Here is a 44,100-nt window from a genome sequence, read left to right as displayed (position 1 = left end):
GTTGATCGATGATCCACTGGCGCCATTGCTCCACGTGTAAGTGTAAGGAGCGCGTCCGCCATTGGCCACTGCCGTCAGATTCGAAGACTGTCCGGAGATGATCGTTGCCGGATTGGCCGAAGCCGAAACCGACAGACCCGGCAAAGTGTCGAGTACTACATGTACGAGGTTTTCTCCCTTGACGGCTGTGACCGTTGTATCCCTGGTCACAAAACCCTCTTTAGAGACTTGAAGGGCATAGGTTTGTCCTTCGACTGCCGGGCGATTATTGATCGGCGTTCGGCCGATATAATCTCCATTGCAGCTCACGAGGGCATCAGTCGGCGAGCTTGTGATGGCAACGTAGGTCTGCGGTTCCCCAGATTTTTTCGTGAGGATCACGTGGACGGGAATATCCCGTTCCTTGATCGCCACAGGTGCCGGGGTTACCAGCGTGTCGCAGTAGCCTTCTTTCACGAGGAACACCTGGTGACTACCAGGGCGAACCTCAATAGGTCCGGTCGGAGTTGTGTAGCTACCACCGTCGATCATCACATCGGCGCTATCCGGCACCGAGGTGATCGACAGGGTGGTCTTGGGGCACTCTTTGCATCCATCCGGTTCGACCGGATTTTTGGCGCAGGCCGCCATCAAAAAAACAACAGCAGCCACGATCATAAAAATTGCGAAAAATCTTTTCATGGTGCCCTCCTTGGGCTAGAAAATGAAATTCAATGTTTTAATGGGGTCCAGAGTAATCAGAATCCCATCAGTTTTGTAGTCGTTTATAGTCCAAGGGCAATTTATCAATGGCCCCTTCCGGTCATCAAATCTTCCCTGGGACCAGAAGTAAGAAACTTCTATGGACCATAAATAAAGAGATGCGCCGGTTTGCCACCCCTCAAATTGCCGAGAGTATTTGTTATACTTCTTTTCAATTTGGGGGTCGTTGTAGTAGTCGCCCCACAAATGGTAGCCACCATTTATAGAGACCCCCAAGTTTGGGGTTTTTTGGTATCGCAGTTCCAGCCCAAATCTTTTGGTTTCTGAGTAGTCTTTCAACAGGCTGGTCCGCCCCATAAGACCCCATACAGAAAAGGAAAAGCCTTTTACCTCAGGGTCGCCAAAGAGGGCGATAGAAATTTTCCCCACAGGGCCGTTGAAGCCATAGCGAGAAAATTGATGACCGGCTGACAAAGATATCCGATTCGCCACCATCCCGATGAAACCACCGTCGCCGGTGCCGGTTTTAGTATCCTCGGCCTCAGTGCTGTCGGCCTCTGCGACCTTTTGGGTCGTATCAGGCAGGGCCTCCTCTTTTGCAGAGGAATCAGATGCAGCTTCAGCAAGCTCTGCCATTCTTCCAGACAATTCACGTGGAGTTCGAAAAACTTTGAGCCCACGGTCGTCTGGCGAATCGACAACCCTACCGAGGACCTGCCCACGGCCAACACGATCCCGAGCAACCATTGCACGTTGCCGTGCAATGAACTCCTGCCCCATATTCTGGAGCAACAGGCCCTTGGGGTCGAGTCGTAGATCAGTTGGCTTGGCCAGATTGTCGTAGGCCTCCGTCTTTAGATCTGCTTGGCCCACGAAGACTAGATCGTAATCGCCAGACTCGGCGATTAATTGATCGAAAACCCCCCATCCACCATCGGGGGTGAGCCCACCGCCACTTTCCAGGTTGTATTTTTCACTATACCTGAAAAAAAATGTATCGGTTTCGGCTACCACCGCTTCCGCCTCCTGCGCGACAGCCGAGATGGCCATCAGCGCGAAGAAGACGATGAGAAACAAAAATGTGCGTTTCATTTTGAAACCTCCATGCAAAATTTGAAACGTTATTTGATTGAATTATTGTTTACTCGAACAACTAAAACAACTAAAAATTTCTCCTTTCTTTGATATTCGGTTTTCAAACTACATTCCGTTGTTTATTCTCCCACCAATATCTCCAAAATAGGGGACAGAAGCGGAGGAACAAAAATGGGGCAAGTATGGCAAGTATCAAGTATTTAGTATTAAGTATTATGTATAATTGGAAAATAATTTACACCAGAGGCGGGCAGGCATGATTTTTAAAGGCAAAAACAGCCGATTCGGGAATATTATTTTAGCACAAATTAAAGGATTTTTGTTCATTTAAATTCTTATTACCTTACCATATTATTATATATTTGTCAAGAGATGGCTAAAATTGGCAGTTTTTGGCAAACAAAAAAACTCCCCGAAACGGAGAATTTAAAATTAGAATACAAGATTTTTCTGTCATTCCCGCCCCGATAGCCATCGGGGTAAACTCCGGCGGGAATCCAGATAAAAAACATCCACTCCCGTCATTGCCCGGCTTGACCGGGCAATCCAGAAACAAAAAGAAAAGAATTTATTAAAATAATTTAGAATAATAAGGTTATGGATCCCCGGGTCTCACTCCGCTCGCCCGAGGATGACAAGCGACTTATTCCGTTTTTCCTAGTGTCACCTCTATCCCTTTTTCCTTGTCCTCGCGGACAATCGTCATTTTTATCTTTTGCCCGGGCAAATAATTTTGTATTATTTCACCCAAAGATTCTTTTTCTCCCAAGGTATTTTCTTCCACGCTGATAATAATATCTCCTGATTTTAGACCGGCCTTTTCTGCTTGGCTATTTTTTACTACTGCCGTCACATTTTTATAACCAGACAAGAGCGCTCCGCGGCTGACCAGCTCGCCGGTTTTCGAATCAATTTTTGGATGCTTGGCGAGATTGATATAATTTACCCCGAGACTCGTTCTGGTTATTTTATTTTTTTTCAAAAGCCCATCGAGGATTGTCTTTGTATAAGCCATTGGCACCGCCTCACTTTGGTTGTTGACTATTGCTATCACTTCCCCAGAAATATTTATCAATGGCGCTCCGAGCAAGCTCATGTCATACCCTTCTTGACAAAAGACAACTAGGTTCATTTTTTCCGTAGACTCTATTATCTCATTTTCGTTTTTTAGATCGACTTCAGCGACATGCAGGCTAGCCATTCTTGATTTTGGGAAATCTTTTATTATGCCATACAGCTCTTGGCCGGACACAACATTTTTGGTTTCTCCAAATTTGGCCACCGGCAGATCCCTCCCGTCGATTTTTACAAAAGCCAGATCACTGCCCGGATCAAGGACCACAGATTCCACCTCAAAAACTTTTTGGTTATTGGTCAAAATAATATATTTTTCCTTGCCGATTTTTGCCAAAAGCCCCTTTGAGGTAGCCACCCAGCCGTCATTGGTTATTACAACCCCACCGCCAAAAGATTCGGCTGTTTCAAAAAAATAACCACTAGTCTCGGTCGGTTTTTTGTAAAAACTGACCACCACCTGTGATGCTTGTTCGTTTAAATATCCCAGCCTCTCTTCAAAAGTCACGGTAATATTTTCCTGCTTATCAACAATTACTCTTTGTCCGGCCACGCCTCCACCCACCGGCTCTCTAAAAAAACCATCATAAACAAAAATTGCGGCCAAGCTAAAGGCTGTCGCCAAAAAACAAGCCAAAACTATCATACCATAGCCGCCGCGCGGTTTTTCTAGTTGTTCCTCAGCTTCCGCTTTATAAATTTCTGGCAATTTTTCTGCGCCATTTTTTGGCAACTCACCAGATTTTTCTTTCCCTATTTTTTTGTGCGTAAAATTGTTGAGCATAAATATATTTTTAATTTAATTCCAGCGCGCTGTTAAAAGAGTCAGAATGCAAATAAATAAAACCATGGTTCCATAGCGCCAGTAGGTTTTTTTTGTCAAAGTTGCCAGAAAAAAGTGCTGAGCAATGCCCGTAAAAAAGTAATAAAAACTGGTCACTAGAAGTCCTTTTACCGCCGACAAGAGTGGCAACCAAAAGACCACCAAGAATAATTCTGTTATCAAGAGGGCGATCACCGGGATAAACCATTGGCTGCCAATAATTTTTATTTTATTGATTATGAAAAACTGGTAAGTCAAAAGATAGGCTACTGCTATTGTGATAGGGAAGATTATCCAAAAAGGAATTTTTAAAAATATATATAGATCAAAAACTCCGCCAAACCAGAAAAAAATAGTCGTGGTATTCAAAACTCTGGAAACCGTCGAAAGCGAGTGGTTTTTGTATTGATATTTATGAAAGTTTAAAAGAATCAGCTGTTTTATAAAAGCGGCGCTTCCCACCGAAAGAAAGATCACCGCTGCCTGTCTTATAATATTATTATCAGCGAAGCCCAAAAAAATAAAACCGGACAACAAAAAAATAAAAGGAGAAATAAGAAAATTAAAAAAATTTTTATCCAGCTTTGATCGGTTGGAAAGCCAAACAAACAATATATTTAGTAACAAGACAAAAGATAATGAAACCCAAAAAAGAGAGGGTTTGAGTATGCCCGCCTGTAGCCCCAAAAAAGTAATTATTCCGTATAAATAAGCAAGAAAGATTGGCACAAGAGATGATTAATTATTTAGCCAAAAGAATTGTTTTAGTATCTTACCCCAGACATCATTGGCTGATTCTTTTTTATCCCCATCATTTTCCCTTACCCCGGCCTCTTCTAGATCCAGATTGGTCACTACTTTTAGATGGAGGTCTTTGTATTCATTCGGCACCCCGAGGCCCAAAATTTTTGTCTGGCTATCATTTATCAATTGCAGCCATTTTTCTGGATCGTTTTCCAGACCAGCTCTTTGGCTCAAATATTCTCCCAGTTCTTTTTTAAGTGCGACCTGATAAGCCATAACCGCCTGATTATTTTCTTTTTCGTTTTTTTGTTCTCCACTACTCGCTGTTTCCCCGAGTACGGCGCCCCCGGTTTTCTTTTTCAACCAGCCCTCATCATTGGCAACATTTAGGGTTACGGCCGCTACCGCCAAGACAAAAACCACAATGATTTGGTTCCAATGGTATTTTACAAAGAGTTGTGATTTTGACATATTATTTTTATTAATTTTTATAAATTTATTAGTTCAGTACTTATTTTTTCCCAGTCATTGTCTCTATCGTTCCACTTAAAAACATTTAGATAGTTTGTTTTTTCTTCCTCATCATAGACATTCTCTATTTTAGTGTTAGAGCCGATACGATTGGAATAAATTGTTTTAACATCTTTGAGCCTGGCTTTTTCTACCCACTCCATTTTTATTTTGCCCATTGCTGACGCCCTGAATTCCACCACCCATTTTTCGCCCGGGATGTTTTCCCCTATGGGCTCCTTATATTCGCTCTCCACCCCAAACTGTTTTTTTATTTTTTCTAATATTTCTAACCATTTTTCACGAGTCATAGTAGCTTAGGTTAAGAGAATTAATATGATTATATTATAGCAACAGTCGGGGAAATCGCAAGGCATTATTGGTAATCAGTAATTAGTAGCTCGTGACTAGCAATGAAGAATAAAAATATCTTACTATTTACCAACCACTAGTTATGAGTTACTGGTGCTTTCTTCTAGAAAACACACAGCCGCAATAATTTTGGCGGTAGAAATTGTGTTCCCTGGAAAGCTCGCAAGCTTTTTGAAAGCCACCCATTTTTTTCCAGTCCCTATCCAAAAATTTCAACCCGTATTCCTTGGCTATTTTATTGCCTAGTTCGCTTATTTTTTCTGCTTTTTTATGGGGGCTTATTGATAGGCTAGAACCAAAATATTCATAGCCCATTTTTTTTGCCTCTGCGGCAGTTTTTTTTAGACGCAGCTCATAACACAAATCACACCTCTTGCCTCGTTCTGGCTCTCTTTCGAACCCCTTTATTTTTTTGAACCACTGTTCGATTTCATATTCGCCCCCAATAATTTTTATTACTGGCAGTTCTTGCAAATATTTTTTTAACTCTTGGAACCTAGCTTTGTATTCTGGCTCCGGATGGATGTTGGGGTTGTAATAAAAAATTGTTACCTCGAAACCACCCCCCAATAATTCCTCGATCGGCTGGCAGGCACACGGCGAACAACAGGTATGGAATAAGATTTTTTCTTTCATAATTTTGTTATTTTATCTTATAATCATCCTGATTTTTGGTATATTCCAACTCCAATCTTTTTATTATCCTCTCCCCTTGTTCGCCAGCCAAAACCCTTGGCTGGCTATAGTCTTCTATCAAAATTGGTAGAGCTTCTATTTTTTTTATCCCATCTTTTTCAACCATTAGCCCCAGCATCAGTCCCTCTCTGGTTTCTCTTGACCACATCTGGTCAAAAATAAAATTACCCAAGCTATAAAAAATATATTTGTTTTGATATTTTTCGGCTGATTGGACCACATGAGGATGGTGGCCTATTATTATCTCTGCCCCAGCCTCTATCGCCGCTCTAGCAAATTGTTTTTGTTTCTCGGTCGGTTTATTTGTATACTCCTGACCGGCATGTATAGATACAAAAACCAAATCCGCTTGTTTTTTGGCATCTTTTATTGCTTTTTTTATTTCTTCCTTATCCCAAAATGCCGTTCCAGCCCGGCTTGCCCCAGCCTCGTAATTGTCTGGCACCATCAGCTGTTCGGTTCTAGCCAGCCAAGCTATTTTTATTCCTTTTATTTCTGTATATTGGGGGGCAAGTGCCATTTCTTTGTTTTTTCCAGCCCCGATATATTTTATTCCCTCTTCATCCAGATATTTAAAAGTATCTTCGAGCCCAGTTTGGGCAAAATTTGGCGAATGGTTATTTGCCAAAGAGACTATTCCAAAATTATTATTTGCCAAGACTCCGGCCACCTTGGGATCGGCACGAAAAGCCATTTCACCAGCCTGGATTATTCGCCCGGGCGTGATAGCTGTCTCTAGATTGCCAAAAGCCAAGTCCGCCCTTTCTAGATAATTGGCTGTTTTCAAAAAAGGATAATTAAAATCTTTATACCCAATCATTTTTTGTTCTACCGTACGCGAGAGCATTATATCGCCCACAACTATTATTTTTACTTGTTCACCCTCTGGCTCGAGCTTGTTTATTATCGCTGGCGGCCGAGTATTGATGATTGTTTTTTCTGCCGGAACAAATTTGCTGTCGGCCAACAACCAAAGGCTGAGAAAAAACAAGCCCAGAGTCAATGCTAGGGCTGTGCCAAATACGATTATTATTAGATTTCTGTTTTTCATTTTGCCTCTTCTTTTTTATAATAAAATATTTTTATCAACTCTATCATTCCTACCAAAAGAACGCAAGCCAAGATGACTACCAGCCACTCTAATAAACCAATATGGGTGGTCTGAAAAATATTATTTGCAAAATTATTATAAACAACAAACGTCTGCATGGTCAGGCCAGCTATCAGCGCTAAAATCAAATATTTATTATTAAATAGATTGGTTTTCCATATTGGCGTATAAAGATTTCTAGCGCTAAAAATATATAATAAGGTTTTTATCGCCAAAAAAGTGAAAGCCACGGTTCTGGCCAAGGCGATATCGCCAGTCTGGCGATAGAAAAAATTAAAAAGAAATAAGGCCCCAAGAGCCGCCATTATACTGATCATCAATGCCAAAATCGCAGTTTTTCTAGGCATCAGTGAGTCTCCTGGCTTTTTTGGTGGCTGGCTCATTATATGATCGTCTGGTGGTTCTTTGGCCATAGCGATACCGGGAAAAGTATCATTAATCAGGTTGATCCAGATAATTTGAGAAGCCAAAAGCGGTAGCGGCCAGCCCAAAAGCATGCCGACACCAACGGCTATCACCTCGGCTAGTCCATCAGAAAGAAAATATAAAATCACTTTTTTAATATTATCAAAAATAACTCGTCCTTCTTTTACTGCTTTAACAATTGTCAAAAAATTATTATCTAAAAGCACGATGTCGGCTGTTTCTTTGGAGACGTCCGTGCCGGAATTTACCGCCACGCCAATATCGGCTTTCTTTAGGGCCGGAGCATCATTGATGCCGTCTCCGGTCATTGCTACCACCTCGCCCCGGTCTTGCCAGGCTCTGACAATTTTTAATTTGTCTTCCGGCGCCACCCTAGCATAGATGGATATCTCTGGTACAATTTCTTTTAGTTCACTCTCTTTTAATTTGGCCAGACGTTCACCGCTCATGATATTCTTTGCTTCTGATGGCAATCCGAGTTCCCTGGCTATTGTTCTGGCTGTCAGCTCGTGATCGCCGGTGATAATCACGGTTTTTATCCCGGCTTTTTTTGTTTCCTCTATTGCTTGTTTTACTTCCGGTCGAAGAGGGTCTTTCAAGCCAACAAAACCCACAAAAATAAAATCATTTTTTTCTATTGTCTTTAGGGATTTGATTGATCCGCCAACTTTTTTATAACCACAAGCAAGCACCCGAAGACCCTTTTTGCTCATTTCTTGGTGTTTCTTGATCAAAAAATCTCTCTCGGTATCGCTTATCAATTTATTTTGTTCCTTTGAAGAATAAATATATTTTGAGAATCCCAGCACTGACTCAGGGGCGCCCTTTAAATAAGTATAATTTTCTTCTTTACCCCGGTTCAGGGTCATCATATATTTCCAGGCGCTATCAAAAGGCAGCTCTTCTAGTCTCGGCTCTTCTTTGTCTAGGCGACTTTTCTCTAGTCCCAAATTGGCCGCTGCCATCAGAAGGGCTTTTTCTGTCGGAGAACCACGGACAATTCTATGTTCCAGCTCCACCTCTGGGTTTTCTATATAGGCATTATTACAAAGCACCATTATTTTCAACAAGGCCAAAAGTTCATCCCCACCTTTTATTTTATCCTCTGGCTCGCCGGCGAAAAGATCAAAACTATAATCTAGAGTATTTATTTCCACCACGCGCATCTCTCCATCAGTAACCGTCCCTGTTTTGTCAGTACAAATTACCGTAGTCGAGCCCAGTGTCTCTGCCGCCAGCAGTTGTTTTACCAGAGCCTTGTCTTTCAATATTCGCTGAATGCTAAAAGCCAAGAGAACAGTCATTACCACCAGTAATCCCTCTGGGATAATCGCCACCGATATTGCTACGGAAGTCAAAAATATCTGTTCGGCATCATAGCCCAATACCACTCCGACCAAAAAAACAAAAAGACAAATAATAATTGCCGCCCAACTCAGTTTTTTAGCAAAAGAGGATAATTTTTTTTGTAGCGGCGTCTCCACATCTATTGTTTCCGAAACCAGAGAGGCTATTTTGCCGATTTGGGTTTCTTGACCGATGGCCACAACCACGCCAATGCCATTGCCCTGGACTACTTGCGTGCCCATAAAAGCCATATTTATTTGGTCACCCAAAACCAAATCACCGGCCAGCGGCTTGTGTGTTTTTTCAATCTCTATTGATTCGCCAGTCAGAGGGGATTCACCTATTCTCAGATTGTTTACCTTTATCAAGCGCATATCCGCCGGCACCCTATCACCAGCGGTCAAGAAAACAACATCACCGGGCACCAGCTCCTCAGCCATTATTTGGCGCTCTCTCTTATCTCTCAAAACCTTACAATAATTAACGGCTATTTTTTTTAGGGCGAGCAGTGATTTTTTGGCTTTATTTTCCTGATAAAAGCCCATTATTACATTTATTAATATTGCCAAAAGAATAACCCAAGCATTTGTGTGATCACCCCAAAAAAAACTAATAGCACTCGCACCCAGAAGCACATAAACCAAAGACCCTTTAAATTGCTTTAGGAGCAGGTTTAGTTTGGTTTCTTTTTCTTTTATTGGTAGGCGGTTGTCCCCGTATTTTTCTTTCCGGGCCAATACCTCTTTTTCATCAAGACCATTTTTGTCGGTTTTTAGCTGTAGCAGAACATCCTCATACGGCAAAACATACCATTTTTTATGGTCTTTTTTTTGTTTTTGTTGGTATATCGATTGTGAGAGTAAAGACACGTTAAAAAATCAAAATATAAAAATCAAAAGATAAAATTATTTATCAAAAAGCCGGTTAGGTTATGATTTTTTTAATCTCTTCAGTGACTTTTGGTAATATTTCTTTTACCAGCATTTTTTTCTCTTCCCTAGAAAATTTTGATAGGACAAAATCAGCCGCTTCCATTTTTTCTTTTAATTCATTTTTTATACCAATGCGCACCCGCCAAAATTTATCCGTGCCCAGCTTTTCTATAATTGATTTGATACCATTGTGTCCGGCCGAGGATCCTTCATCGCGCACCCTTATTTTGCCTACTGGCAGATCCAGTTCGTCATAGACAATTATGATATTTTTATTATCGACCTGCCAGAATTTTTTCATTATCGTGGCTGCCTCACCAGAATTATTCATAAAAGTTTGCGGCTTGGCTAAAATTATTTTTTGGTTATCTATCTTGCTCTCCGATACCTCTGCTTTAAGTTTTTTCTGTTTTTTTAATTCCCCGAGCTTTTCATGTTCAACCAAAAAATCAATCGCCGCAAAGCCGGCATTGTGCCTAGTATTTTGGTATTCTTTGCCTGGATTGCCGAGCCCTACAATTAAAAACATAACTTAAGATTTTTTGTGTCTGATTACTAGTTTTATGGGTGATCCCAAAAAACCGAATTTTTCCCGGAGACTATTAATTATATATTGTTTATAGCTTTCCGGCAGCTCATCATCGGTATCTATCTCACAACTAAATACCGGCGGTGCAGTATCTATCTGCTGGAGTTTGGTGATAAAAGCTCTGCGGACCGCGACCCGGCCGCGGACATTTATCCTTTTTCTGACTGGAGGCTGTTTTTTTATTATCTGCTTCAAAAATTTACTGAGCGCATTATCCGACACCTTTGTTTTTTGTGCCGCCGCTACCTCCAAGACTAATTTTAATATTTTTTCCGTATTCCAGCCAGTTTTAGCGCTCACCAAAATCCTTGGGGCAAAAGCCAAATGAGGGAAATAGTGTTTTATATAATTCAAATAATCTTCAGCAGTTTTGTCTTTTTCTCCACCCCTTGCCAAATCATATTTATTTATAATAATAATCACTCCAGACCCCTTTTCGGCGACCATCTTTGCCAACTGTTGGTCTTGGTGTGCTATTTCTTGGCTGATATCGACCACCATTAGTACCACATCAGCTCTATATAAGGCGCTGGCAGACATCCTTACCCCTAGATATTCCAAACTATCTTTTTCTATTTTAGCCTTACGCCTGATACCCGCCGTGTCGATGATCAAGATGTCGTTTTCTTGATAATCTATCAGAATATCATTTGGTTCTCTGGTGGTGTGGGGGGTCGGAGAGACGATAGCGAACTCCTCTTTGGCTAGGGTGTTTAGAAGTGATGATTTGCCTACGTTGGGTTTACCCACGATGGCTACCTTGATCCTTGGTCTTTTGGCTTTTTTTTCTTTTGTCTTTTTTATGCCTTTAAATTTTTTTATAATCAAATCAACCAAGTCGCCAGTTCCGCCGCCACTGGCTGCTGATAGGAGCGCCGGTTCGCCAAGCCCCAGCTTATAAAATTCACCAGCCTGTGCTCGTCTCTCATTGTTTTCACACTTATTGACCACCAATATTTTTTGTTTGCCACTTTTTCTGACAAAATCAGCTATTTTTTTATCTTGGGGGTTCAGACCTTCAATAGCATCAACCACCATCAAAACTAAATCACTTTTTTCCAGTGCGGCTCTAGCACGTAGCTCTACCTGTTTGTCAACATTGTCTTTGGCAGCCATTTTAATTTTCTTTTCTTGTTTTTTTGATAGAGATTTTATTTCCTTTTTTTCTTCTGCCAAAAATCCGCCAGTATCTACTAGCTCAAAAACCTTACCCTGCCAACGCACTTCGGCATATTTCAAATCCCTGGTTGTCCCTGGTATTCTGGAAACCATTGCTTTTTTACTTTCCGAGAGCCGGTTAAAAAGGGTTGATTTGCCAACATTGGCTCGGCCAATTATAACTACGCTTCCCAACATATTTTTTGTGATTATTTTATTCCAGAGAGTTCGTGGTGCTGGTTGATTTTTTGTTCAAATCTTCCTGCTTACTGCGCCACTCATTTATTGCTTGTATTTCCACGGCCCGATCATAGCCGGCCACTATCATAAAATCAGCATTAACCGGCTCATCTTGCCCTTGGTCATTTTTTTTGTACAAAATTGGAGTCAAAAATTCTGGCAGAGTATTATCAGTGTGCGCGTTGAGTTTTTCTTTCAAAAATTTTAACACCTCATTGTTTGCCCCTTGCGATAAATCGTAGATAACCGTCTTCTCAAAATTTTGGTTTTGCGAGTTGGCAATTCTCTCCACCCTAAATCCAAGAGACTCCATACTGGCAGCCACATAGGTGGCCAGCCCATCAGAATTGGTGCCATTTACCACTATTATTTTCATATTTTTTTCTGCTATCTGTTTCATGGTAAAAATATTTTGGCCAAAATATTGAAGATCAGAATAATCACCAGATTTTGGTACTAGGACAAAAGCGCCGGATTCAGTCGTGGCTGGCTTCAAGAGTCCGCCTGGTGAGTCATCAATTACATAATTTTTTATATTTTTAAAATCGACATCTTTGGCAATATTTATTATTTCTGGTATCTCCCTGGTTTCCAGATTGGTCTGAGTATGGTCTTTCACTGTGTCCAATATTTTATATAATTTATTTGGATTCAAAAAAACTTTCCAGCTCATCAGTTTATTTTTTACCGCAGTCAGTATTTTTTGTTGTCTTTTGCTTCTGGCAAAGTCAGATCCCTCCCCATTATTACCATGCCTTGATCTGGCAAATTGTAAGGCTCGGTCGCCATTCATGTGTTCCCAGCCTTTTTCAAAAGCTATGGTTTGGATTTTATAGTCATTGGTTGGGTATTGATTGTCAGTAAAATTTTTTTCGATTTCCACATCTACGCCGCCAAGCTCGTCAATCACCTTTTTAAAGCCCTGAAAATCTATTCTAAGCCAATAATGTATTGGTATGCCAAAGGTTTCAGAGACAGTTTTAGCCGCCAAAGCCGAGCCGCCACCCTCATAGTTATTTAAGTCACCGTAAGCGCTAGCATTATTTATTCTTTGGTAGCCATTGCCGGGTATTTTCACCAAAAGATCTCTGGGTATAGAAATTAGTGCTGCTTCTTTAGTGGATAATTTTATACTTCCAAGCATAATGGTGTCAGTCAAAAGGGCGCCATCGTGACCCGCCCCGCCTATACCCATCAACAAAAAATTGATTCTATCATCTTCGGCGCCGCTCAACTGTTCACCGTCTCCCAAAAGCATCCTAAATTGGCTTATTACTGGTAACCTCCCGATAGCCTGCCCAAAGGAGCTCCCCGAAAAAGCGGCACTAGACGACAAAATCCAAGTAAAAATAAAAACACCCACCAAAAAAAGAGCGGCCTTTTTTAATAATTTATAAAAAAACCCATGATTTTTCTTTTCTTGGTCGTTGTGATTATATTGTGACGGCACTAAATTAATGTTGTCTTTCATTTTTTTCTTTTTATAAAATTTAAGCGCCCCGTTGGGGCCCTCTTTCTTTTGTATAATATACTAAATTCAGACTTGCGTCAATCAAAAAATTATGCTATTATTAGAGCAAATTCGCTAATTTTAGCACATAAACTTTTTGATTAACAATTTTTTTTGATATGGGCATATAGCTCAGTTGGTTAGAGCGCGCCGTTCACATCGGCGAGGTCTCTGGTTCGAGCCCAGATATGCCCACCATTAAAATCTTTAAGGGCGCGCGCCGTTCACATCGGCGAGGGTTGCGAAGATTGATTATCTTCGCAACAGTTAGAGCCCAGATATGCTTACCATTAATATTATCAATTATTTATGTCATTTATCGAAAAACCAAAAGAAGAAAAACCAAGTTTTGAGCCAGCCAATGGCGATGGTGATATCCTTGGCCAAATAAAAGATTTTATTTGGGAAACTATCAAGGTTGTTGTTTTTTCTCTGGCGATAATCTTACCCATCCGTTATTTTATTATCCAGCCATTTTATGTCAAAGGCGCCTCAATGGAGCCTAATTTTTTTGATCATGAATATCTAGTGATAGATGAGATTTCTTATCGCTTGGGAGAGATAAAAAGGGGCGATGTTATCGTTTTTAAATATCCCGAAGACCCCAAGCAGTATTTTATAAAGCGCATCATCGGCTTGCCGGGCGAAACGATAAAAATAAAAGAAGGCAAGATTGTGATTATAAACAAAGATCACCCAGAAGGATTTTTCTTGGAAGAAAAAGGTTATTTACCGGAAGTTTATACCCAAGGAGACATAGACTTGCTTCTTGGCGTCAACGAATATTACGTTTTGGGCGACAATCGCACGGCCTCCTTGGACTCGCGTGTCTTTGGCCCGATCGAACGCTCCAACATTGTCGGCCGAGCCTGGATACGCGGCTGGCCTTTCAACCGTGCCCAGATTTTCAAAACCCCGAATTTCCAATAAAATACTGTAATAATTTATTATTTTATGCCAAAAATCACCAATAAGCCCATCCAACTATTAAAAGGATTCAAAGATATTTTACCCGAGCACCAAATATATTGGGATTATTTTTTATACCACGCCGAAAGGATAATTATCAATTATGGTTTTAAAAAGATTGATGTGCCGGTTTTGGAGCAGACCTCCCTTTATCACAAAGGCACCGGTAAGCACACCGACATTGTTACCAAAGAACTTTATAGTTTTGAAGACAAGGGCGGGGAAAATGTTACCCTTCGTCCGGAATTCACTCCCGGAGTCTGCCGTTCTTATATCGAGCACGGTATGTTTAATAAGCCTCAACCAGTAAAACTTTATGCCTACGGGCCGGTTTTCCGTCACGACAACCCGCAGTCTGGCCGCTATCGTCAATTTCATCAGCTTGATCTCGAGATTATTGGCTCTGATAGCCCAGTAGTTGATGCCCAGCTCGTCATAATTTCTTACCGTCTTTTGGAAGCGCTTGGACTGGTCCCCATAGTTCATATAAATAGTATTGGCTGTCTAGAGTGCCGCACCTCCTACATCACCAAATTAAAGCAACATCTGAGCAATAGTGGCAAGAAAAAAGGACTCTGCGAAAACTGCAAAGAGCGCTTTGTTAAAAATCCCTTGAGGATTTTGGACTGCAAAGAAGAAACTTGCCACAAAATTTTGGAAGATGCCCCACAAATAGTGGATTCACTCTGCGAAGACTGCAAAAAACATTTTATGCAGGTACTAGAATATTTAGACGATATGGGGATAGAGTATGTTTTGGACGTTTATCTGGTTCGCGGCCTTGATTATTACAACCGAACCACTTTTGAGGTTTTTATAGAGGAAGCCGAGGGCAAAACTCCCATCGCCCTTTTGGGCGGGGGTCGATTTGACGGCTTGATGGAAATTTTGGGTGGCCGCCCCACACCGGCCGCTGGGCTGGCGATCGGCGTTGAGAGAGTTGTCAATAAAATACGCGAAGCCAAACCAGATCTTCAGGTCCAAGAAGGAATAGATGTTTTTGTCGCACAGTTGGGAGCCGAAGCCCGCAAGGAGAGTTTCCGTCTCTATGAAAAATTGATTGCTGAAGGTATACATGTAGCAGAAAATTTTTCCAAAGATGGCCTCAAAAATCAGCTAGAAAAAGCCGACAGTGTTCACGCCAAGATATGTCTTATCCTTGGCCAAAAAGAGTTGATGGATCATACTATTATCTTTCGCGATATGACCTCGGGTATTCAGGAGATCGTGAACTATGACAAGGCTGTCAGTGAAGTCAAAAAGAGACTTGATCCAAAAATTAACGTTGTCAAAAGCTATAAAATGGAGAACCTGCAATTTGAAGAAAGGCCCGCCGAGACTCCACTCGTAACTTCGGAAAAAGTCCATGATTTTAAAAATAAGCACCAAGATGATAGTTTGGGTAGTCTCAATGGTTTTTCAGACGCTGATTATGATTTTGAGGATGACGAGCTCGAGGATGATATTGACGAAGAGGAGGGTGTGGACTCTGAAGATGGTTTAGACAAAGAGGACGAAGATTACCACTATAATCTAAAAGATGAAGAGGACATCTAATTATAAATTTCAAGTAATAACCTACGGCTGCAAGCTCAATCAGGCGGAATCAGAGATGATCTCCGCCGATTTAATTTCTCTGGGACTGCAGATGACCACAACATCATCAGCCGATTTTTTTATTATCAACTCCTGTTCGGTTACCGAAAAGGCAGAATCAGAAGTAATAAAAAAGCTTAAAATTATTAAAAACAAGTATCCCAATTCCAAAATTATCCTGACCGGCTGTTTTGCTAAAAATAAATTATCAGGCATTGATCTAAGAATTAAAGACAAAAGGTCTTTTGTAAGGGAGTTTTCAAGCAAGTTTAAAATTAATCAAAACGCTCGCGATTTGGCAGGTGAATTAAAAACAAATTCCCGCCATCCGCACCGCACTTTTGTCAAAATTCAGGACGGCTGCAACAATTTTTGTGCCTATTGTATCGTGCCTATTCTGCGCGGTTTACCACAAAGTAGGGGAGCCAAAGATATTATTCAAGATATTAATGAGGCAGAAAAACAAGGATTAAAAGAAGTTGTTTTGACTGGCGTCAATGTCGGCCTTTATCACGGCGGTCTGGTTAAATTATTAAAAATCATTCTCGCCCAAACCAATATTCCTCGCATCCGTTTGGGCTCTCTCTGGCCTACCAATGTTACACCAGAGCTGATTGATCTTTATGCCAAAGAGTCGCGTCTCTGTCCGCATTTCCATTTGAGCATTCAGTCCGGCTCCAATCAGATTTTAAAATCAATGGGCCGGCAGTACACTCGAGAAGAAATTTTTAAGATTATTAAATCCTGCCGCGCTAAAATAAAAAATATCAATTTTACTTGTGACATTATCGTCGGTTTCCCGGGCGAAACCGCCAAAGATTTTCAGGATACTTGCGATTTAATTCAAAAAATTGGTTTTTCCAAAGTTCATATTTTTCAATTCTCACCCCGGCCCAATACCCGAGCGGCCAAAATGCCTGATCAGATTATTGGCTCCATCAAACAAGCCAGATACCAAAAACTATCCGCAATTGCCAAGCGAGTTGCGGGAGTAGTAAAGATTAATTTTAAAAACAAAAAACTCCCAGTCTTGTGGGAGGGTCTGGCCACTGGTTATCAGTATGGTTTTACCGACAATTATCTGCGTATCAAAAAGAAAATTAAACTCAGAGAAAATTGGGAGAATAGAATAGAATATTTTATACCCAAACAATTTATTTAATAAAAGAAAGAGCGAAGAATTTTCCTCGCTCTTTTTGTTTTTGGGCCATAGTTTTCTAGTCTGTTGGCCCGCAGCCGGTTATCTGTAAATCAGGATAAGGTCTACGCCTGGTCTCAGGCTTTTCAGCTGTAGGCTCGGGGCTGGCTTGGTTCTGAGTTGCCTCGAGTTGTTTCAGGCCCTCTCCTATCTCCTCTTCGGTTAGTCTCACGCCAAAGAAGGCATCTCCTGTTTTGGTCATAAAGCCCTCCTTCCCTCTTATGTTTGGTTTAGCTTTTTAATAATCATTTTTATTTTTCTATCTGTATTTTTATTATTTTTTAATTCATTGGCGTCCATGGCTTTAAAAGCTGCCACTCCAATCAATTTTAACTCTAAATATTTAATAAATCCAGACATTGCTTGTTTTAAATATTTTTCTGAGCCTTTTATGCTTCCACCACCGGTCATAATCATAAATATTTTTTTACCTTTTAGCGCGGCCTGCCAGTCAAGCGGCAAAAGACGGTCAATAAAATTTTTTGAAAGCCCATTTATATTATCATAATAACGAGGCGCGCCAAAAATCAAAATATCAGCTGCCATTATTCTCTTAATTATTTTAGTCATGGAATCATTTTGAACGCAACTAAAAGATTTTTCGCACTTAAAACAGCCCAGGCAATGATTAATTTTCATTTTTCTCAAAAGCAAGAGTTCTTTCTTGCCAATCAGGTCAGTATAAATTTTTCTTAGTACATATTCTGTGTTGCCTGGTCGCGGGCTGCCAGAGATGAGTAAATATTTTTTCATTTTATCTCGCAATTAATAAAATTATCAGTATCCCGGCTGTATTCAAAACATAGGACAGTAGGGCAAAAAATTTATTATTTACCAGCTTATCAGCGGCAAGCATGGTTACGCCGATTTCATCTGGCAAGGGCGAGGCGATCACCCCGCTAGCTACGACCGGGATAATGTATTTTTTAATAAAAAGATTATTTTTTCTACTGACTTTAAAAATTCGCCAGACTTTTTCCTCGCCCAGTCGGTCTATTTCTTTTTGAAAAGATGAACGGATAAAGCGGAAAAGCACCAGATCAGAAACAAGCGAGCCGAGCCCAGCAATCAGCCCGGTCACCCAAATATTATATTCTCCAGCCATCAGGACAATTATCGCCGTGCCAATACTAGCCGTAAAGCCATAAGAATACATCATGCCAGCGATGAGCGCACCCACATAGCCGAGCCCCAAAATAAAAACATTGCCAGCCGCCAGCCAATTTTTAAAGATAAAAAACACCACCAAATAACTGATCAAGAGCAAGGTTAATTTTGGGTATTTAATTTTTAGCATATTGTTTTACTAATTTTTTAAATTCTGTACCCTTAGCCCGATAATCATTATAAAAATCATAGCTCGAAGCGGCCGGTGAGAGCGCTACTGTTTCGCCCAGTTCGGTATACTTATATGCCGTCCGTACCGTTTCCGCCATATTTTTAACTCGGATAATTTTATTCTCCGCCCTTGTTTTAGCCAGCTCTCCCGCGATGGTCTCGCCTGCGTGCGGCCAGCAGATGACAGTCCTGATTTTTGATTTTTTTATCTCTGCCGCCAGTTTTTTATAGTCCAAGCCCCGATCAAAACCGCCAACGATTAAAGTTTGTAAATTTTTACTTTGCAGAGCCTTGATGGCCTCAATGGTTGATTCCGGCGTAGTAGACAAAACATCATTATAAAAGTTAATACCTTTAAATTTACCCACGAATTCCAGACGGTGTTCTAAGGGCTGAAATTTTTTGAGCGCCTTTTTTATTATCTCCTCTTTCACTCCAAAAATTTTAGCAACAGCGATTGCTCCAGCCATATTTTGTTCATTGTGGTTGCCCAATAGTTGGGAGACGGCATTGAAATTTCGATCAAGATCGCTATATGTGCTGGCCCGGACTTTTTGTTTTCTGATAAATTCTGCCACTGGCTTGAAATTTTTATTGTAAACTACCACTCCGCCCGGTTTCAGCTGGCGCACAATATTCATCTTGGCTTGAAAATAGTTGTCCAAGCTACCGTGATAATTTAGGTGCTCTGGATAAAAGCTGGTGACGACTGCCAAATCAATTTTTTTATTTAAAATCTCCAACTGGTAAGAGGATAATTCCGCCACAAAAATTGTGTCTTTGGAATCTTGGTTGATGTAATCCAAAAATGGTTTGCCAATGTTACCGACCAATACTGTCTTTTTACCAGCGGTTTTTAAAATTTCATAAATTAGGCTAGCGGTCGTGCTCTTACCCTTGGTGCCAGTCACTCCGACCACCTTGCCTTTAATACTAGATAGAAAAAGATTGAGCCCGCTGGTTATTTCTATGTTTTTTGTCTTTAGCTCTTTGGTTGTCTTCCCGGCCAATTTTATCCCCGGTGTTTTAAAAATAGTTTTAAATTGAGCCAGTCCTTTGAGATAATCTTTTCCCAATTTTAAAGATATTGACGGATATTTTTTAATAAAATTTCTATATTCTGGCCCAAATTCTCCTAGTTTATTCTGATCAGCAATAGTTATCCCTTCGGGTGTTGCCAGTTTATTTTTCAACAAAAATTTCAAAGTTGACAAACCTTCCCGGCCAAAACCGAGGATTAATACTTTTTTGTTTCTCAATTTATCAGCCATTTTTATGGCATTTTCCATTTCTTCTGGCGTTCCAACGCACTCAAATGGTTTGTGTCTTTTTAGCCCTAAAAGCTCATCAAAAATTGGTTTTAGTTTTCTATCTTGGTATAGATTTTTACCAAAAATTTTTTCCAGCTCACTCTCTGCTAGATAGGCCGACAGCATTGTCCAGACAAAAGCACACTTAGGGCATTGGCCGCACCACCTTTTTTTGGCTTTTTTGGTGATTTTGAAATTGGTATTACAACTAGAGAAAACCGGAAAATATTTTTTATATTTTACAAATTCCCCCACGATTTCTAATTCAGTTTTTTGCCGCAAGATACTATGATATTTTATACTCGGCGTGATAAATTTAAACACATATTTCTGAAACATTTTTTCAAACTCCGCTGATTTGCTCCACTGGTGGTTGATCATCATGCCCAAGTATTCCACATTACCGTAGCTGGCGCTCTTTTCATTGCCCAAAACAATTTCCTTGTGTCCATACAAAATAGCTGCCACCACATCGACGAGAGAATAATAAACACTGATCGGGATGTGACCATTATAAACGCCTTTATTTTTGTTTAAGGCAAATAAATTGGGCGACAAATAGCGCTCCACCCGGATCAGCGGCCGGCCAATGACGCCGACCACCTCATCAACCAGCGTTGACTGGCCCAAATAAATCAAATCAAAATTTCTTTTCTTCTTTTTCAGCATCTCCGCCACCACGATAGAATCTTTGCCACCCCCGATTGGCACCAAGGTCTTGTTTTGCGTTTTTACTTTGATTGGTTTGACCTGATAGTTTTTTTCAAAAGGAAAATTGACTAAGCCGCAGAAGTCTATTTTATTGCGGTAAAAAAATTCGCCGAGGCCCTTGGTATAAACTAATCCCCAAAAATTTGCCTGCTCTTTAGTCAGCTTATATTTGCCCAAATCAATCTTTTTTGGGCAGTAGGTTTTGTAATAACTAATACCCGCAATCAAAAACAGATTAAAAATTGCCTTATCCAGAGCTACGAGTTTATTTTTGTCTAATTTTATTTTTCTGGCTGGAAATTTTAGTTTTTCTTGAAAATTAATATTGCCCAGCGCATATTTAAAAACCAAAACCCCACTTTGGGGCTGGAATTTATAGTCTAAAAATTTAAAAAATTTTTGATCGGTCATAATTAAATAGCAAGAATGTTTAACACTTCTTTTTTTACTTTTTCCGCCGTTGTTTTATTTTTTGACTCAATTGTCAGTCGGAGTAGCGGCTCGGTATTGGAAGCACGGAGATTAAACCACCAACCACCCTTATCCCAACTATCAACCGTCACGCCGTCCAAACAATCCTGCTTGTATTTTTTATAATTATTTTTTATTTGCCTGATCTTTCCGTCCATCTCTTCGCGCTTATCAAATCGCGTATTTATTTCTGGCAATTTATAATATTTATTAAGCGGCTTGATTATCTCTGATAGGGGTTTATTTTTTTTAGATAATAGCTCCAGTAAAATAATAAGGGCAATAAAACCAGAATCGGCATAGGAATTATCTCGAAAAGAATAATGCGCTGATAATTCGCCGCCCATTATCCCTTTGTTTTTTCTCATTCCCTCAGCCACATTGACATAACCGACCGCCGTCCTGATTGGCCGCCCTCCCCACTCTCTAACTTTCTCCACGATAATTTTGGAGCAAATCAAATTATAGACCACCCCTGCTCCTGGTTCTTTCTCCAAAAATTTTTCCGCTAAAATTAAAAGTGTAATATCCGCTGGCACGAAACGCCCTTTTTCATCAACAAAAAACAAACGGTCAGTATCACCATCAAAAATTACTCCACAGTCCGCTTTGGTCTCTTTTACTTTTTTGACAATCTGTATTTGACTTTGGGGTTCCAGCGGGTTGGACGGATGGGCTGGGAAAGTACTATCAAGCTGGAAATTTAAAGGAATGATTTTGATCGGTAATTTTTTAGTCAAAATCGGCATTACTTTGCCCGCCATGCCGTTACCAGCATCCACCACCACTTTGAATGGTTTTATTTTTTTTATATCAGCAAAACTTAAAACATGTTTAATATAACCCGGCCAGATATTTTCTTTGACAATTTTTACTTTGGTATTTTTTTTCTTGCTATTTAATTCGGCCAGCCTTTGAGCCAAGGGGAAAAGCTGTTCTCCCCTGACTACTTTCATCTTTTGGGCCATCATTTTAAAACCATTGTACTCTTTGGGGTTGTGCGAGGCCGTGATCATGATACCCGTTTCATGTTTGAGTTTGCCCACAGCAAAATATATGGCGTCAATCGGCACTAGGCCAATATCAATAATTTTTTTCACCCCACCAGCCGAGAGCCCCGCCATCAAACTTTTCTTTAAAACATTCCCGCCCAGCCGCATATCCCGACCGATGACCACTTCTTTGGCCTTGGTTTTTTGGGCAAAAGCCATCCCAACAAAAAAAGCCGTCTTGGAGTTGAGCTGACTTGGGTAAACCCCGCGGATGTCATATGCCTTGAAGATGGATTTGTTTAGAATCATAAAATTTTAATTGTGTCCCTTAGGGACATCTCCCGTAGGGAGAGAGGCCTGGGCGGGAATTGTCGCTCTTTGAGAGATCTCTCATAGAGAGAAACCCGCGCATAACAGTTTTGTCCCTCTTCGAGTGATGTCTTGTAGAGACACAGACTGTCGCCCTATGATATCAAGCTGAATTTGGTTCTTTGTTTTAGAAATTCTTTTTGTTGCTGACTATGTTTTAGTTCATATTCTCTTCTGGCCGCATCTGTTTTATGTAAGTAAGCTTCATAATATATCAATCTCAGTGGTCTATAAAATTGTGTTGATTTTACCTTGCCGTCATTGTGTGTTTTTATTCTTGTCTTTAGGTCATCAGAATACCCAATATATAACCAGTTTCTATTCTTTAAGCTTTGCAGGGCGTAAACATAATACATAAATCTGGAGGTCACGGCGGGATTTGAACCCGCGAATAACAGTTTTGCAGACTGTCGCCTTAGACCACTTGGCTACGTGACCCCAAAATTTATATATTCAGTTTTGTCCCTCTTTGAGGAATGTCTCGTAGAGACACAGACTGTTGCCTTACCGCTTGGCTACCAGGCCATACTTATTTTTATCCTACCTTAATATTCATGTTTTTTCAAGGATTTTAAAATATAATAAAAATAAATGCACCACCCTTGGGCAGTGCATATGTTTTTGTATATTTTTTATTTTTTATTTATTTTCCAGCTAGCCAATATTGTGGCCAGTCCAAAAATTAACCAACACCACTCCACCGACAACTCCTTGGCTAGCACCCCACTTACAACCAAGCCGGCGGCTCCAAAAACATGGCTAGTCAGTGACTCAAATGAATTTAGGGTGGCCCTTTCTTCCGAAGCAATATTTTCGTTTAAATATTGGCTTTTTATTGGCTGGTATAATCCACGGAATATCTCATGGGTCAAAAAAGCTGGCAAGGCCAAAAATAATTTGAAAGCCCCAATGGCTGTCAAAAAAACAAATAAGCCAACAAGTGACAATGTTATTGATATTGCCTTTCGTTCACTTTTGATTTTTTGGAGCAACCATGGTCCATAATGCGATCCGATCATTGCTGCGATGGCTATAAATGCGAACAGCCATCCGAAAAATAATCGATTAACACCCAGACCCTGGAAAAATGGCTGCCATTGCATATTGGGAGCCTGGACAGCAAAGGCCAGTACAGCGCTGGAGGTTATAACAAAGCGGATATTTTTATTTTTTAATACACATTCACCACCTCTTTGTATTGTTTTTCCGACCTCTTTGCAACCTGAGACAAAAGAGAAATTTTTTTTAACAAAATATTTTTCCTTCATTAAAAACATGGCCAAAATCGCTGTTATAAAAAAAGTTATTGCCCCCGCAATCCAAGGCATAGCAATATTATCTTTGGACACCCAGGTACCGACAATTGCCCCGACAATCATTGCTGCCTGTTTTGTTTTTAGCCCACTAGAAAAAATTTTTACCGTTTCCCCTTTATATCCCTCATGGCGTAAGCTGTCTACTACCCAGGCTTCAAAAGCACCGCTAGCACAAGTCTGGCCGATAGCAGCTATTATCTCTGCCGCCACGAAGGCTAATAAGTTGTCGGCAAAAAAATATACAACCTTGGCAGCCACCCAGATAAAACACGAAAGGACAAAGGAAAACTTTCTCCCAAAAACATCGGCTATTGCGCCTGTTGGTAATTCAAAAATGAAAATTGTAACAAAATAGGCGATGTTTGGAATTATAGCGCTGACATAGTCTAGGCCGTGGTGTCGCAAAAAGGTAATGTAGGTTCCGGCCATATAAGCCATTGAAAGGCTTACTAGAAAATTAAGCAGCAGATAAACCCCAACAACTCTTTTAGGCATAAGCTCCTCCTTTTTTGTTCTATTTTTAATTTTTCTAGACTTGTTTGTTAAAATCAAATTTAAAACGCCTTGCTTTTTGTCTAGCCAAGGCGTTTATATTGATTAATTAGAATACAAATATCTTTACCTTAAACAATAATCACCCTGGCCAAACAAAAAATATTCACAAGTACCGCAATCACAGTCGATTGCATATACCGGCTTCCAACTACCCATATTCAATTGGTGATTATTAAAATTCATAGTCATTTTATTTATTATAAGAATTATGACATATTTATTAAATATTGTCAATTTATTTATATTCAACAAAAAACCGACCATAGCCGGTTTTTATTTTAAAGTAATTTTATCGTGATCTTGTTCAATTCTCTAGTCGCTGGTGGCCTAGGCAAAAGCCCATGTTTTGCTCCCATTTCCGTCACCACACTATTTGAATTGAGCATCGCTAGTTGCAGTGATTTTTTGACATCACCCTTGTATAAAAACAATCCAGCCACAAAGCCAGAGCCGAATGCATCACCCGCGCCTGTGGCATTGACCACTTTTCTATCCAAAATATCAGCCCACAAAGTTTCCAATCCATTTTTTACCCAAGCTCCAGACTTTCCTCCGGTGACAGCGATTATCGCCCCCGGAGAGACCCTCTCCAATCTTTCAAAAATCTGTTTAATATTTTTTCTTTTCACCCCCGATAGTTTTTGGGCTTCTTTGAGATTTAAAAATAGAATATCAGTCTGGGCCAAAAAGTTTTTCAATTTTTCTTTGCCCAAATTCAATTCTGCTCCTCCCGGATTCCAGGCGATCTTGGCTCCCAATTTTTTTGCTTTTCTATAAATATTGCCCAGTAGTTTTAGATTGGCGTGGAGAGAAGTTATAAAGAACCACTTAGTCGAGAGCCGGCTTATATTGGTGGCTGGATATTTTTTTAAATCCGAGGCTCCTCGATAAACTAGGGCAGTTTTGTCGCCATCTTTGTCTATAAATATCACCGAATATCCAGTTTCCTCTTTTTTGTTTATCGTAACAAAGTCAGTATTCACCCGAAAATTTTTCATGGTGCTGATTACTTTTTCACCAGCCAAATCTCTTCCCACCTGGCAGACCACCGCGGTTTTTAGTCCCATATTGGCCAGTGTGGCTGCGCCATTGGTGCCGCCCCCGCCAATATCAAAATACATTTTTTTGACATTGATCTTGTCGCCCATATTTTCCGGATTAAATGGATGGCAGACTTTTACATCTTTACAAATCATATCCTTATTTAAAATAAAGATGTCCTGTAGGGCCGAACCAATAGAAATTGCGTCAAATTTTTTCATAAATCTATAAATAAATTAAATATCCTAATATCTTGGTTCTATTATACCTTATTTATTCAATTTCCTTAATTCTTCCCTTGCCACCATCCTTTCATCCCAAGGGATTTTTTCTCCCTTGGCTACGCAGATAAATTGCTCCGCCCCCTTACCAGTCAAAAGTACCAGGTCATTTTCTTTTGCCAATTCGATGGCCTTTCTTATTGCCTCGCGGCGATCAAGGATTTTGATTACCTCAACTTTTTTATTCCCCAATTTCTTTATTTCTTCTGATCCTGCTGCCACTTCATTAATTATTTTTATCGGTTCGTCATCATAAGGGTCTTCATTGGTCACAATCACCGCCTCGGCATTTTCGGCCGCCATTTTACCGAGAACCGGTCGTCTTGACTTATCTCGTCCTCCACCGCACGAGCCAAGCACGTGAATTATTTTTCCTTTTATTCTCAAGTTATTATTAATAAATTCATACAGCCGGCGCATTGATTCTGGTTCTGGCGCATAGTCCACCAAAACCTGAAAATTTTGTCCCTCATCAATAAATTCCATCCGGCCAGCCACGCCATCAATTTTTTCCAAAGCATTTTTGCTAATTTCCAGGCCAATATTCAAAGCCCCAGCTGTGGCAATGGCGGAGAGACAATTTTCTACATTAAATTCACCGGGTAGCTTGGTGGTAAATTTTACATTCTCCACTTCAAATTCAGAACCATTTGTTCCTATCTTTACATTATCAGCCATAATTATATTATTGAGTTTTGTTGGTTGAGTTTTGTGTTTTGCCGTGTAGCCCCACTTTTTATCTGCTGGAAAATTTAAATAATAATCCGCGTGCTCACTATCCAAATTAACCACACTAATTTTTGGTACTTTTTGCCCCGCAATTATTTTGCGTCGGCATTTCATTAGGTGCACAAATAATTTCCCCTTGGCTTTTTTGTAATTTTCAAAACTACCATGTGATTCAATATGCTCTGGCGTCAAATTGGTAAAAACCGCCACATCATAATTTATGCCCGAGTGGCGATGTTGTTTTATTCCTTCAGAAGAAGTTTCTATTACAGCATATCTACAACCTGCTTTTACCATCTCGGCCAAGAGTTTTTGTAATTGCATCCGGCCAACCATGGTCATTTTTTTATCATTGAGCCACTTTTTGCCAGCCACTTTAAAATTGACCGTAGTGGTCCAGCCGACCTTGGCTCCAGTTTCTTCGAGAATTTTGCCAATCAGATTGACAGTTGTAGACTTGCCATTGGTCCCTGTCACCCCAATCACGATCAATTTTCCCGATGGATTACTATAATACCACTTGGCCAAAACAGCTAAACCCAAGTGATACCAGCCTAGTAAAAATTTAGGTATTAATTTTTTAATCAGTGTTTTTATCATATTTTCAGTCTATCACGCCCTTATGCCTGGGGCAAATCAAAAAGCCCGAGAGGCACCCCGGGCTTTTATCCTTTTCAATAATTTAATAATAAGACAATTTAATAATTTAAATACTCTTCCATTCTTTTTATATCATCCGGATTGGTAAAGCTTTTCCATTTGCCAGTCACTGGTACTATTTTTACTTTTTTCTCTCTGGCCAAAATACTTACCGCGTCAGTCAGTTCATATTCACCGCGAGGAGAAAGTTTTATTTTTTCAATCGCCCAAAAAATTTCCGGTGTAAATTTATACATCCCCACATTGACCAGATAGTCTCTAGGCCGACTGCCATCAAAATCAATATCTGGTTTTGGTTTTTCTACAATGCGTTCCAAAAAATTATCACCATCAGGCTTTAAAATTCCATATGGCGATGGGTCATCGGTCGGCATACCACCAGCATAGCAAAATTCATCATCTAGTTCTTTCATTTTTTTCAGATCTTCTACCGCGTAGAGATCATCGCCATTGATCACCACAAAATTTTCATTTGAGACCGCCTCCTTTGTTGCCGCGACAGGCATAGCCGTGCCGTATTTATCTTCGCCCATTTTTTCAAATTGGTCTACCAATTTCAGATTAAATTCTTTTCCGTACTCTTCTGTAAATTCTGCCATTTTTTCCTTTTTATAACCTACCACCAAAATTATCTCCTCAAATCCAGCCGCTTTGACATTGGCTAGGGAGTAATATAAAAAAGGGCGGTCTTTCACGCCGATCAAATGTTTTGGTTTATCTGCTGACAGCTCGAGCATTCTTGTACCTTTGCCGGCCGCCATGATCACAATCTTTTTTATCATAAAAGCATCTTAGGGTATTATTTTTTTAAAAAATTTTGCACCCCACAAAAGGTTATACCATTTTTTATTCAAGACATAATCCCAGCTCCCCAAATATTCCACCGTCTTGCCGCCAAAGCCATGTTTGAATCTGGTAATACCAGCCCAGTGTCTGTTTTCCTCACTCACTCCCCAGAAATCATATATCTTATAACCTTCTTTTTTGGCCTCCATTATTGCTTTCCACTGCAAGAGATAATTGGGCATCAGTTCGCGATGTTCATTTGACGACGCTCCATGCAGATAGGTCGCACCATTGCCAAAATAAACTACCATTATCGAGCCGAGTGCCCTTCCCTCATATTCAGCCAGATACAATTTCAGTTTGACATCCTTATCCCCTTGGCCAAAAAAATTAACCAACTTCTCATAATAACTACGCTCGTAAATTTTTATCTTATTCCTTCCCGCCATTTCTTTGCTCAGCTGATAAAACTTTTCTATATCCTTATCCATAATTCTAGATTCATAATTCATTATTCTAATTTTTACTCCTTTCTTCTCCGCCAAGCGAATATTATATCTGGTTTTTTGATTCATCTTTTCCAAAAGATCCTCCTCACTTCTCGTGATATCTAAAAGTAGAGTACTTTTTGGCTCGCTGGTTTTGGTCAATATTTTTGGCTTTCTAAAACCCAACCGGCCCAAAAACCCCGCCAGATAATCTTTGTGTTCATAAGGCAGGTCCAATCTCAAAAATACCGCCTCTCCCAATTCCGCCTCTGCTTTTTTCAAAATAGGTCGATAATAATCTGCCCGCTTATCCATAAAGTCCTTGGCCCAGACAATACCTCTCGGGCAATAATAATAAAAATGCCCGCTGGGTAGCTCTTTTCTGATCAAACTAGCCGTCATCACCAATTTGTTGTCCACTAACATTGCCAGGCGCACCACCTTATTGCCAAGTATTTTCTCATTAAATTCACCCCATTCCCACGATTGCAAAAAACTCGACGGGCTGGTATTGTCCGCTACAAAGTTATTCCATTCAGTTTTATTTTTATAATCAGCAATAATTTCCATATCTAGAAGTTTATAATTTTTTTGGAAATTAAGCAATTGACATTTTGATGATTTTATACTAATCTTAGGTGAACACAAAAAGGTAATAAAATTAAAATTACGTCATCATATAAAAAGGAGAGTGCAACCATGTTGCGCAAAGTATTGTTTTTGTTGTTTGTATTGATTGCAACTGTCACGGCGCAAGAACCTGACACTACGGTTAAAAAACCAGCCAACAAAGTCACTATGTTCATTCAGACCTTGAACGGCACCGACCCAGTAAAAAAAGGTTTCTATTACAGAAACCCGCAAATCACCTGCCAGCTCAACCATGGCCGGGTTTCGTTTTCGGGCAAGTTTGATGCTTCTCCGGCTGACACTGCCAGTCACATTTTGGACGCGTATATTTCCTATCGACTCGCGTCGCAGTGGAAGTTGCAAGGAGGGCGGTTGATCAATTGGATGCGTGCCATTGATCCACCGAGCGAGATGAAAATTTTTATTCTAAATCCCTTCTCACCATTCGGTAAACCCACATCCGATATGGGCGTTGGGATCCAATACGGAGAATTAAAGGAGAAGAATTTTTTCACCTTTTATATTCTCAATGGCTCAGGCGGATCGGTCGACAACAACACCTCCATGGACGTGATGTTCTACTTTGAACAGCGCCCGTGGTCTTGGGTTGTGACTCGTGGCGGTTTCCAAACCGGCAAGCAGCCCGCTCCGATCGGCCAGAAAGGCAAGGGGTTCCTGCAGGCCTTTGTGACTTTCAGAGGAACTACCTTGGGCGGCTCGTTACTTCAAGAAAAAAGCCATTCGCTGGAATATCGCGGCTGGTTGCTGGAAGCCAACCACATGTTCACCAAATTCGTCGGCGCTGACAGTCTACAGTTCGTCAGCCGCCTGTATAACATCGGCAATGATCGGGTAAAAGATTACCACGGGATGGAGGCCGTGGTGGGATGTCAGTATTTCATTGACATCCTAAAATTCCAGCTCAATTATGTCTGGCGCGAGGAGGGGAAAGATGATTTTCTCTTTCTCTGCCAGATTTATTACAGCTTCAAATTCTGACAAAACAGCGGGTCACCCACCAGGTGCCCCGCTTTATTTTGTCTAAAAAATCTTTTTGGGCTAGTATTAAGATATAAATCATATTTTACCCTGAACGCCAGTGAGGGGTCTCGCTGGTGATCAAATTACCACGGGGTCCTTCCCCCGCCTCGGGCGGGGTCAGGATAAAATTTGTTTTCTATGCCCAAAAATTTTGTTCCCCAAGATTCTTATTTTCAAAAAGCCAAAGAGCTCGGCTATCGCGCTAGGAGCGCTTTTAAGCTAGAAGAAATTCAAAAAAGATTTTATATTCTCAAACCGGGTTTGGATGTCTTGGATTTGGGTGCCGCACCCGGCAGTTGGCTACAATATGCGAGTAAAATTACTGGGGCAAAGTCTCTGCTTATTGGTTTAGACCTCCAAAAAATCGAGCCCATTGCCAAAAATATCAAAACTTTCATTGTTGATATTTTTTCTGATGAGGCGGTCAAATTAATTCAAAAATATCACCCCGCTCCATTTCCGATTATCCTTTCTGATCTCGCCCCAGCCACTTCTGGCGAAAAGGAATTAGACCATTTCCGCTCGCTAGATTTAAATCGCCAAGTTGTTAAATTGGCAGAAAAATTTTTAGCTCCACGTGGAGCACTGATCTTAAAGGTCTTTCAGGGTAGTGAATTTGATGAATTTATCCAAGAATTAAAACCTCAGTTTGCCAATGTCGAAATCTACAAGCCCAAAGCCAGCCGTGATCGGAGCTTTGAAGTTTATTTAATTGCGAGAAAATAGGGTAGGGGATATAATAAATACAGACAATTACAAAATTAGAAATTGAAAATTATTAGTGTATGCACACTCTCGACAATCTCGCTTATCTTGGCAAACTGGACAAAGACAGGGTCTTAGAATCTATTGCTCTTTTGCCGCGCCAAATCGAGCAGGCTTGGAGCGAAACCCAAAAACTCAAAATTCCTGTCAATTACAAAAAAATCAATAAGGTGATAATCAATGGCATGGGCGGCTCGGGTCTTGGCACCCATCTCATCCGTTCTGTTTATTTCAAAAAACTAAAATTACCACTTGGCAACATCCACAGCTATGATTTACCCGGGCTAGTCGATAAAAATACCCTTTATATTATTTCCAGTTATTCTGGTACTACCGAAGAAGTTCTCTCCACCTTTCGTGAGGCCAAGCGTCGTGGCGCCAAAATATTGGGCATTGCTTCTGGCGGAGATCTAGCTGGGTTAATTAAAAGCGGTCAGATCCCTGGTTATGTTTTCAACCCCGAGCATAATATCTGCAACCAGCCGCGGATCGGCCTTGGTTATTCAGTCGCTGGTATACTAGGATTATTAAATAAATGCGGCGTAGTCCAAACCACTGAAAAAGAAATAAAATCAGTTTTAGCACTCTTATCTCGGCTCAATGAAGAATTTTCTCCCCGCCAGAGCTTTTCTCAAAATAATGCCAAAAAGTTGGCAGTCGATCTACAAGACAAGATTATTGCTGTCATCGCCTCTGAGTTTTTATCCGGCAATGCTCATATCCTCTCCAACCAGCTCAACGAAAATGCCAAAAATTTTTCCACTTACTTTCTTATCTCCGAACTCAATCATCACTTATTAGAGGGTTTGGCTCATCCAAGATCCAATCATAAAAATTTACATTTCTTATTTTTAGAATCCAATCTTTATCATGTGCGCAACAGAAAGCGCTATCAGATTACCGAGGATGTTGTCCGGCAAAATAAGGTCGGCTATTCCACTTTTTCTGTTCCCGGCGGGAGCGAGCTAGAACAGTCTTTCGCCGCTCTGCTTTTTGGCTCCTACCTTAGTTTCTATCTAGCCATGTTAAACGGCATCGACCCAGCTGGCGTCCCCTTTGTTGATTATTTCAAAAAACAATTAGCAAACTAATTTATTAATATGAAAAAATATCTCGCCACACTCTCTATTCTAGTTACTGATCGTCAGGCCAATGTTGTCAAAGTCAACCAAATTCTTACCCAAAATGGCCATCTCATAATGTCGCGTCTTGGTGTCAATCCCAACACCGCCTGCCTAGCACATTGTCTCGGGATTATAATTTTGGTGCTCTCTGGCGAAAAAGACAAAATTCAAAAATTGGCCACCGACCTCAGCCGGCTCAAGGGTATAAAAACCAAGCTATCTATTATGTATAATGAATAATATTTCAATAAAACTGCGGTTCTACGAGCCGCGGTTTTTTGATATAATAAAGGCATGTTTTCCTTATACCAAAAAAGATTATTTGGCAGGATATTAGCCCAGCGGCTAATTCTTTATTTTGTGTTATTTTGTTTGGTTTTTAGCTATTTTTTCTGGCTGACCAATAGCCCATCTTTCCCCGACCCGGATTCTTTTTACCATGCCAAAATAGTAGAAATTATTCGAGACCACGGCCTTATCAAGGAATTTCACTGGCTACCCCTTACTACTTTGGACAAAGTCTTTATTGACCACCACCTTCTCTACCATTTGTTATTGGTGCCTTTTAGTTATTCTTGGAGTGCTATTGCGGTGGTAAAGTTTGCTGCTATCTTTTTGGCCGCCCTGGCCGTAGTTATTTTTCAATGGCTACTTGACCGCCTAAAAATCAGATATTCTTTTATTTATACTCTGATTTTAATATTTTCCGATCAATTTGTTTTTCGCTTGAATCTAGCCAAAGTACCCTCGCTCTCTCTCGTTTTTATTTTGGTGGCTCTTTATTTTATTGCCCGAGACAAAAGACGTTTTTCTCTCCCGCTTTTTATTCTATCTTTTGCCTATGTCTGGCTTTATGGCGGTTGGCCTATACTATTTGGGATAGGTTTTATCTATTTTATTGTCTCTGGGGTTTACCAGTGGCTTGAGGGCATCAACAGAAATAAACTCAATCATTCCCCATTCCATCTTACTAGTCATCTTACTAGACCGAAACGGACTAACGGACAAAATTTAAGATTATTATTTTTAAATATATTCAGTTGGTCAAATTTAAAATTACCACTTAGCATTTTTTCTGGACTCTTGGCTGGTCTGATTATCAACCCCTATTTCCCGAAAAATTTATTATTTTATTGGCAGCAGACTTTTGAAATCGGCCTTATTAATTACAAAAACATTGTGGCTGTCGGCGCCGAGTGGTATGATCTTAGTATCTTTGATTTAATTGGTCACAATATCTACACTTCAATTCTTTTTTTTATTTCTCTGCTTTTCTTTTTTATTTTTATTAAGCGCCAGAGCCGGCTCAGCTGGCTGTTACTTTTTTTAAGTTTAATATTTTTCATCCTCACCCTCAAATCCCAGAGAAATATTGAGTATTTTATCCCCCTAGCCCTGGTTTTCTCCAGCCTCGTTTTTAATAGTTTATCAGGAGTAAGAAAATATTTATCAATCATCTATTTTCGCTATCGCTCTTTGGTTATAGTTTTAATCAGCCTGCTTTTGCTTTGTCTGCCGGTTATTTTTTCTTACAATTTTTTTAGTCTTCGCCGGTCACTGACTAGCGGTTATAATTTTACTAGCCTTGAGGGCGCCAGTCTTTGGCTCAAGCAAAATACCCCGGTAGGCAGTATTATTTTTCATGACAATTGGGGCTCTTTCCCTTTGCTTTTTTATCACAACCCCAACAACTCCTATGTCCTTGGTCTTGATCCGACTTTTATGTATTTCCAAGATAAAGATAGATATCTTCTCTGGAAAAATATTATTAATGGCAAAAAAAGATTCGGTGTCTGCCAGCTGATTAAAGAGCAATTCAACACCAGTTTTGTCTTTATCCAAAAAGAAAATAAGGCCCTGCAGCCCAAACTAGACTTGGATCACCAGTGTGTTAAAGTTTATGAAGATCGAGATGGGCGGATTTACCAGATAAATTAAGCTTATGATTTCTATTGTCTTGCCGGTTTTTAATGAAGCGCTGATTTTGGAGAAAAATGCGCTTCAAGTTTTTGATTTTTGCCAGAAAAATTTATCCGGCGACTGGCAGATAATTATTAGTGACAATAATTCCGCTGACGCTACGGGGTTAATTGGAGAAAAATTATCCCATACTCATGAAAAAATAAAATATTTTCATCTTAATTCACAGGGCAAGGGTCTGGCTGTGATATCTGCTTGGCAAAAATTCAAAAGTGATATTTATATTTTTATGGACATAGATCTGTCCGTTGGCTTAAACGATTTACCCGCGCTTATTAGTGCAGTCAAAGCCGGAGCCGATATTGCCGCTGGCTCGCGCTTTCTGCCAAAATCAGTAGTTGAGCGATCCTTCGCCAGAAAATTATTTTCTATTTTTTTAAAAAACATTTTAAAAATTATTTTTAACCTAAAAATAAAAGACGCACCCTGTGGTTTCAAGGCCGTTAACCAACAAATAGTTGACAGCATCATTCCCAGAGTAAAAAACCAGACTTGGTTTTTTGATACAGAGCTCTTAATTTTATCGGAGCGCGCCCATTATAAAATAAAAGAAATTCCGGTTGTCTGGCAAGAGCCACGGGCAGCAAATAGAAAAAGCAAGGTCAGTCCAATGTTTGTGGCTTTTGAGTATTTAAAAAATATTTTTCGTGTTTATTTTAGCCATCACAAGTAATCCTTTATGTTTTTAAACAAAATAAATAATAAAATAATTTGTTTGGGTGTTTTTGTGATTTTTTTAGTATTATCCTTGGTATTTACCAAGGCCCCGCTCGATCACCTTGGCTCAGCGCTACCCAAGGGTCCGGACCCGCTTTTGGTCAGTTGGATCTGGTCTTGGGAGATGCATCAAATCCCGATTAATCCTCTCGCTGTTTTTGACACCAATATTTTTGCCCCCTTCAAAAATACCCTAGCTTTTACCGAGCACATGTTTGGCTCGCTCCTTTTAGCTTGGCCGTTGTTTTTGATTTTCAAAAATATTATTTTGGTTTTTAATATTATTAGCCTGTCATCTTTTGCCATCGGCGGCCTGGGTATGTATTTACTAGCCTTTTATCTGACTAAAAACAAGGCAGCTTCTTTTATTGCTGCTTTTATTTATGCCTTTGCGCCTTACAAAATTACTCATTTAGAGCACATCAATCTAAGCGGCATGTGGCTGCCCTATTTTTTTCTTTATCTCCACAAAATTTTTAAAGATTTTTCTTGGCGACATACCTTATTGTTGCTATTCTTTACGCTGATGGTTTTTCTCAATGCCATGCAGTATTTCCTATTTTTGCCAGTTGTGATCATTTTTTTTATTCTGGCCAATATCGACTTCAAAAGCATTAAAATCACCAAAGAGTTTGTTCTCAAATTATTTATTTTTTGTTCAATCATAATCATTGTTTGTTTGTCTGTACTTTGGCCGTATCTACAGCTCAAAAGCCAGGGTTTTGCCCGCTCTGTTGATAATATTGAAGGCCTTTCCCCTGATTTATATGATTATTTAGTTAGCCCATTTTTTTACAAATACTTTTATCCCACCTATCTCTCAGAGTGGATAGTCGGTCCGGGGGTTTTTGTTTTATTGTTATTATTTTTTTCCATTATTGTGCTTCATCATTCAATTCAAAGAGACAAGACAAAGGCCATCTATTTGTTGATCGGCTTTGTCGCGGTTCTTTTTTCTCTTGGCTACTATATTCAATTTACGCGCGGAGAAATGGGGGGTCTTATTGGCCCCTGGGCTTTTTTTTATCATTTTGTCCCCGGTTTTTCTGGCGTCCGATGTGTTGGTCGGTATAGTATCTTTTTTCTTTTGAGCTCAGCCGCACTTATCAGTATTGGTCTGCGCTGGCTCTTTGTTGATTATTTTAAAAATAAGCGGAAGAAAATATTATTTGTATTCTTTTCAATTATAATTCTTCTATTTGTGGAGTTTAGTTTTGTGCCCCCCAAAGAATATGTGGCTGTTCCCCCAGTACCCAAAATTTATAATTGGATCAAAAACACCAGTGATATTAATGTTTATTTAGAATTACCCTTGGGGGTTGGTTATTCAGAAAATAATTTGGGCGGTTTTTATGAATATTATTCCATCTCTCATTTCAAAAAGATGGTCAATGGTTATAGCGGCCATTCGCCAAGAAATTACGAGGGGCTAATCATCCAGCTGTGCAATTTTGATATTCAAAAGGAAGACCTCTCTGCCATCAAGAATTATGGGGCTACTCATATAATTTTTCATTTTGATTATTATCCTCCCAATTTTAAATCCAAGATTATAAACAGGTTATCAGAGGAGGGTCTTGCTGATCTTATCTATTTTGTGGATAACGATTATGTTTATCAATTAAAATAATTTATGCTGCAGGCGCTGATAAAATCTATAACCAAAAAAGAATGGTGCTTTTTTATTATCATTACTGTTTTTATTATTATTACTACTACCATCCCTTATATTTACGGTTGGTATAAAACACCACCAGATTCAACTTATAGCGGCCTTCATTCGCTCACGCCCGGAGATATTCACGTTTATTTTTCCTATATTGAGCAGGCGCGCCAAGGGCACCTGGTACAACTGGATTTATATTCTGGTGAACCGCAGGGCAGGGTGATGTTCAATGGTTTTTGGTCCTTCACTGGTATTTTGGCCAAAGCTTTTCACCTCTCAAACATTGTTGTTTTCCAGTTGGTACGCATACTTTTTATTCCTCTTTTACTTTTTATTTTATACCTCCTTACTGTTTATTATTTCCCCAACCCAAGATGGCGCCTGGTTGGTTTTATTTTCTTGGTCTTTGCTTCTGGGCTAGGTGCAGCCTTTTCTTTCGTTTTAGAAAATAATGTTTATAAAAAGGGTTGGTATAATTGGCCGCTGGATCTTTGGGCTGCCGAAAGCAACACCCTTTTGACCATGCTTCAGTCTGGCCATCTAGTGCTTTCCACTGGCTTGATTATTGCAACCCTCTTTTTATTTTTTATTTCATTGGAACACAAAAAAATTAAATATAGTATTATCTCTGGCTTTTTGGCACTTATTCTTTTTCAGTTCCACCCCTTTCATGTTCCCACTATTTTTGCCGTTATTGGCATCTATATTCTTTATTTGTTTATCAAAAATAAAAAAATAGGTTTTAATATTTTAAAACACGCTTTTATATTTTTTGCTATTTCCTCGCCATCGCTCGCGTATTATTTTTGGCTTTCTCGCTCTGATTTTTTTACCCAGATGCGCACTTATCAGAATATTTGTCTGACACCGTCTTGGTGGGTGACCATTATTAGCTACGGATTTATTTTAGCTTTTACTGTTTATGGCAGCTATCAGCTATTCAAAAATAAAAAATTAGAGAACAAGTACATCTTTTTGGTTGTCTGGATTGTTGCTCAGTCAATTTTGGTTTATTCCCCCCTACCTTGGCAAAGGCGCATGCTCCAAGGCCTGCAAATTCCACTTGGAATTTTGGCTGTCTGGGGTTTATATTATTTTTTTTATTTTCTCAAAAGAAAAATTTCTCCCCAGAATTTCAATTTTTTTGTCAACAACAAATATCTGGCTGTTATTTTATTTATTATTTTTTTCTGCCCCTCACAAATCTTCAACTGGGTGCGCGAATTTTCTATTTTCACCGACAAAAGGTATATTGAACAACTCTACCCAAAAAATGACAAGCTCATTGCATTTCATTGGCTTAAAGATAATGCCACCCTCGACAATGTTATTTTGTCGGATATTATAAATGGCAATCTTATCCCGGGCATTACTGGTCGCAAGGTTTTTGCCGGCCACGGTGTGGAAACTTTGTTTTTCGGCAGCAAATCAGAACAAGTCCTCTGGTTTTATAAAATAAACAATCTTGATGATAAGAAGAAAAAATTTTTAAAAGAAAATGATATTAATTTTATTTTTTTTAGCGAAAGCGAGGCCGAGGTTGGAGATTTTGAGCCCGGTCAAAAGAATTATCTAAGAGAGGTCTATCGCTCTGGTCAAGTTTATATTTATCGGGTAATGTTAGAATAGGATGTTTATGAAAAATTTTATTATTCTCCCCACCTACAACGAGAAGGAAAACCTGGCCGAGCTGGTCATGGAGATTTTCGGGCAGGGTATTAATGATTTATCAATATTAATAATAGATGACAATTCACCTGACGGCACCGGTGTATTGGCCGATGAGCTGTCACAGAAATATCCAGTTTTTGTTATTCATCGTCGGGGCAAACTTGGTTTGGGCTCTGCTTATCGTGAGGGATTTGATTATTGTTTAGATAAAGGCGCAGAATATATTTTTGAGATGGACGCAGACTTCTCTCATGATCCCAAAGATTTACCGCGGTTATTATCTGCCGCCAAAGACGGAGCCGATTTGGTTATCGGTTCACGAAAAATAAAAGGCGGTCAGATTATCGGCTGGAACTGGGAAAGGCATCTTTATTCCAATGGCGCCATGTTTTTTGCTCGTTTTTTATTAAACCTGAAAACACGTGATATTACCGCGGGCTTTCGTTGTTTTTGCACGAACGCTCTAAAAAAAATAGATTATTCAAAAATAAAAAGCAACGGCTATGCTTTTCAAATCGAAATGGTTTATCATCTGGAAAAAGCCGGTCTGAAAATTGTTGAGGCCCCAGTTACATTTATTGACCGCCAAAAAGGCCAATCCAAACTTGGGCAGAAAGATATTCGTGAATTTTTTAAAACAATTTTAAATTTAAAAATAAACAGGAAAGCTTTTTTGTTATTTATAAAAAGTATTTCTAGACACAAAACAACATGAAAAAAAATATTTCTTTAAGCTCAGTAATAATTTTTATCGGTGGCTTTCTCTTTCTTTCTTCGTGGCCATCAGCAACTTCTTTGCACGCATTATTGTTTTTTTGTACTATTTTTTTCTATTTTTGGGTTGATTATAGGGGCAATTTATTATTTAAAAAACAGCTAGCTCTTTTTATTGTTATATTTGTTGTTGTGGGTACAGCTTTTATAACAGAAATTAATAATAGAAGTCAAGGAGCGCCAGTCTTTGTACATGATAATATCTTGCAAGTTGAACCAGCTATTCAAATGTTACTACAGGGTAAAAATCCCTATATCGAAAATTATTTTGGCACGGAGCTAGAAGACTTCCCTTTTGTTAACGACCACCTTTTAGTAAATCCAGCCCTTTATCATTGCATAAAATTGCCCTTTCACCTTGTTTTTTCTACTCCTTTTTATTTATTTTTTAATAACACAATACATTTTTTTGACGAGCGGCTAGTTTATATTATTCTTTTTATCATGAGCTCGTTGGTTCTTTACCAGCTCCCCAAAAAAGTAGAAAATAAATTTTCTCTTGTTGCCGCCTATGCTTTTAATCCCTTATTTTTGAGATTTTTTTTTGGAGGGGAGAGACGATGTTTTTGTTTTAAGTTGGTTGATTTTAACCATTTTTTTACTTGAAAGAGGAATAATATCTTGGTCGGCAGTCACCCTAGCCCTAGCCTGCTCTTCCAAACACACAGCTTGGTTTTTTGTACCATTTTATTTTATTTATGTTCATTTTTTTATTAAACAAAAAAATGTAAAAATTGAGATTGGGGAGTATTTAAAAAATTTTATTAAATTAATCTGGCCATTCCCAACATTATTCTTACTTTTAATTTTGCCATTTGTTATTTGGGACCCAATTTCTTTTTTTCAAGATATTTATGCTTACCCAGCCGGCACAATACCGACAAGCTACCCCATAAGTGGTTATGGTTTGTCCGTAGTATTTTATCAACTTGGGCTTATCAAAAATATTACTGATTATTTCCCGTTTTGGATAGCTCAGATTCCTATCACAATTATTTTTTATTATTTTTTAATTAAAAATTACGGCAATAGCCAAAATATGTCCCATCTAGTTTTTTGTTACGGCGCTCTAATTTTTATTTATTTATTTCTATCTAGATTTTTTCATGATAATTATATTGGTTTTATTTCCCAAATATTTATTGTCTCCTATTTTCTTATTGATGATAAAATTATTTCAGTGTCTAAATAATCCGCCATTAAATAAAATTATTTTCTACTATGAAAAAATTAAAGGTTATTATTCTTTTGCTGCTAATAATTATTTTGGGCGCGATACTTCGCCTGGTTGCTGTTTTTCATTCTGGTAGCTTTTGGTTTGATGAGGTTGTCAGTTTGAGCATTGCCCAAAAGGGCTTTGTCGAAAGTTGGCAGTATTTACAGTGGGAAAACAACCCACCAGCCCATTATTGGCTTTTGCATTTTTGGATAAAAATATTTGGCCAAACAGAAGTGATTTTACGCCTCTCATCTTTTCTGTTTTCTATTCTTAATATTTTTATCATTTATCTTTTGGGTCGCACCCTTACCAAAAAAGACAGTGTCGGCTTATTTGCTGCCCTTCTCTCTGCCGCTTCTAGCTATCACCTTTTTACTTCTATGGATGCGCGTATGTATCCGATGTTGTTTTGCTTTTTTCTTTTATCCTTATATTTTTTCTGGCGCTATTTAGAATCAAATAAAAAATTATTTCTTGCCGCCTATATTATAGCTGCGATTATTACTCTTTATACTCACCTAATAGGCCTTGCCATGATTATAACCTGCAATTTATATTGGTTTTATCATTATTTTTTTATTTCTCAAAAAAAAACCAGCTGGCGCCAGTGGCTTTTGGCCCAATTTTTGGTTGTCTTAGCCTTTTTGCCGTGGCTTATAAATTTTATTACTCACAATGTCTCTCGCCTGACCGACGATGCCTGGTATTTCAATACATCTGGCAGTGGCGCGCTTTTATTTGAGCTACCTCGTGCCTATTTTTTTCTTGGTGTCGAACATCCATTTTTAGAAATTATTGCCTTATTATTTTTTGGGGTACTTTTTGTCTCCGTTTTTGTTTCTCACCTCGAGTGTTCATCAAAATTAAAAGAAGTTAAATTTAATTTAGAGTTCCCCTCAGCAGCACTTTTGTCTTTGTTGATTTTTATCATACCGCTATCCATCGGTCTGTGCTTGCAGATTTGGGTATCCAAGTATTATATTCTTGGCAGTCCCGGTTTATTTTTGCTTTTAGCCATGGGCTTTGAAAAATTAAATTTTAAAAGTAGCCACAAAAAAATTATTATAGTTGGCATTTTGTTTCTCCTTTTGCCTTACAGTTTTGATATCATAAAAAATCAAGGCCAACACAAATGGGATGAACTGGCGAGCTATGTTGAGCAGATTGAAGCCCCCGGTGATATTATTTTTTTCCCGGCTTTTGTTTATAATGTTCCCTTTGATTATTACTATCGGGGCAAATTGGCAATTTCCAATATTTTGAGCGAAAAACTTGGCAGTGACCCACTGCTTTTGGCAATAAAATATAATTGGTATCCCGCGATTCAACCAAAAGATTTACCAGATTTTTTTGAGGCGTTTAAAAATGATAAGAGGGTAATTTTGATTTACCCAGCAGTTTCAGCCGAAATTCATCATGCTGATTTTATTCTAGATAAATTCTTAAAAAGTGATTGGAAGTTAATTAAAGAACAAAAGTTTGAAGGTTTTTTTGAGAGGGCTGCCGTATATATATTCAAAAACCCGGCCCTTTGACCGGGTTTTTGTAGGTTGTCTGTTAAATTTTTTTCCACAAACTCACTCCATCTTTACTTTCTATTTTTTTGTAAGAATCGAGTATTTCTTCCAGCCTTTTGTACCCACGACTATAATATTTGCCAGCCCAAGCAGAGGTTTTCAATATTTCATCATAATATTTATAATCAGCTTCATCCAAAAGGATATATTCTGGTAGTAGTTTGAAGCTATAATCAGCCTGGGCAAACTGCTGGACACCCAAGAAATAATAATGCAGGGAATAAATATTTTTTCTACTTGATAGATTCGGTAGATAATTAAAACTGCTCATCACGGCCGCGCCCCTTTCAATCTGGTCCAAGTCAGGACCATTTTTTGTCTGAGAAAAATCATTTTTTAAAATACCAAAACTCGGCCACAAACAAAAGTTTGCCGCCAAAGCGAGTATTAAAAGCAAATATTTTCCACCGAGTTTTTTGTTTATAAAATTATCAGCCGGCAGAAAAGCATAAATAAAAGCTATTATGAGGGCAGGCAAAAATAAGGCACCATAGTGCATCTGCCAGACCAAAGCCCCCCCACCACCAGCCGAAAATATTATTTGCGTCAAAGGAACCGTGGTCAGCAAAAGCCACTTTGGCTTAATGATTGGCAAAAACAAAAATGGGGCCAAAAAACCCAAAATCATTTCCAAATTGGTCAGCGTCAAAAAGTGTTTTATTGTCCCGAGTATATTAGTTCTGGCTAGCCAGCCATAGTAATAGCCAAAAGGGGAAAAACCAGAAGGGGAGAAGTGGGCAATAATTTTGAAAGAGATTATTAGATAAAAAATAGTAATTAGTAATCCATAACTAGCAATCAGGAGAAAGGCCTTGTTTTTATTTTTAAGTGCGTCTAGCCAGATCAGAATTATAAATGTCAAAATTATAAAAGTGATGTCTTCGCGGACCATGAGGCATAGAAATATTAAAATATAAAAAGACGAAAGCAATTTTTTGTTGGCAGGGCTTTCTTTTAATTGGAGATAAAAATAAAATAGGGAGAAAAAGAAAAACGGGAAAAAAGCAATAGCGTGGAATTCAAACAAATTAAGATTGTGAACCAGCGGATTAATGAGCCAGAGGAAAGCTACGCCCAGAGCCATGATTTTGGGTTTATCCCGACCGACCCCGACGTCCATCGGGGGAGCGGAGGGATCACGTTTAGACCCGCACTCACTATAATTAAAATCAGAACTTGGTGGCACGGGTTCCCTCGACTCCGCTCCGCTGCACTCGGGACAGGCTTGTATAACAACCAAATACAAGGGCCAAGCGGCCAGACCCAAAAATATTGTTTGTAAAATCAGAAGCAAAACCGGCGACTGCCAGAGATAATAAATAGGTAAAAACACAACTAACAGTGGTTCAAAATGATCGCCCCAGTAATTGTGCCCCTGAATAGATGACCAAAACCAGTTGCCGTGGAGGGTATTAAACAGGGCATTATTAAAAATTGCCAAATCCAGTCCGCCATACAAAAAATGTTGGTATTTACAAAAACAGACTGCTGAGATTGCCACCACATAAGCGCTAATCATTCCGGCCAGTATTTTCCCGCTATTTTTTGAAAAACAAGACATTAATTTATTCATGAGGTTATTATAACACGAAAAAGTTCAGTTATTATAAACACACAAGGACAGTCCTTAATACTTAAGAACTGTCCTTGTGTGTCGCCATCGGGGAAATTTCTATCTTACTCGTTTTTTATCTTAGTGTGTCTCTAAGTGAAGGGCGCTAAACCGAAAGTCAAATAAGAATCCATGGTGTAGCCCCACAATCCGGCAATCAACCCAGAGATAATTCGCGAGCTGATAAAATTAAGCCCCAGTATATTCATTCCCCCCTCTGTTCCCAAAATAGCAATCAAAAGCGCCACCACCTGTATGGCCAAGGTCGTGGTTAGCCCCCGTGAAATTTTTGTTTGCTTTTCAAATGTCCAGCGCCTGTTTACAAAAAAAGCAGTCACGGTTTGTAAAATGAACCCGGCCGTTATGGCCGGTATCTGCTGTACTTGAAAATATTCCATCAAAAGCCAGGCACCAAAAACATTTCCGGCGAAAGTGGCCAGGGAAACAGTATAATAAAATAATAAACGCCGAATCCTTGATAGCATATTTATTAAAAAAATCCCAACCAAAGTGCCATAAAATTTAAAAACCCATGGCTCATGGAAACTAATATTAAATTGGGAAATTTTCTGTACAACCAAGCAAAACCAACTCCGCCCAAAAAAGTTATGGGCAAGACGACTATTAACGGCTGGTAAATAATATGCATCAAGGCAAAAAGCGAAGCATTGATGAGAATAATTTTCAGTGGTGATTGACAGATTTTTTCCAGTTGTACCATTAAATATCCTCGATATAAAAATTCCTGAACCGCACCAATGGGCAGCGACCAGCCCCAAAACCATAACCAATAATTAAGTTCGACCGTTTTATTATTTATAATTTGGGCAAAAAAGATTAATATTGTGCCAGCTGCGATCGTAAAAATAATATATGGACCGGCAACAGAGAAAAAATTATCAGTCCGTATGTTGAATTTTTTATAAAATAAACCGCCTCGGCACTCTAATATCACCACGATCGTCAATATTGTCGCCAACACAAGTAGATAATAATTTCTGGGGATGAAATTAAATTTCAAGGCCAAAATAGGGACAATAAAAATAGGAGCTTGTCTAGAACAGCATAAACATTTATGCTGATAACATGGCAAGCAAGTTAATACCAAACAGCAAATTAACCAATAGACAAATAAGTCAGATCATAGACCTGTTTGTCCTCGAAGTACCAGCCATTAAGGTGGCT

Annotated in this window: 40 protein-coding genes and 2 tRNA genes; 16 read left to right on the top strand and 26 right to left on the bottom strand. The window is 39.3% G+C overall.

The window, feature by feature from the left end; translation table 11 throughout:
• The 12 genes from GYA54_04215 to GYA54_04160 form a co-directional block, all read right to left on the bottom strand.
• The coding region (locus GYA54_04215; GenBank protein NMC51901.1) for a PEGA domain-containing protein at positions 1-657 on the bottom strand (657 nt) is incomplete at its 3' end.
• Between the two features lie 39 nt (positions 658-696).
• Positions 697-1,779, bottom strand: a complete 1,083-nt coding sequence (locus tag GYA54_04210) for a hypothetical protein (GenBank protein ID NMC51900.1) — start codon at positions 1,777-1,779, stop codon at positions 697-699.
• 661 nt (positions 1,780-2,440) lie between these two features.
• Positions 2,441-3,655: a serine protease gene (locus GYA54_04205; protein ID NMC51899.1), complete on the bottom strand. Its 1,215-nt coding sequence runs from the start codon at positions 3,653-3,655 to the stop codon at positions 2,441-2,443.
• A gap of 15 nt (positions 3,656-3,670) precedes the next feature.
• On the bottom strand, positions 3,671-4,423 hold the full coding sequence (locus tag GYA54_04200; protein ID NMC51898.1) for a hypothetical protein: 753 nt from the start codon (positions 4,421-4,423) through the stop codon (positions 3,671-3,673).
• Between the two features lie 9 nt (positions 4,424-4,432).
• The gene (locus GYA54_04195) at positions 4,433-4,909 is read right to left on the bottom strand and encodes a hypothetical protein (protein NMC51897.1); all 477 of its coding nucleotides are present in this window, start codon (positions 4,907-4,909) and stop codon (positions 4,433-4,435) included.
• A gap of 17 nt (positions 4,910-4,926) precedes the next feature.
• Positions 4,927-5,259 carry a hypothetical protein gene (locus tag GYA54_04190; protein NMC51896.1) on the bottom strand — a complete coding sequence of 111 codons (333 nt, stop codon included), beginning with the start codon at positions 5,257-5,259 and terminating at the stop codon, positions 4,927-4,929.
• A 148-nt stretch (positions 5,260-5,407) separates the two neighbouring features.
• Positions 5,408-5,956, bottom strand: a complete 549-nt coding sequence (locus tag GYA54_04185; GenBank protein ID NMC51895.1) for an epoxyqueuosine reductase QueH — start codon at positions 5,954-5,956, stop codon at positions 5,408-5,410.
• A 7-nt stretch (positions 5,957-5,963) separates the two neighbouring features.
• The gene (locus GYA54_04180) at positions 5,964-7,067 is read right to left on the bottom strand and encodes a CapA family protein (GenBank protein ID NMC51894.1); all 1,104 of its coding nucleotides are present in this window, start codon (positions 7,065-7,067) and stop codon (positions 5,964-5,966) included.
• Positions 7,064-9,769, bottom strand: a complete 2,706-nt coding sequence (locus tag GYA54_04175; GenBank protein ID NMC51893.1) for an HAD-IC family P-type ATPase — start codon at positions 9,767-9,769, stop codon at positions 7,064-7,066. Before GYA54_04175 ends, GYA54_04180 begins: the two co-directional genes overlap by 4 nt.
• Before the next feature lie 55 nt (positions 9,770-9,824).
• Positions 9,825-10,361 (bottom strand): aminoacyl-tRNA hydrolase, encoded by a 537-nt coding sequence (locus GYA54_04170; GenBank protein NMC51892.1) that lies wholly within the window; start codon positions 10,359-10,361, stop codon positions 9,825-9,827.
• Positions 10,362-10,364: 3 nt separating this feature from the next.
• A complete protein-coding gene (gene der / locus GYA54_04165; GenBank protein ID NMC51891.1) occupies positions 10,365-11,777 on the bottom strand; it encodes a ribosome biogenesis GTPase Der in 1,413 nt (470 codons plus the stop codon).
• 16 nt (positions 11,778-11,793) lie between these two features.
• A complete protein-coding gene (locus GYA54_04160) occupies positions 11,794-13,290 on the bottom strand; it encodes a hypothetical protein (GenBank protein NMC51890.1) in 1,497 nt (498 codons plus the stop codon).
• A gap of 160 nt (positions 13,291-13,450) precedes the next feature.
• Between GYA54_04160 and GYA54_04155 the strand changes: the two genes are divergently transcribed.
• The 4 genes from GYA54_04155 (at position 13,451) to mtaB (ending at position 17,056) form a co-directional block, all read left to right on the top strand.
• Positions 13,451-13,527: transfer RNA gene (locus GYA54_04155), tRNA-Val, on the top strand.
• A 111-nt stretch (positions 13,528-13,638) separates the two neighbouring features.
• The gene (gene lepB / locus GYA54_04150) at positions 13,639-14,259 is read left to right on the top strand and encodes a signal peptidase I (GenBank protein NMC51889.1); all 621 of its coding nucleotides are present in this window, start codon (positions 13,639-13,641) and stop codon (positions 14,257-14,259) included.
• Positions 14,260-14,283: 24 nt separating this feature from the next.
• The gene (locus tag GYA54_04145) at positions 14,284-15,855 is read left to right on the top strand and encodes a histidine--tRNA ligase (GenBank protein ID NMC51888.1); all 1,572 of its coding nucleotides are present in this window, start codon (positions 14,284-14,286) and stop codon (positions 15,853-15,855) included.
• Positions 15,839-17,056: a tRNA (N(6)-L-threonylcarbamoyladenosine(37)-C(2))-methylthiotransferase MtaB gene (gene mtaB / locus GYA54_04140; protein NMC51887.1), complete on the top strand. Its 1,218-nt coding sequence runs from the start codon at positions 15,839-15,841 to the stop codon at positions 17,054-17,056. Before GYA54_04145 ends, mtaB begins: the two co-directional genes overlap by 17 nt.
• A 255-nt stretch (positions 17,057-17,311) precedes the next feature.
• Here the strand turns inward: mtaB and GYA54_04135 are convergent, their stop codons facing one another.
• The 11 genes from GYA54_04135 to GYA54_04085 form a co-directional block, all read right to left on the bottom strand.
• Positions 17,312-17,845: a flavodoxin family protein gene (locus tag GYA54_04135; protein NMC51886.1), complete on the bottom strand. Its 534-nt coding sequence runs from the start codon at positions 17,843-17,845 to the stop codon at positions 17,312-17,314.
• Between the two features lies 1 nt (position 17,846).
• Positions 17,847-18,389 carry a hypothetical protein gene (locus tag GYA54_04130; protein ID NMC51885.1) on the bottom strand — a complete coding sequence of 181 codons (543 nt, stop codon included), beginning with the start codon at positions 18,387-18,389 and terminating at the stop codon, positions 17,847-17,849.
• A complete protein-coding gene (murD, locus tag GYA54_04125; GenBank protein NMC51884.1) occupies positions 18,376-20,862 on the bottom strand; it encodes a UDP-N-acetylmuramoyl-L-alanine--D-glutamate ligase in 2,487 nt (828 codons plus the stop codon). The genes GYA54_04130 and murD overlap by 14 nt, the downstream gene beginning before the upstream one ends.
• A gap of 2 nt (positions 20,863-20,864) precedes the next feature.
• Positions 20,865-22,223 carry a phosphomannomutase/phosphoglucomutase gene (locus GYA54_04120; protein ID NMC51883.1) on the bottom strand — a complete coding sequence of 453 codons (1,359 nt, stop codon included), beginning with the start codon at positions 22,221-22,223 and terminating at the stop codon, positions 20,865-20,867.
• 155 nt (positions 22,224-22,378) lie between these two features.
• Entirely contained in the window at positions 22,379-22,639 is a 261-nt protein-coding gene (locus GYA54_04115; GenBank protein ID NMC51882.1) for a GIY-YIG nuclease family protein, read from the bottom strand.
• A 5-nt stretch (positions 22,640-22,644) separates the two neighbouring features.
• Positions 22,645-22,721: transfer RNA gene (locus GYA54_04110), tRNA-Cys, on the bottom strand.
• Between the two features lie 194 nt (positions 22,722-22,915).
• Complete coding sequence (locus GYA54_04105; GenBank protein ID NMC51881.1) at positions 22,916-24,094, bottom strand: MFS transporter; 1,179 nt, start codon at positions 24,092-24,094, stop codon at positions 22,916-22,918.
• A 338-nt stretch (positions 24,095-24,432) separates the two neighbouring features.
• Positions 24,433-25,416 carry a carbohydrate kinase family protein gene (locus GYA54_04100; GenBank protein ID NMC51880.1) on the bottom strand — a complete coding sequence of 328 codons (984 nt, stop codon included), beginning with the start codon at positions 25,414-25,416 and terminating at the stop codon, positions 24,433-24,435.
• 48 nt (positions 25,417-25,464) lie between these two features.
• Positions 25,465-26,805, bottom strand: a complete 1,341-nt coding sequence (locus GYA54_04095) for a UDP-N-acetylmuramoyl-L-alanyl-D-glutamate--2,6-diaminopimelate ligase (GenBank protein ID NMC51879.1) — start codon at positions 26,803-26,805, stop codon at positions 25,465-25,467.
• A 98-nt stretch (positions 26,806-26,903) separates the two neighbouring features.
• Positions 26,904-27,647: an NTP transferase domain-containing protein gene (locus GYA54_04090; protein NMC51878.1), complete on the bottom strand. Its 744-nt coding sequence runs from the start codon at positions 27,645-27,647 to the stop codon at positions 26,904-26,906.
• A 9-nt stretch (positions 27,648-27,656) separates the two neighbouring features.
• Complete coding sequence (locus GYA54_04085; protein NMC51877.1) at positions 27,657-28,709, bottom strand: peptidoglycan bridge formation glycyltransferase FemA/FemB family protein; 1,053 nt, start codon at positions 28,707-28,709, stop codon at positions 27,657-27,659.
• A 129-nt stretch (positions 28,710-28,838) separates the two neighbouring features.
• Here GYA54_04085 and GYA54_04080 point away from each other — a divergent pair, with 129 nt between their 5' ends.
• From GYA54_04080 to GYA54_04025, 12 genes are all read left to right on the top strand, one after another.
• Positions 28,839-29,768 (top strand): hypothetical protein, encoded by a 930-nt coding sequence (locus GYA54_04080; protein ID NMC51876.1) that lies wholly within the window; start codon positions 28,839-28,841, stop codon positions 29,766-29,768.
• 180 nt (positions 29,769-29,948) lie between these two features.
• The gene (locus GYA54_04075) at positions 29,949-30,536 is read left to right on the top strand and encodes an RlmE family RNA methyltransferase (GenBank protein NMC51875.1); all 588 of its coding nucleotides are present in this window, start codon (positions 29,949-29,951) and stop codon (positions 30,534-30,536) included.
• Between the two features lie 59 nt (positions 30,537-30,595).
• Positions 30,596-31,666 (top strand): hypothetical protein, encoded by a 1,071-nt coding sequence (locus tag GYA54_04070; protein ID NMC51874.1) that lies wholly within the window; start codon positions 30,596-30,598, stop codon positions 31,664-31,666.
• A 9-nt stretch (positions 31,667-31,675) separates the two neighbouring features.
• Positions 31,676-31,939 (top strand): hypothetical protein, encoded by a 264-nt coding sequence (locus GYA54_04065; GenBank protein NMC51873.1) that lies wholly within the window; start codon positions 31,676-31,678, stop codon positions 31,937-31,939.
• 54 nt (positions 31,940-31,993) lie between these two features.
• Entirely contained in the window at positions 31,994-33,637 is a 1,644-nt protein-coding gene (locus GYA54_04060; GenBank protein NMC51872.1) for a hypothetical protein, read from the top strand.
• Between the two features lie 4 nt (positions 33,638-33,641).
• Positions 33,642-34,352 (top strand): glycosyltransferase, encoded by a 711-nt coding sequence (locus GYA54_04055; protein NMC51871.1) that lies wholly within the window; start codon positions 33,642-33,644, stop codon positions 34,350-34,352.
• 6 nt (positions 34,353-34,358) lie between these two features.
• Positions 34,359-36,026, top strand: coding sequence for a YfhO family protein (locus GYA54_04050; protein ID NMC51870.1), 1,668 nt, complete (start codon positions 34,359-34,361; stop codon positions 36,024-36,026).
• A gap of 3 nt (positions 36,027-36,029) precedes the next feature.
• Positions 36,030-37,691: a hypothetical protein gene (locus GYA54_04045; protein ID NMC51869.1), complete on the top strand. Its 1,662-nt coding sequence runs from the start codon at positions 36,030-36,032 to the stop codon at positions 37,689-37,691.
• 7 nt (positions 37,692-37,698) lie between these two features.
• Positions 37,699-38,448, top strand: a complete 750-nt coding sequence (locus GYA54_04040) for a polyprenol monophosphomannose synthase (GenBank protein ID NMC51868.1) — start codon at positions 37,699-37,701, stop codon at positions 38,446-38,448.
• Positions 38,445-39,113, top strand: coding sequence for a hypothetical protein (locus tag GYA54_04035; GenBank protein NMC51867.1), 669 nt, complete (start codon positions 38,445-38,447; stop codon positions 39,111-39,113). The genes GYA54_04040 and GYA54_04035 overlap by 4 nt, the downstream gene beginning before the upstream one ends.
• Positions 39,052-39,699 (top strand): hypothetical protein, encoded by a 648-nt coding sequence (locus GYA54_04030; GenBank protein NMC51866.1) that lies wholly within the window; start codon positions 39,052-39,054, stop codon positions 39,697-39,699. The genes GYA54_04035 and GYA54_04030 overlap by 62 nt, the downstream gene beginning before the upstream one ends.
• A gap of 29 nt (positions 39,700-39,728) precedes the next feature.
• Positions 39,729-41,261 carry a phospholipid carrier-dependent glycosyltransferase gene (locus GYA54_04025; protein ID NMC51865.1) on the top strand — a complete coding sequence of 511 codons (1,533 nt, stop codon included), beginning with the start codon at positions 39,729-39,731 and terminating at the stop codon, positions 41,259-41,261.
• A gap of 22 nt (positions 41,262-41,283) precedes the next feature.
• Here the strand turns inward: GYA54_04025 and GYA54_04020 are convergent, their stop codons facing one another.
• The 3 genes from GYA54_04020 to GYA54_04010 form a co-directional block, all read right to left on the bottom strand.
• Positions 41,284-42,876, bottom strand: a complete 1,593-nt coding sequence (locus GYA54_04020) for a DUF2079 domain-containing protein (GenBank protein ID NMC51864.1) — start codon at positions 42,874-42,876, stop codon at positions 41,284-41,286.
• A 131-nt stretch (positions 42,877-43,007) separates the two neighbouring features.
• Positions 43,008-43,400: a GtrA family protein gene (locus GYA54_04015; GenBank protein NMC51863.1), complete on the bottom strand. Its 393-nt coding sequence runs from the start codon at positions 43,398-43,400 to the stop codon at positions 43,008-43,010.
• Positions 43,401-43,405: 5 nt separating this feature from the next.
• Positions 43,406-43,942, bottom strand: a complete 537-nt coding sequence (locus GYA54_04010; protein NMC51862.1) for a CPBP family intramembrane metalloprotease — start codon at positions 43,940-43,942, stop codon at positions 43,406-43,408.
• Positions 43,943-44,100 lie beyond the last annotated feature (158 nt).

The organism is Candidatus Kuenenbacteria bacterium (assembly GCA_012797775.1).
GTDB lineage: Bacteria > Patescibacteriota > Patescibacteriia > UBA2196 > GWA2-42-15 > JAAZMX01.
Note: the sequence above shows the minus strand (reverse complement) of the source record. Positions and strands in the feature narration are given on the sequence as shown.

Coding starts and splice junctions, on each gene's coding strand:
- GYA54_04180 (NMC51894.1), bottom strand. CDS start 7,067: ATGAAAAACAGAAATCTAATAATAATCGTATTTGGCACAGCCCTAGCA.
- GYA54_04015 (NMC51863.1), bottom strand. CDS start 43,400: ATGCTATCAAGGATTCGGCGTTTATTATTTTATTATACTGTTTCCCTG.
- GYA54_04045 (NMC51869.1), top strand. CDS start 36,030: ATGCTGCAGGCGCTGATAAAATCTATAACCAAAAAAGAATGGTGCTTT.
- GYA54_04100 (NMC51880.1), bottom strand. CDS start 25,416: ATGAAAAAATTTGACGCAATTTCTATTGGTTCGGCCCTACAGGACATC.
- GYA54_04135 (NMC51886.1), bottom strand. CDS start 17,845: ATGAAAAAATATTTACTCATCTCTGGCAGCCCGCGACCAGGCAACACA.
- GYA54_04185 (NMC51895.1), bottom strand. CDS start 5,956: ATGAAAGAAAAAATCTTATTCCATACCTGTTGTTCGCCGTGTGCCTGC.
- GYA54_04090 (NMC51878.1), bottom strand. CDS start 27,647: ATGATAAAAAAGATTGTGATCATGGCGGCCGGCAAAGGTACAAGAATG.
- GYA54_04105 (NMC51881.1), bottom strand. CDS start 24,094: ATGCCTAAAAGAGTTGTTGGGGTTTATCTGCTGCTTAATTTTCTAGTA.
- GYA54_04060 (NMC51872.1), top strand. CDS start 31,994: ATGTTTTCCTTATACCAAAAAAGATTATTTGGCAGGATATTAGCCCAG.
- GYA54_04080 (NMC51876.1), top strand. CDS start 28,839: ATGTTGCGCAAAGTATTGTTTTTGTTGTTTGTATTGATTGCAACTGTC.
- GYA54_04120 (NMC51883.1), bottom strand. CDS start 22,223: ATGATTCTAAACAAATCCATCTTCAAGGCATATGACATCCGCGGGGTT.
- GYA54_04070 (NMC51874.1), top strand. CDS start 30,596: ATGCACACTCTCGACAATCTCGCTTATCTTGGCAAACTGGACAAAGAC.
- GYA54_04205 (NMC51899.1), bottom strand. CDS start 3,655: ATGCTCAACAATTTTACGCACAAAAAAATAGGGAAAGAAAAATCTGGT.
- der (NMC51891.1), bottom strand. CDS start 11,777: ATGTTGGGAAGCGTAGTTATAATTGGCCGAGCCAATGTTGGCAAATCA.
- lepB (NMC51889.1), top strand. CDS start 13,639: ATGTCATTTATCGAAAAACCAAAAGAAGAAAAACCAAGTTTTGAGCCA.
- GYA54_04170 (NMC51892.1), bottom strand. CDS start 10,361: ATGTTTTTAATTGTAGGGCTCGGCAATCCAGGCAAAGAATACCAAAAT.
- GYA54_04065 (NMC51873.1), top strand. CDS start 31,676: ATGAAAAAATATCTCGCCACACTCTCTATTCTAGTTACTGATCGTCAG.
- GYA54_04115 (NMC51882.1), bottom strand. CDS start 22,639: ATGTATTATGTTTACGCCCTGCAAAGCTTAAAGAATAGAAACTGGTTA.
- GYA54_04040 (NMC51868.1), top strand. CDS start 37,699: ATGAAAAATTTTATTATTCTCCCCACCTACAACGAGAAGGAAAACCTG.
- GYA54_04190 (NMC51896.1), bottom strand. CDS start 5,259: ATGACTCGTGAAAAATGGTTAGAAATATTAGAAAAAATAAAAAAACAG.
- mtaB (NMC51887.1), top strand. CDS start 15,839: ATGAAGAGGACATCTAATTATAAATTTCAAGTAATAACCTACGGCTGC.
- GYA54_04055 (NMC51871.1), top strand. CDS start 33,642: ATGATTTCTATTGTCTTGCCGGTTTTTAATGAAGCGCTGATTTTGGAG.
- GYA54_04035 (NMC51867.1), top strand. CDS start 38,445: ATGAAAAAAAATATTTCTTTAAGCTCAGTAATAATTTTTATCGGTGGC.
- GYA54_04145 (NMC51888.1), top strand. CDS start 14,284: ATGCCAAAAATCACCAATAAGCCCATCCAACTATTAAAAGGATTCAAA.
- GYA54_04130 (NMC51885.1), bottom strand. CDS start 18,389: ATGCTAAAAATTAAATACCCAAAATTAACCTTGCTCTTGATCAGTTAT.
- GYA54_04085 (NMC51877.1), bottom strand. CDS start 28,709: ATGGAAATTATTGCTGATTATAAAAATAAAACTGAATGGAATAACTTT.
- GYA54_04095 (NMC51879.1), bottom strand. CDS start 26,805: ATGATAAAAACACTGATTAAAAAATTAATACCTAAATTTTTACTAGGC.
- GYA54_04160 (NMC51890.1), bottom strand. CDS start 13,290: ATGAAAGACAACATTAATTTAGTGCCGTCACAATATAATCACAACGAC.
- GYA54_04195 (NMC51897.1), bottom strand. CDS start 4,909: ATGTCAAAATCACAACTCTTTGTAAAATACCATTGGAACCAAATCATT.
- GYA54_04075 (NMC51875.1), top strand. CDS start 29,949: ATGCCCAAAAATTTTGTTCCCCAAGATTCTTATTTTCAAAAAGCCAAA.
- GYA54_04025 (NMC51865.1), top strand. CDS start 39,729: ATGAAAAAATTAAAGGTTATTATTCTTTTGCTGCTAATAATTATTTTG.
- GYA54_04020 (NMC51864.1), bottom strand. CDS start 42,876: ATGAATAAATTAATGTCTTGTTTTTCAAAAAATAGCGGGAAAATACTG.
- GYA54_04050 (NMC51870.1), top strand. CDS start 34,359: ATGTTTTTAAACAAAATAAATAATAAAATAATTTGTTTGGGTGTTTTT.
- murD (NMC51884.1), bottom strand. CDS start 20,862: ATGACCGATCAAAAATTTTTTAAATTTTTAGACTATAAATTCCAGCCC.